This is a genomic window from Paraburkholderia aspalathi, assembly GCF_900116445.1.
Taxonomy (GTDB): Bacteria; Pseudomonadota; Gammaproteobacteria; order Burkholderiales; family Burkholderiaceae; genus Paraburkholderia; species Paraburkholderia aspalathi.
The window spans coordinates 1-57032 of record NZ_FPBH01000037.1 but is presented as its reverse complement, the minus strand read 5'-3'; the positions used below and the strand labels follow the sequence as shown (position 1 = coordinate 57032).

Sequence of the window (57032 nt, the reverse complement as noted above, 5' to 3'; positions counted from 1 at the left end):
AGCTGATGTTGCCACTGAACCTGCTGCGCGCGTGCTCGCAGAGTTTGAGCGTGCTGCGTCGCGTGAAGCCGGACGTCGTGCTCGGCATGGGCGGTTACATCACGTTTCCGGCAGGTTTGATGACCGCGTTGAGCGGCCGTCCGCTGGTGCTGCATGAACAGAATTCGATTGCGGGTCTCGCCAATAAGGTCCTCGCGAAAGTCGCGAAACGCGTGCTGGTTGCATTCCCGAATGCGCTGCCGCACGGCGAATGGACTGGAAACCCGATTCGTGCGGAACTTGCGGGCGCAATTGCACCCAAAGCACGCTACGCAGCGCGCAGCGGTCCGCTGAATGTGCTGGTGGTGGGCGGCAGTCTGGGTGCAGCCGCATTGAACGAAGTGGTGCCGCGCGCGGTTGCGCTGCTGGCGCCGAATGAACGTCCGCGCATCGTGCATCAGGCGGGCGCGAAGCATATTGAAGCACTGCGTGAGAATTATGCGGCAGCGGGCCTGCAGGCCGGCGCCGATGTAGAACTCGTGCCTTTCATCGACGACATGACGAGCGCGTACGCGAACGCGGATCTGGTGATCTGCCGTTCGGGCGCGATGACCGTGTCGGAGATTTCAGCAGTAGGCGTGGCGGCATTCTTCGTGCCGTTCCCGTTTGCAGTAGACGATCACCAAACCACTAATGCAGCGTTCCTCGCCGATAACGGCGCGGCGCTGGTCGTGCAGCAACGCGATCTGTCGGCGGAAATGCTCGCTGACTGGTTGCGCAGCCAGACGCGAGAGACCCTCGCAGAGATGGCAGAGCGTTCGCGCTCGCTCGCGAAACCCGACGCCACAGAACAGGTCGCACAGATTTGCGCGACTGTGGCGGGTTCGATTTCGGGCGCGAGCCCAGAAGGAAAGCAATGAAACACATCGTCAAACATATTCACTTTGTCGGCATCGGCGGTGTCGGCATGAGCGGCATCGCGGAGGTGCTGGTCAACCTCGGCTATCAGGTGAGCGGCTCGGATCTGTCGAGCAACGCGATCACCGATCGCCTCGCCGCGCTCGGCGCGCGCATCGCGATCGGTCACGCGGCGGAGAACATCGAAGGCGCGAATGCCGTGGTCGTTTCGACCGCGGTGCGCAGCGACAACCCGGAAGTGCTGGCCGCGCGTCATCGCCGCATTCCGATCGTGCCGCGCGCGGTGATGCTGGCGGAACTGATGCGCCTGAAGCAGGGTATTGCGATTGCCGGCACGCACGGTAAGACCACGACCACCTCGCTGGTGGCGAGCGTGCTGGCGGCAGGCGGACTCGATCCGACCTTCGTGATCGGCGGGCGCCTGATCAGCGCGGGCGCGAATGCGCGTCTGGGTACGGGTGATTTCATCGTCGCTGAAGCGGATGAGTCGGATGCGTCGTTCCTGAATCTGTTCCCGGTGATCGAAGTCATCACGAACATCGACGCTGATCACATGGACACCTATGGACACGACTTTGCGCGACTCAAGCAGGCGTTCATTGAATTCACGCACCGTCTGCCGTTCTATGGGATAGCGGTGCTGTGCGTCGACGATCCGAACGTGAAGGAGATCCTGCCGTTCGTGTCGAAGCCGATCATCCGCTACGGTTTTACGCCGGACGCGCAGGTGCGTGCAGTCAATGTCGAAGCGCGCGGCGGCAAGATGCATTTCACGGCACTGCGTGAAGACGCGGCGCCGATCGACATCGTCTTGAATCTGCCGGGCGAGCACAACGTGCAGAACGCTTTGGCCGCAATTGCAATTGCGACTGAACTTGAAGTGAAAGATGCCGATATCCAGCGAGCGCTGGCGGATTTCAACGGCGTGGGCCGACGCTTCCAGCGCTACGGCGAAGTGCCGGTCGTATCGGAAGGCAAACCGGCCGGCGCGTACACGCTGGTCGACGATTACGGCCATCACCCGGTTGAAATGGCGGCAACGGTGGCGGCGGCGCGTGGCGCATTTCCGGGGCGGCGCCTGGTGCTGGCATTCCAGCCGCACCGCTTCACGCGTACGCGCGATTGCTTCGAAGATTTTGTGAAGGTGCTGTCGACCGTCGACGCGCTCGTGCTGACCGAAGTGTATTCGGCCGGCGAAGCGCCGATCGTCGCTGCGGATGGCCGCGCTCTTGCGCGGGCACTGCGCGTGGCGGGCAAGGTCGAACCGGTGTTTGTCGATACGGTGGATGAAGTGCCGGACGCGCTCTCAGCGGTAGTGCGCGACGGCGATGTGGTGATCACGATGGGCGCGGGTTCGATCGGCGGTGTGCCGGGTCGCCTGGCGCAAGAAACGAAGGTGTGAGTGAAATGAGCAGCATCGACCCTAAACAATTCGGCAAGGTAGCAGTGCTGCTCGGTGGGGATTCCGCCGAGCGCGAGGTGTCGCTCAATTCCGGCCGCCTCGTGCTGCAAGGTCTGCGCGACGCCGGTATCGACGCGCATCCGTTCGACCCGGCTGAGCGGCCGCTCGCCGCATTGAAGGACGAAGGCTTCGTGCGCGCGTTCAACGCGTTGCATGGCGGTTATGGCGAGAACGGCCAGATTCAGGGCGCGCTGGATTTTTACGGCATCCGTTACACGGGCAGCGGCGTGCTCGGCTCGGCGCTCGGTCTGGACAAGTTCCGCACCAAGCTCGTGTGGCAGCAACTCGGCATTCCGACGCCGCCGTTCGAGGCTGTGCTGCGCGGCGACGACTACGAAGCACGCGCAAAAGACATCGTCGCGAAGCTCGGCTTGCCGCTATTCGTGAAGCCAGCCAGCGAAGGCTCGAGCGTTGCAGTGATCAAGGTGAAAAGCGCGGACGCTTTGCCGGCCGCGCTGCTCGAAGCGGTCAAGTACGACAAGATCGTCGTGGTGGAAAAGAGCATCGAGGGCGGCGGCGAATTCACGGCCTGTATCGCCGGCGATCTGGATCTGCCGGTGATCCGCATCATTCCGGCTGGCGAGTTTTACGACTACCACGCGAAGTACATCGCGAACGACACGCAGTATCTGATTCCGTGCGGTCTGGCGGCTGACGAAGAGTCACGCCTGAAAGTGCTGGCGCGCCGCGCGTTCGACGTACTTGGCTGCACCGATTGGGGTCGCGCCGATTTCATGCTCGACGCAGACGGCAACCCGTACTTTCTGGAAGTGAACACGGCGCCTGGGATGACCGATCACTCGCTGCCGCCGAAAGCGGCGCGTGCGGTGGGTATCAGCTATCAGGAACTGGTGGTCGGCGTGTTGGCGCTGACGCTCAAGGATTAACAAAGGACTAAGCGGGGCAACCCGAAAGCAACTCCATGTGGAACAACGTTCGCCAGCTCAATCTCGCCGCCAACGCATTGCATGCGTTGCTGGTGCTCGTGCTGCTGGCGGCAGGCGGTTACTGGCTCATCCAGCGTCCGAATTTCGCGTTGCGCGAAATCCAGATCGACGGCGACACCGAGCACATCAATTCGCCGACGGTGCGCGCGGGTGTAGTAGGGCGCTTGAAAGGCAACTTTTTTACGGTGGATCTCGACGTCGCACGCCAGGCGTTCGAGCAGATGCCATGGGTGCGTCACGCGAGTGTGCGGCGGGTTTGGCCGAATGCATTGGCTGTCACGCTTGAAGAGTACAAACCGCTTGGAACGTGGGGCAGCGATCAACTGGTGAGCGTGGACGGCGAACTGTTCACCGCGAACCAGGGCGAGCTCGAAGAGGAGCTGCCCGCGTTCGACGGTCCGGACGGAACGGCCAAAGAAGTCGTCGCGCGTTATAGCGATTTCAAGAAGTGGTTTGCGCCGCTGGGCGCGACGCCCGAAGAAGTCACGCTGTCGCCGCGTTACGCGTGGACGGTGAAGCTGTCGAACGGCATGCAGGTGGAACTTGGGCGCGAACGCAATCAGGACACATTGCTCGATCGGAGCAAGCGCCTGACCGCGGCGTGGAACGCGGTGACGCAACGTTGGGGAAAGGATATCGAGTATGCGGACTTGCGCTATCCGAACGGTTTCGCGATTCGTGCCGCTGGCATGCGTTTCATCAGCGAACCCGACAAGGGCAAGAAGTAAACGGACATCACACGCAATGAGCACGCTATGAGTAAAGACTATAAAGATCTGCTGGTCGCCCTCGACATTGGGACGTCGAAGGTAGTGGCTATCGTCGCCGAGTTGAAGGGCGAGGGCCACTACGAGGTGATCGGCCTCGGCCAGAGCGAATCGAAGGGGCTCAAGAAGGGCGTGGTGGTGAACATCGAAGCCACCGTGCAGTCCATTCAGCGCGCGCTCGAGGAAGCCGAGCTGATGGCCGACTGCAAGATCACGAACGTATTCACCGGGATCGCCGGCAGCCATATCCGCAGCTTCAATTCGAGCGGCATGGTGGCGATCAAGGAAAAGGAAGTCACGCAGACGGACGTCGCGCGCGTGATCGAGACGGCGAAGGCGATCAATATCCCGACCGATCAGCAGGTGCTGCACATCCTGACGCAGGAATTCATCATCGACGGTCAGGAAGATGTGCGCGAGCCAATCGGCATGAGCGGCATCCGCCTGGAAGTGAAGGTGCATATCGTCACCGGCGCAGTGAGCGCGGCGCAGAACATTGTGAAGTGCGTGCGCCGCTGCGGGCTCGAAGTGAACGATCTGATCCTGCAGCCGCTCGCTTCGTCGCTGGCGGTGCTGACGGAAGACGAAAAGGAACTCGGCGTGGTGCTGGTCGACATCGGCGGCGGCACGACGGATATCGCGATTTTCAGCGAAGGCGCGATTCGTCACACGGCGGTGATTCCGATCGCCGGCGACCAGATCACGAGCGACATCGCGATGGCGCTGCGCACGCCGACGCCGGACGCGGAAGACATCAAGGTCGACTACGGCATTGCAAAGCAGGCCTTGGCCGATCCGGACGAAATGATCGAAGTGCCGGGTCTCGGCGAGCGCGGTCCGCGCACGCTGTCGCGCCAGGCATTGGCGGCGGTGGTCGAGCCGCGTGTCGAAGAACTGTTTTCGCTCGTGCAGCAGGTGGTGCGCGAGTCGGGTTACGAAGAACTGTTGAGCTCCGGCGTGGTGCTGACCGGCGGCGCGTCGATGATGCTCGGCATGGTCGAACTCGGTGAGGACATTTTCCTGAAGCCGGTGCGCATTGGCGTGCCGGAATACGCGGGCGGTCTTGCGGACGTCGTGCGTAACCCGCGTTATTCGACGGCGATGGGCCTGCTCGTCGAAGGACGCTCGCAACGGATGCGCGGCCGCAAGGTCGCGGTGCAGTCGGGGTCGATGGGTCAGGTCTTCACGCGAATGAAAGACTGGTTCCTCGGCAACTTCTAACGAATTCTGGGTTTGAACGGTTTTACGTAAACACGCGCTGGTGCCGGCGGCTGGCGCGCGACAGGAGGTTGCCCGATCTCCTGCCGAATAACGGCCGAAGTGGCTGCAATTTTTTATCTTGACGGAGGCAACATGGAATTCCAGATGCTGGAAACCGAAACGAACGGCACCATCATCAAGGTGATCGGAGTAGGTGGCGCTGGCGGCAATGCCGTTCAGCACATGATCAACAAAGGCGTGCAAGGCGTCGACTTCATCGTGATGAACACGGACGCGCAGGCTCTGTCGCGTTCGCGTGCATCCGCGGTGATCCAGCTCGGTAACACGGGTCTGGGCGCTGGCGCCAAGCCGGAAATGGGCCGCGCGGCAGCAGAAGAAGCACGTGAGCGCATCGCCGACGCACTGCGCGGCGCGCACATGGTGTTCATCACCGCCGGTATGGGCGGCGGCACGGGCACGGGCGCAGCACCGGTGGTCGCGCAGATCGCCAAAGAAATGGGTATCTTGACTGTTGGCGTGGTCAGCAAGCCGTTCGAATTCGAAGGCGGCAAGCGCATGCGTGTAGCAGAAGCTGGTTCGCAGCAACTGGAGGATCACGTCGACTCGCTGATCGTCGTTCTGAACGACAAGCTGTTCGAGGTGATGGGCGATGACGCCGAGATGGACAAGTGCTTCCAGTGCGCAGACGACGTTCTCAACAACGCAGTTGCCGGCATCGCGGAAATAATCAATGTCGACGGTCTGGTGAACGTCGACTTCGAAGACGTGAAGACGGTGATGGGCGAGCAGGGCAAGGCGATGATGGGCACGGCGACGGTTGCCGGCGTCGATCGCGCACGTCTGGCTGCCGAGCAGGCTGTGGCCAGCCCGCTGCTGGAAGGGGTGGATCTGTCGGGCGCGCGTGGCGTGCTGGTCAACATCACGTCGAGCCGTTCGCTGCGTCTGTCGGAAACGCGCGAAGTGATGAACACCATCAAGAGCTATGCTGCTGAAGACGCAACCGTGATTTTCGGCGCGGTGTACGACGATGCAATGGGCGACGCGCTGCGCGTGACGGTCGTGGCAACGGGTCTGGGCCGTGCGGCGAAGAAGCAGCAATCGGCCCCGATGACGCTGCTGCGCACCGGCACGGACAATCAGCCGGTCAGCGCGCACGCTGCTTACGCAACGTCGCAGTCGCACGCAAGCACGGCCGATTACGGCGCGCTGGATACGCCGGCTGTGTGGCGTACGTCGCGCGATACGGCGGCTTCGCACGTGCAGGCGCTGCAGGAAAAGGGCGTCGACACGTACGACATTCCGGCATTCCTGCGCAAGCAGGCGGACTGAGCGCGCGAGCAGGCTTTCGTTGCGGTGCTGCGGGTTGTACAGCAGCGTAGCACTGGCGGACGAATGCATGAGCGTGGCGGGTGAACGGCGAACAAGCCGCGTATCGTCTGATTCGCGGCAAGGACAAGTGCCCTCTTCGGATTCGCGAAGCGGATGGGGCAACTGTCGCCGGATGGCGGAGCCTGCAGTTAGGCAGACGCTGAATTTCACTGCGACACGATGGCGTGCGAGTGTGCTTCGCATCGATGCAAAGGACTGAGCATGATTCAAGTAGGTGAAAAGCTGCCCGACGCGACGCTCTTCGAGTTCGTCGAAGACGCGCGGGCGGGCTGTACGCTGGGGCCTAACAGCTTCGACGTGCACGAGCAGACGGCGGGTAAGCGCGTGGTGATCTTCGGATTGCCCGGTGCGTTCACGCCGACCTGTTCAGCCAAACATGTACCGGGTTACGTCGAGCACGCCGAGCAGTTGCGCGCGCTTGGCATCGACGAGATCTGGTGCGTGTCCGTCAACGACGCGTTCGTAATGGGCGCGTGGGGACGCGATCAGCACGCCTCGGGCAAGGTGCGCATGATGGCGGATGGCAGTGCGGCTTTCACGCGGGCGCTCGGTCTTGAGCAGGATTTGTCGGCGCGCGGCATGGGAATCCGTTCCCAGCGCTACGCAATGGTTGTCGACGACGGCGTGGTCAAGACGTTGAACGTCGAGGCTGCCGGCAAATTCGAAGTCAGCGATGCAGGGAGTATTCTCGCTACGTTGAGCTAGTTACGATGGCGTTCGATGCCTTTGCCTCGATCTGCGCGGTTACCGCGTTGTATCAGGGCAACGGCGCATAAGACGCTTTTGTGACGGGCCGTTACTCGGGCCGATGACCGGAAACGCCTCCGTTCCGGACATCGGCCCGTCACGCTTTCCCTGACGGGCGCGCTTTGGGTAATGCAGCGAAACAGATTGATACGTTCCGTGTAACGACGCTCCTTAGGGTATTGGAGTATACTTCGCGCTATGGAATAAAAAGTCCCGATTGGGATTTTCAATCGAATAGAAGATCACCATGTTGAAGCAGCGCACTATCAAATCAATCGTCAAGACAGTCGGCATCGGCCTGCACTCCGGCCGCAAAGTCGAATTGACGCTCCGCCCGGCGGCGGCGAACACCGGCATTGTGTTTTCGCGGGTGGATTTGCCTACGCCGGTGGATATCCCTGCGTCGGCTATGGCGATTGGCGATACGCGTCTGGCTTCCGTACTGCAGAAAGACGGCGCGCGCGTGTCGACCATCGAGCATTTGATGTCCGCATGCGCAGGCCTCGGCATCGACAATCTTTATATCGACGTCACCGCGGAAGAAATTCCGATCATGGACGGCAGTGCGGGTTCGTTCGTGTTTCTGATTCAGTCGGCCGGTATTGAAGAACAGAACGCGCCGAAGAAATTCATCAAGGTCACCAAGCCGGTTGAAATTCGCGACGGCGATAAATTCGCGCGTCTCGATCCGTATTTCGGTTTCAAACTCAAATTCACCATCGATTTCCGTCACCCGGCTGTGGATAAAACCGGCCAGGCGCTGGAAGTGGATTTTGCCAATACGTCGTATGTGCGGGAAATTGCCCGTGCGCGTACGTTCGGCTTTGCGCATGAAGTGGAAATGATGCGCGAACTCGGTTTGGCACGCGGTGGCAGCATGGATAACGCCATCGTGCTGGACGAATACCGCATTCTGAACAACGACGGCCTGCGTTACGACGACGAATTCGTGAAGCACAAGATGCTCGACGCGATTGGCGACCTGTACGTGGTCGGCCATCCGCTGCTGGCTTCGTACACGGCATACAAATCGGGCCACGGCCTGAACAACGCTTTGTTGCGCGAGTTGCTGGCGCATGAAGATGCGTACGAAGTCGTCACGTTCGACGACACGCAGAAGGCGCCGCGCGGCTTCGCGTACGAAACGCAGACGGCATTTGCCTGATCGGCGTAGCGCTTTCGGATGAAATGTCCGAAGCGAATGGATGAAAAATAAGCGGCCCAGATGGGCCGCTTATTTTTTGCTCAGCGATTTCTCCGATGCCGCGCTGCCATTTTCGCCAAAGCTTCCTGCAGCGGCGAGGGCGCGAGCGATTGGGAGAGCGCGTGCAGCGCGTCCGCGCCGACCGGCGTCATACGCGCCTGTTTGACCGGCGGCGGCTCCTTCAGAGGCTGCGGCCGCACGCGAATTCTCAGCGCATTGACCGGCCAGCCGCGCTGCTGCAGATCCGACAGCAACCTCGGTTCGATCTGGCGCAGACGGGCGGCCAGCGCATTGTGCGCGGCAAATAGGGCCAGCACGCCTTCCTTGATGAAGCTGGGCTCCACGCTCGTGGCCAGATAATCCGGCAGCAGTTCACGCAGATCCTTTTCCAGCGCCGCAATCTGCTCGACGCCCGCGCGCAGGGCCACAAACGCGTCGGTGCGATTCAGCACTTCGGCGACGGGCTGCGGGCGGCGCGCTTTGAACTGCTTGGGCGGCGGCCTTGAAAAGGACGGAATACGGCTCATGTTCAATAGTAACGGCGCGTTCGCACCCTATGTGCGTTCACGCCGCGATTGTACCGCGCGGGATGCATGCGGACCCGCCTCAATGCGTACCGTCGGACGTCGCTGCGGCGGGCTTTCTGTGCCCTGCCAACGTCGCACGGCTGACACAGGCGCGGCCGGGGGCGCGTGCTAAAATGCCCGATTCGAATTCACTCTTGGACTAAGCCGCCGAGGCCCTTCCGACCCCGGAGCGCACGTGCATGAACTTGCACGCCGCGAACCAGCCGAAGCCGCGACGCAGACACCGATCCGATGACCACCGGTTTTCTACAGAAGATTTTTGGCAGCCGCAACCAGCGGCTAGTCAAGCAATATCAAAAGACCGTCACGGCGATCAATGCGCTCGAGCCGCAGATCGAGCAATTGACGGACGACCAACTGCGCGCCAAAACGGGTGAATTCCGCCAGCGCGTCGCGAGTGGCGAGTCGCTCGACAAGCTCCTGCCGGAGGCTTTCGCGGTGTGCCGCGAGGCCAGCAAGCGGACGCTGAAAATGCGCCACTTCGACGTGCAGCTGATCGGCGGCATGGTCCTGCATTACGGCAAGATCGGCGAAATGCGCACCGGCGAAGGCAAGACGCTCGTCGCTACGCTGCCGGTGTACCTGAATGCGCTGTCCGGTCGTGGCGTGCACGTTGTTACGGTCAACGACTACCTGGCACAACGCGACGCCGAATGGATGGCGCGTCTGTACAACTTCCTGGGTCTTTCGGTCGGCATCAATCTGTCGCAGATGGATCATGGCGCGAAGCAGGAAGCGTACGCGGCAGACATCACCTACGGCACCAACAACGAATTCGGCTTCGACTACCTGCGCGACAACATGGTCTATGAGACCGATGCGCGCGTGCAGCGAGCCCTGAATTTCGCGGTGGTCGACGAGGTCGACTCGATCCTGATCGACGAAGCCCGTACGCCGCTGATCATCTCCGGCCAGGCCGAAGATCACACCGAACTCTATGTGCGCATGAATGCGCTGCCGCCGCTGCTCGAACGCCAGATCGGCGAAGAAAAAGCGGACGGCACCGGCGTCGAAAAGCCGGGCGACTACACGCTGGACGAAAAAGGCCGCCAGGTCTTCCTGACGGAATCGGGCCACGAAAAGGCTGAGCGTCTGCTCGCCGAATGGGGCCTGATTGGCGAGGGCGAAAGCCTGTACGCGCCGCAGAACATCACGCTGATGCACCATGTGTACGCTGCACTGCGCGCGCACACGCTGTTCTTCAAGGATCAGCACTACGTCGTGCAGAACGGCGAAGTCGTGATCGTCGACGAATTCACCGGCCGTCTGATGTCGGGCCGCCGCTGGTCGGATGGTTTGCACCAGGCCGTCGAGGCGAAGGAACACGTCAAGATCCAGAGCGAGAACCAGACGCTCGCGTCGATCACTTTCCAGAACTATTTCCGTATGTACGCGAAGCTGTCCGGCATGACCGGCACGGCCGACACCGAAGCGTACGAATTCAACGAGATCTATGGTCTCGAAACGGTCGTGATCCCGACCAACCGTCCGCCGAAGCGGATCGACAAGCAGGATCAGATCTACAAGACCGCCAAGGAGCGCTATGACGCGGTGATTCGCGACATCCGCGATTGCCATGAGCGCGGTCAGCCGGTGCTGGTCGGCACGACGTCGATCGAGAACTCGGAACTGCTGTCGCATCTGCTGAAGCAGGCCGGGTTGCCGCACGAAGTGCTGAACGCCAAGCAGCACGCGCGTGAAGCTGAGATCGTCGCCGAAGCAGGCCGTCCGAAGCGGGTCACGATCGCCACGAACATGGCCGGTCGCGGTACTGACATCGTGCTCGGCGGCAACGCTGAAAAGCAGGCGTCCTTCATCGAGAAGGACGAAACGCTTTCGGAAGAAGAGAAACAACGCCGTATCCAGAAGCTGCACGACGAATGGCAGGCGCTGCACGATCAGGTGAAGGCCGCGGGCGGTCTGCACATCATCGGCACCGAACGTCACGAATCGCGCCGGATCGACAACCAGTTGCGCGGCCGTGCCGGCCGTCAGGGCGATCCGGGTTCGTCGCGCTTCTATCTGTCGCTGGAAGATCCGCTGCTGCGCATTTTCGCTGGTGATCGCGTGCGCGCGATCATGGACCGTCTGAAGATGCCGGAAGGCGAGGCGATCGAGGCGGGCATCGTGTCGCGTTCGATCGAATCGGCGCAACGCAAGGTTGAAGCGCGTAACTTCGACGTTCGCAAGCAATTGCTCGAATACGACGATGTGTCGAACGATCAGCGCAAGGTAATCTACCAGCAGCGCAATGAATTGCTCGAAGCGAACGACATCACCGAAACGATCGGCGCGATGCGCGGCGGCGTGATCGCCGATATCGTTCACCAGTTCGTGCCGGCCGGCAGCATCGAAGAGCAGTGGGACGTGCCCGAGCTGGAGGAAGTGCTGCGCAACGAATGGCAGCTCGACCTCGCGATTCAGGAAATGATCAACGAGTCGAACTCGATCAGCGCGGACGAGATTCTCGAAGCTGTCGAAGCCGCCGCAGACGAAGCGTATGAATCGAAGGTCGAACAGGTCGGCCGCGAATCGTTCAGCGCGTTCGAACGCTCGATCATGCTGCAAACGCTGGACCGTAGCTGGCGCGAGCATCTGGCCGCGCTCGATCACCTGCGCCAGGGTATCCATCTGCGCGGGTACGCACAGAAGAATCCGAAGCAGGAATACAAGCGCGAGGCGTTCGAACTATTCGCCGCGATGCTCGACGCCGTGAAGCTCGAAGTCACCCGGGTGGTGATGAACGTGCAGATCCAGTCGCCGGAACAGCTGGAACAGGCCGCCGAGCAACTCGAAGAGCAAGGCGGCCACCTCGAAAACGTCGAGTTCCGTCACGCCGAATTCGCCGAAGCGGCAGCAGCAGCGCCTGCCGCTGCGGAAGCGGCTACCGCCGCCATGATCGGCGACGCGATGAGCCACGGCGCCTCGCATGCCATTGGGTCGGACGTGAGCGTGGACAACGTGCCGAAGGTCGGCCGTAACGACCCGTGCCCGTGCGGCAGCGGCAAGAAGTACAAGCAGTGTCACGGCAAGATCGCATAATGCCGAAAAGCGGCGCGCTTTAAGCGCGCCGCTTCGTTTTACACAATGTTTTGCTGATGATTTCGCGGTGGTTCGGCTACAGGCTTGAGCCATCAGTTACCGATCCCTCGATGCCGGCGCCTGCCGGCATTTTCTTCGACAGGTCGCGACCATGGCTGTCAATTTCCCCTCGATCGATCCCACTCAACTTCACCCTGTCGCCGGCGTCACGCTGGGCTGGGCGGAGGCGAATATCCGCAAGCCGAACCGCAAGGACGTGCTGGTCATTTCTGTCGGCGAAGGCGCGACAGTAGGCGGCGTGTTCACGCAGAACCGTTTTTGCGCCGCACCCGTCACTGTGTGCCGAGAGAATCTGGAGCGCGTGCGCGCGGGCGGCAAGCCGATTCGCGCGCTGGTGATCAACACCGGTAACGCAAATGCAGGCACGGGTGAGCCCGGCCTCGTGGCCGCGCGCGAAACCTGCGTCGAGCTCGCGCGTCTCGTTGATATCGCGCCGGAACAGGTGTTGCCGTTTTCGACGGGTGTGATTCTTGAACCGCTGCCGGTCGATCGTCTGAAGGCGGGTCTGCCCGCGGCGCTGGCGAACCGCAAGGAAGCCAACTGGTACGACGCCGCTCAGGCGATCATGACCACGGATACCTTGCCGAAAGCCACCTCGCGCCAGGTCACGATCGACGGCCACACGGTCACGCTCACCGGCATCAGCAAGGGCGCCGGCATGATCAAGCCGAACATGGCGACCATGCTAGGCTTCCTCGCGTTCGACGCTAGCGTCGCGCAGCCGGTGCTCGACGCACTGGTCAAGCACGTGGCGGACCGCTCGTTCAACTGCATCACGATCGACGGCGATACGTCGACCAACGATTCGTTCATCCTGATCGCCTCGGGCAAATCGAGCCTGCCGGCGATCACGTCCACCGATTCGCCCGCTTATGCAGCGCTGCGCGACGCGGTGACCGAAGTCGCCCAGACCCTCGCACAGCTGATCGTGCGCGACGGCGAAGGCGCGACCAAATTCATGACCGTGCATGTCGAAGGCGGCTCGAGCGTCGGCGAATGCCGCCAGATTGCGTACGCGATCGGCCACTCGCCGCTCGTGAAGACAGCCTTCTATGCATCGGATCCGAATCTCGGCCGCATTCTTGCGGCCATCGGCTATGCCGGCGTGGACGATCTCGACGTCGGCAAGATCGATCTGTATCTGGACGACGTGCTGGTTGCTACCGCCGGTGGCCGCAACCCGGCCTACCGTGAGGAAGATGGCCAGCGCGTCATGAAAAAGAGCGAGATCGGCATTCGTGTCGTACTCGGCCGCGGTAATGCGCAAGCCACGATCTGGACTTGCGATCTGTCGCACGATTACGTGAGCATCAACGCCGACTATCGTTCGTAACCAGGTTTATTACGCGGCGCTTAAGGCCGCTTATCTCACAGCCATGGACAAACTCGAACAGTTTCTGACCCGGGCCGAAGCCGTGCTCGTCCGCCTCGAAGCTATGCTTCCGCCCGCTGCACCGGAGATCGACTGGTCGGCGGCGGTCGCCTTTCGCTGGCGCAAGCGCCAGGGGCGCGGCTATCTGCAGCCGGTGCCCGCCATTTCGTCGATCACGCTCGACGACCTGCAAAACATCGATCGACAGAAAGGGTTGATCGAGCAGAACACACGTCAGTTCGTGCGCAAGCAGCCGGCCAACAACGTGCTGCTGACAGGCGCGCGCGGCACCGGCAAGTCGTCGCTGATCAAGGCTTGCCTGAACGCCTATGCAAAAGACGGCCTGCGCCTGATCGAAGTGGATAAAGACGATCTGCACGATCTCGGCGACATCGTCGATCTGATCGCGCAGCGGCCGGAGCGCTTCGTGGTGTTCTGCGACGACCTTTCGTTCGAAGATGGGGAGTCGGGCTACAAGGCGCTGAAGGTCGCGCTCGATGGCTCGATCGCTGCGCAGTCGGACAACGTGTTGATCTACGCGACGTCCAATCGCCGCCATCTGTTGCCCGAGTATATGAGCGACAACGAGACGTACAAGCACACGTCCGACGGCGAGATTCATCCGGGCGAGCTGGTCGAAGAGAAGATCTCGCTGTCCGAGCGCTTCGGGCTGTGGGTCAGCTTCTATCCGTTCAAGCAGGACGACTACCTGTCGATCATCGGCCACTGGCTGCGCCATTTCGGCTGCGACGACGCGGAAGTCGAAGCGGCTCGCGGCGATGCGCTGGTGTGGGCGCTGGAGCGCGGGTCGCGCTCGGGGCGCGTCGCGTGGCAATTCGCTCGCGACTGGTCCGGACGGAAGACCCCGGCATGAGCGATGCGCAAAAGAACGTGGCTGGCCGCCCGGTGACTGAAGTCGCGGTCGGCGTGCTGATTCAGCCTGACGGACGCTATCTGCTGGCACAGCGCCCGGCAGGCAAGCCGTACGAGGGGTACTGGGAGTTTCCGGGTGGCAAGCTGGAAGCGGGCGAGTCGGTCGAGGCCGCGCTAGCCCGCGAGCTGCACGAGGAACTGGGTATCGACGTCAAGGCGAGCCATCTTTGGCACACGCTCGAACACGATTACCCGCACGCCTATGTGCGGCTATTCTTCTGCAAGGTGACGCAGTGGTCCGGCGAACCGCATGGCCGCGAAGGCCAGGCATTTGTGTGGCAGGCGCTGCCGGCGGATGTTTCGCCACTGCTGCCGGCGACGATTCCCGTGCTGGAATGGCTCGCGGCTGAGAAAAACTAGAGAAATGGTCGGCGGTTTTAAACGGCGCTGCGTGAGCAGCGCCGTTTTGCTTGGTCGCAGCACGCGCGCAAGCGGTGAGCGTCTGCAGTCTGCAGCGCTTAATGCGGGTTGTAGTCCCCGCCGGGCGATTCATCCGACGGCGTTTCTTCCTCTGTGCCGCCTATCTTGTACTTCTCAGCGGCCCAGGCGCCGAGGTCGGTCTGCTTGCAGCGGTCAGAGCAGAACGGGCGGAAGCGGCTTTCTGGAGTCCAGCGGACATCCTTGCCGCAAGTGGGGCATTTGACGACGGTAGGCATACGGTCAGGCAGTCAATCGGAAACGGAACAAGTTACGAATATAGGGGCATTTTTCGCCGCTTTAAAGGCGCGGCCCCTCGATTCAGGTCTGCAGGGCCGGCGTTACAGGCTGCAAAGTGTGAGCTGGAACGGCACGTCGACATCCACCGCGCGCGGACGCAAATCGCCGTCCTGCACTGTGAATCGCACCCAGAGCATGTACTTGTTGGCGCTGGCCTCGGGGATCACCCGCAATTCCGGTGCCACCCGTACCTGCATCAATTGGTATGAACGGCCTGACAGCATCTGCTGATAGCTGCCCTGCATCGCCATGACCTTGGACGCCTGACCCGATTCGCGCGCGAGGCGCAGCACGATTGTTGCCGCGTCGCGTAACGGCAGCAGCGGCGTGACCCATTTGGCGATGTCCTGCCGACGCTGATCAGGATGGATCTGCTGCCATGCGTAGTACGAAGGCAAATCGAACTTGCAAGTGCCGCCAGGGATGATCGCGCGGCTGCGAATGCTGGCGAGCCACTCGTTGTCCGCCAGATGCTGACCGGTCTTGCCCTGCATCTGTGAAAGCCCCGACAAGGTTTGCTCGATTTCCCCTAGCACGGATTCCAGCGCGTTCTGCTCGATCCCCGGATTGCCCCGGAACGGCGCCAGCGTTTGCCGTTGGCGCTCGAGCTCCTTCATCAGATCGGACTTCAGATCCGCGCGACCCGCAACCTCTGAGATTTCGAACAACGTTGTCAGTGCGACGTGATGTTCCCTGGCGTCTTCCTGAGTCAGAAAGAACGTGAAGCGCTCGAACAGATCTTCGAGGCGCAACAGCGTCCGGATTCGCTCGTTGAAGGGATACTCGTAAAGGATCAAGCGGGCTCGCCTCGGGCGTGGTCGGTGACGGGAATGCAGAACATTCTAATGCCGTGAGACTACCCTAGCAATCACGCACTTTTTCAGCGCGCTTTCGCAACTTTTTTCACATGTTTCAGGCGGTTTGGCGCGTGCTTTGCGTGTGCCTGTCACTGCATGGCTGAGCAAACATGGCAGCAAGCCACGTTCAGCGTATTCTCAGGTGCCCGCTAGGGACAGATAGACGCGATGCTGTGCGTCGACCTGCGCCTCGAGTGCCTCGAGCGGCGCGTTATCGTTGTCGATGATGTCGTCCGCTGCGACGAGGCGTGCTTCGCGCGTTGCCTGGCGGGCGATGATCGCCAGCACCTGTTCACGGCTAAAGCCGTTGCGGCTCATCACGCGCGAAATTTGCGTCTCGACGCTGCAATCGACGGTCAGTACACGATTCACGCGAGTCTTCCAGCTACCCGACTCCACCAGCAGCGGTACCACCACGATTACGTACGGCCCTTGCGCCTCGCGCTGCTCGCGTTCGGTCTCCGCACGAATCAATGGATGCGTGATGCCTTCGAGGCGTTTGCGCGCGCCGTCGTCGCTGAATACCAGCGTGCGCATGCGGGCGCGGTCGAGCGAGCCGTCTGCCGCGACGAACGAATCGCCGAACTCCGCGGCGATCTGCGGCATTGCGATGCCGTGTGGCGCCGTGATGCGGTGCGCAATCAGGTCTGTGTCGACAAGCGGCACGCCGTGCGCGGCGAACAGGTCAGCCACGGTCGATTTGCCGCTGCCTATGCCACCGGTCAGTCCCACAGCAAACATGCTTCAGCCTCCCAACGCCAGATAAAGCGGTGTGCCGAGAAATAGCGTAACAGCACCGCCCGCTGCGAGAAACGGCCCGAACGGCAGCGGCTCTTCGAAGCGCATGCGGCCGCGCCACGTCGCCGCGAGGCCGACCACTGCGCCGGCGACGGCCGCGATCAGCACGATTTGCGGTAGCGCGGCCCAGCCGAGCCACGCACCGAGCGCAGCCAGCAGTTTGAAATCGCCATAACCCATCCCTTCGACGCCGCGTACCAGCCGGAACAGCCAATGTACGACCCATAGCACCAGATAGCCGAAGATCGCGCCCAGCACGGCATCGTGCAGGCTCGCGAACATGCCGTTGAAGTTGACGATCAAGCCGGCCCACAGGAGCGGCAGTGTCATGGAGTCAGGGAGCAGATGAGTGTCGATATCGATCGCGCTCATTGCGAGCAAGGCGGCGCATAGTCCGAAGGCGGCGAGTGCCATGCCCGTCGGCCCATACAGCGCGAGCGCCCCGGCCGCGAAGGCGGCGCTGGCGATTTCGAGCAGCGGGTAGCGCAGGCTTACGTGTGTCTTGCATGCGGAGCAGCGTCCGCGCAACAGCAGATAGCTCAGCACCGGCAGGTTCTCCCACGCGCTGAGCACGTGGCCGCAATGAGGGCACGCGCTACGCGGCACCCACAGGTTGTAGCGGGCGGGCAGGCCGTCGTCTTCGGGCACTTGTTCGGTGGCCTCGCTGACTTCCTCGCGCCACGTACGCTCCAGCATGATTGGCACCCGATGCACGACCACGTTCAGGAAACTGCCGATCACCAGCCCGAACACGATCGCGAATGCAATCTGCAGGCCGCTGGGCAAGCTGCCGAACGCGAGGCCGAGACCGGTTGTGACGTGGCCGGACAGCAGGCCCGAAAACAGGCTGGAAGAAGTATCTGACACGAGCGGAAGGGTAGCCTGCATATAAAGGGTGGGATTCGGCTGCGATGCTACACCACGTTGCCGAGTTGAATAATGGGAAGATACATCGCGATCACCAGGCCGCCGACCAGCGTGCCCAGCACGATGATGACAAGTGGTTCGCACAGGCTCGAGAGCGTGCCGATCTTTTCGTCTACCTGACGATCGGCGAGCGACGCCACATCGATCAGCATCGTATCGAGCGCCCCTGACTCCTCGGCAACCGCAACCGGCTGCACGACCTCCGGTGGAAAGCAGTGCGCCGCGCGCATTGCGGCGGCGAGCCGTTCGCCGCGCCGCAGCCGCGCAGCAATCTCCACGGTGGCGCGATCGAAGAAAGCGTTGCCGGTAGCGTGAGTCAGTGAATCGAATGCGTCCGCGAGCGGTGTGCCCGCCGACAGCAAGGTGCCGAGTGCGCGGCTCCAGCGCGCCGCGCACAAGGTGCGCAGCAACGGACCGGCGACCGGCATTGTCAGCGATATGCGCGAGAACCGGATGCGCGCTGCTTCAGAACGTCGTAGCAGAAACGTCATAGCCGAGCCCGCGGCGAAAACCATGATGACCAGAGGAATGCTCCACCGCGCGGCACCCGCTGACAAAGCCAGCACGAACTGCGTGGGCGCGGGTAGTTTCGCGCCGAAGCCGTCGAAGATCTGCTTGAAAGTCGGCACGACCCACACCAGCAACGCGGCGGTAATTGCGATGGCAAGCAACAGGATCGCGACCGGATAGGTGAGCGCCGCGCGCACCTTGGCACGCTGCGCGGCGGCGCGTTCGCGGTCGTCGGCGATCCGGGCGAGGACGGCAGGCAGCGCGCCGGCTGCTTCGCCGACTTCGACAAGTTGACAGTACAGCGCGTTGAACTGCGCCGGATGCCGCTGCAACGCTGCCGAAAAGCGCAGGCCACCGGTGATGCCGCGTGCCAGCGCGCCGACGATCCGCGGCATGCTTTGCCGGCGCGAACCATCCGCTTGCGCCAGCAGTTCCAGCGAAGGCGCGAGTGGCAAGCCGGCGCGTAGCAGACTGGCGAGCTGCCTGGTGAACACCGTGACGTCGTTGGTGCGGGTTTGGGGGCGCGGCGCTGGCCCGCGTGCCGCGAGTTCGACGATGAACAGCTTTTCGCGTTTGAGTATGGCGCGTGCTGTGCTGACGTCCGGCGCAATGAGCGCGCCGGTTTTCTGTACGCCGTCGGCATCGACGCCGCGCCATTTGAAGCGCAGCTCGGCCGCTGGCGGTGGGTGAGTCGTCGCTGTGCTCATGCGACCTCGGTGGCGGCCAACGCCTCGGCCAGGCTCGTCGTGCCGTCGCGTACGCGCGCGAGGGCCGCGTCGTGCAAGGTGGCGACTTGTTCGGTTTGCGCGAGCCGGGCCAGTTCATGGGTGCCTGCTCGTGCCACGATAAGCTCACGCATCGCATCGGAGACAGGCATCACCTGGTGAACTCCGACGCGGCCGCGGTAGCCGATGCCGTGGCAGGCTTCGCATCCGGTTGCAGCGAATGGTTGCCAGCTGTCGAGGTGATCGTCAGTGAAGCCTGCTGCTCGCAGCGCCGCTGCCGATTGCTGCGCCGGTGCGCGGCATGCCACGCAGAGCCGCCGCACCAGCCGCTGTGCCGTCACCATCCGTAGCGCGGCGGCGAGATTGTACGGTTCGACGCCGATGTCTATGAGGCGCGCGACCGCCGCAGGTGCGTCGTTCGTATGCAAGGTGGACAGCACCAGGTGACCGGTTTGCGCTGCCTTCACGGCAACATCGGCGGTTTCGTCGTCGCGGATTTCGCCGACCATGATCACATCGGGGTCCTGACGGAGAAATGCACGCAGCGCCACCGCGAATGTCAGGCCGGCCTTTTCGCGCACGCTTACCTGATTGATACCCGCCAGTTGAATCTCCGCCGGATCCTCTACCGAGCACAGATTGCGCGCCTCATCGTTGAGCATGTGCAAGAAGCAATACAGCGACAGCGTCTTGCCACTACCGGTGGGGCCAGTGACGAGCACGAGGCCGTGCGGAGCGCGAATCGCGGCATCGACGGCTTCACGTTGCTGTGGATCGAGGCCGAGCGAGTCGAGCGACAGATCGGTGGGTAGTGCGTCGAGCCTGCGCAACACCAGCTTTTCACCGAACAACGTAGGCAGCGAGTTAACACGATAGTCTTCGACGCGGCCAGGTGACGTGGCAATCCGCAGCCGTCCGTCTTGCGGTACGCGCCGTTCGGCGATATCCATGCGCGCTAGCACTTTCACGCGCGTGATGAACGCGTCGCGCAGATGCGCGGGAGGCTGAGGGATTTCATGCAGTACGCCGTCGATACGTAAGCGCACGCGCCAGCCATGCTCCGCCGGTTCGATGTGCAGGTCCGACGCATTGCGGCGGGTTGCCTCCTGCAAGGTGTCGGTTAGCAGGCGTACGGCGGGCGCGTTGTCAGAGTCGGCGAGATTCGCGCTTTGGTTGCTATTGACACTGGCATTGGCGTTTGCTGCAAAGGCGTTATGTCTGGGTTGGGCTGGACTTTCGCCATCTAAGACGGCAGCCCGCAACGACGCCGTGCGTTGAAGAGAATCTTGCATGAGAGACCGGTGATGAGCCGCCTGTAGAACACGACGACTTCATCATCCGGTAAGGCCGCAGGCACCACCATTCAGCCGATCGGCTAATGGCGCGTTTCGAGCCGATGTGCGACGCTGTGCGGTGTGCAGGCCTTAGCCGCGCGCCGCCTTGATGGCTTTCGCGCCCGCGCGAACGGGCGGTTTGAACAGCTTGACGGTGCGGATCGCCTGGTCGTCGCTGCGCATCACTTCGAGTTTCACCTCGCCGATCTGCACGCAGACGTCGCCGTCCGGAATCTCTTCGAGGATCTCGAGGATCAGGCCGTTGAGCGTTTTCGGTCCGTCGGTCGGCAGCGTGAGATGCAGCCAGCGGTTCAGTTCGCGCAGCGGCATACTGCCCGCCACGATACATTCGCCGTTCTCGTTCCAGCCGCCGCGTGAATTGGCACTACGCGGAATCGAGGTAGTGAATTCGCCGATCAACTCTTCGATGATGTCTTCCGGCGTGACCAGCCCTTGCAACTCGCCGTATTCGTTCACGACCAGCGCCGTGCGGTGACGGCTTTCCTGGAAGTACTGTAGTTGCTGGAATACCGGCGTGCCGCTCGGCACGAAATACGGCTCGGCCAGCAACTCGCGCAGTGTCTCGCGCTCGAGTTCCTGGTTGTGCAGCGCAGCCAGTGTCTTGCGCACGTGGAGCACGCCGAGCACCCGGTCGATGTCGCCTTGATAGACGATCAGCTTGTTGTGATAACAGGTTTCCAGCTGATGCAGGATCTGTTCGAACGGCGCGTCGAAGTCGAGCGCTTCGATGCGGCGGCGCGGGATCATCACGTCGTCGACGGAGATGTTCTCGAGGTCGAACAGGTTCAACAGAATGCTGCGGTGCTTGGTCGGCATGAAGCTGCCTGATTCGAGCACGATGGTGCGCAGCTCTTCGGTGGAAAGCCGCTGATCGTGCGCGCCTTTGGTATTGATATGCAGCACGCGCAAGATCGTGTTCGCGAACAGATTGACGAACCAGACGAGCGGCCTGCCGATGCGCATCATCGGTGCGATCAGCAGGCTGGCCGGCAGGGCGATCTTCTCGGGGAAGGTTGCGCCGACGATCTTCGGCGTAATTTCCGCGAACACGATAATCAGAAACGCGACGATGCCGGTCGCGATCGACAGCACTACGTTGTTACGGCCGAAGGTGTGCAGCGCGATCGAGGTGGTGAGCACCGGGATGATCGTGTTGAACAGATTGTTGCCGATCAAGACCACGCTCAACAGCTGATCGGTGTGCGCGAGCAGGCCTTGAGTGGTCTTTGCGCCGAGCGCATTCTGGTTGGCAAGGTGTTTCAGGCGATGGCGGTTGATCGCCATCATCGCCGTTTCGGAAATCGAAAAGAAGCTGGAGCAGATAAGCAGCAGAAAGACGGCGCCGATCTGCGCCCATAAGGGAAGTTGTTCCACGCGTAGTGAAGGATAGGGGACGGGATGGAGAGAATATAGCAGAGGGGGCTGGGCGAGCCGCCTCCGCGGAGGGTCTATGACGTTTGGGGCAAATCGTACGGAGCCGCAAGGCGTCGGTGCGGTGCAGAAAATCGCGGCCCAAAACAAAAAACCGCCAAGCAAGCTGGGCGGTTTTTCGAGCCTTGAACTAACAAGGCAAATCTGGTCGGGGTGAGAGGATTCGAACCTCCGGCCTCTACGTCCCGAACGTAGCGCTCTACCAGGCTAAGCTACACCCCGATCTGTACTGCTGGACTCTTACGGTGTTTCAGTCTCGTTCAAGACTGTCTTGCCGTCGAGTAAGAACATAATTCTAGCAGGCTATCTTTGAAAATGGAATCCGGAAATGAAGAAATTGCTGCAGCTGCGGCCATCGCTTCCTGCTTCGCGCACTCGAGCGTGTGATCCAATGCGCCGGAACGCGTGATCGCCTCAAAAATGGTGTCGAAACGATCGGTGCCGCCTTGCTCGATGGCTTCCCGCGCGAGTGCCGACTGCTCGGGCGTGCCGCGTTCGATCAGATAAATCAGCGGAAGCGTGGGTTTGCCTTCGCGCAGATCGTCGCCGGCGTTCTTGCCCATCGATTCAGCCGTGCCCGTGTAGTCGAGCCAGTCGTCCATGATCTGGAACGCGGTGCCGATGCGGCGGCCGAATTCCGCGGCAGCGGCTTCCGTCTTCGCGTCCGAACCGGCCAGCACGGCACCGAGCTGGGCGGCGGCTTCGAACAATTTGGCGGTTTTGTAGCGGATCACCTGCATGTAGCGCGCTTCGTCCACGTCGGCGTCGTGCATGTTCAGCAACTGCAGCACTTCACCTTCGGAGATGATGTTGGTCGCCTCCGACAGGATTTCCATCACGCGCATCTTGCCCACGCCGACCATCATCTGGAACGAGCGGGAGTAGAGAAAATCGCCGACCAGCACGCTCGCAGCGTTGCCGAACAGCGCATTGGCGGTCTGGCGGCCGCGCCGCAGGTCGGATTCGTCGACCACGTCGTCGTGCAGCAGCGTCGCCGTGTGGATGAATTCCACCACCGCGGCGAGCTCGTGCCGATGACCGGTGGTTTCACCCAGCGCGCCCGCCACCAGCAGCAGGAGCGCGGGCCGCAGCCGCTTGCCCCCGGCACTGATGATGTACTCAGAGATCTGATTGATCAGCATCACGTCGGACGCCAGACGGTGCCGTATGACGCGATTGACCTGCTGCATGTCTTCGGCGATCGGAGCAAGCAGGCTGGCGGCGTTGGAGGAGGGGGTGGCAGTCGACGACATGATGGCTGAATTGGGTAGTGCCGCGAATTATAAGGCGAATCGCGACAGTTCCGGGTCGCAGGCTGCGGCACGGCGCGACGGAGGCCACGGCGAGGCCGTGTGCCAGGGCTGGACGGCAAGGCGCCGGGCGGTGTGCGCGGCGACTCTCAATGAGTTTTGACCGAGCAGCTAACTCTATGTATAATCACGGGTTTCCGCGCGCGGTGCGTGGGAAAAATGAACACAGAGTGAGGTTCTCAATGTACGCGGTCATAAAAACCGGTGGCAAGCAGTATAAAGTTGCCGTCGGCGAAAAACTTAAAGTAGAACAGATACCGGCAGACATTGACGCTGAAATCACGCTCGACCAGGTTCTCGCAGTGGGCGAAGGCGAATCGATTAAGTTCGGTACGCCGCTGGTCAGTGGGGCTTCCGTCAAGGCTACCGTCGTGTCGCAAGGTCGTCACGCAAAAGTGACCATCTTCAAGATGCGTCGCCGGAAGCACTACCAGAAGCATGGCGGCCACCGCCAGAACTATACCGAACTGCGCATCGACGCGATCAACGCGTAAGCGCAACGGTTAAGGAGCAAATCAAATGGCACACAAAAAGGCAGGCGGATCATCCCGCAACGGCCGCGACTCTGAATCGAAGCGTCTCGGCGTCAAGGTCTACGGCGGTCAGGCCATCAACGCTGGCGGCATCATCGTTCGCCAACGTGGCACGCGTATGCACCCGGGCGAAAACGTCGGTATCGGCAAGGATCACACCTTGTTCGCGCTGACGGACGGCCACGTCAATTTCTCGACGAAGGGCGCAGCGAAGAAGCACATGGTCAACGTCGTCCCGGCAGCAGTCTGAGTTTAATCAGGCACGGGCTTCAGGACCGGAAAAAGGCCCCGCGAAGTTCGCGGGGCTTTTTTTATTGCAGCGCTTTTTGTCCGAAGAATTGGCGGATTGCATCGCCAAATCGGCGCGGTTAGCCGATCGGCTGATTGCCCACCGTACGGCGAGCGCGGCAAAATAGCAGCATCTGAAAGCATCAACCCAGCAGCACCATCTAGCAGCACACCACGGGACGGAGTTACGCATGAAGTTCATTGACGAAGCGAGGATTGAAGTCATCGCCGGCGACGGAGGGGATGGCAGCGCGTCGATGCGCCGCGAGAAATTCGTTCCGTTCGGCGGCCCGGATGGCGGCGACGGCGGCCGGGGCGGCAGCGTGATTGCGGTCGCGGACCGCAACATCAACACGCTGATCGACTACCGCTACGCGAAAAAACATTTGGCGCGCAACGGCGAAAACGGCCGCGGCGCGGACTGCTACGGCAAGGGCGGCGACGACATCACGCTGCGCATGCCGGTCGGCACGACTATTACCGATATGGAAACCGGCGAGCTGATCGCCGACTTGACCGAGCACAACCAGAGCGTGCAGATCGCGCAGGGCGGTGCGGGCGGTCTCGGTAACCTGCATTTCAAATCCAGTACGAACCGCGCGCCGCGTCAGAAAACCGACGGCAAGCCCGGCGAGCGTCGCATGGTGCGCCTCGAGTTGAAGGTGCTGGCCGACGTCGGTCTGCTCGGCATGCCGAACGCCGGCAAGTCGACCTTCATCTCATCGGTGTCAAACGCGCGGCCGAAGATTGCCGATTACCCGTTCACGACGCTCGCGCCGAATCTCGGCGTGGTGCGTGTCGGGCCGAGTCGCAGCTTCGTGATTGCAGACATTCCTGGCCTGATCGAAGGCGCGGCGGAAGGCGCGGGCCTGGGTCACCAGTTCCTGCGCCACTTGCAGCGCACCGGCTTGCTGTTGCATATCGTCGACCTCGCACCGTTCGACGAAGCCGTCGATCCCGTCGCGGAAGCCAAGGCGATCGTCAACGAGCTGCGCAAGTACGACGAACTGCTCTATGAGAAGCCCCGCTGGCTGGTGCTCAACAAGCTCGACATGGTGCCCGAAGACGAGCGCGAAGCGCGCGTATCGGCCTTCCTTGAAGGCTACGGTTGGGAAGGCCCGGTGTTCGAAATCTCGGCGCTGACCGGCCAGGGCTGCGAAAGTCTTTGCTACGCGGTGTATGACCACATCGCCGCGCATTCGGACGCGCAGCGCGCGGCGGAAGCCGAAGATCTCGCTGCCGACGTGCGTTTCCGCGCAAAGCCGGAAGCACCGGCCGCTGCGTCGGACGACTCGAGCGTCGACCCGCAGTAATAACAAGCCTGAGCGCCGGCGCCTGCACGGGCCGCCGGCATGCATCACGCGTCATCTTGGGAGACCGCGCACAATGCGTTCCGTCATCGCAGATTCACGGCGATTGGTAGTGAAAGTCGGCTCGAGCCTCGTTACGAATGACGGGCGCGGCCTCGATCATGCTGCGATCGGCCGCTGGGCCGCGCAGATTGCCGCACTGCGCGCGCAGGGCAAGGAAGTGGTGCTGGTCAGTTCGGGCGCCATTGCCGAAGGGATGCAGCGGCTCGGCTGGACCAAGCGGCCACGAGAAATCGACGAATTGCAGGCGGCCGCGGCTGTCGGTCAGATGGGGCTCGCGCAAGTCTACGAAAGCCGCTTTGCCGAGCATTCGATCCAGACCGCGCAGATTCTGCTGACCCACGCCGATCTGGCCGATCGCGAACGCTATCTGAACGCGCGTTCCACGTTGCTGACGCTGCTGCGTCTGGGCGTCGTGCCGATCATTAATGAGAACGACACGGTCGTCACCGACGAAATCAAGTTCGGCGACAACGACACGCTAGGCGCCCTGGTCGCCAATCTGATCGAAGGCGATGCGCTCATCATCCTCACCGATCAGCAGGGGCTTTTTACCGCCGACCCGCGCAAGGATCCAAACGCGACGCTTGTTCAGCAGGCCGATGCCGGTGCGCCGGAGCTCGAGGCAATGGCGGGCGGCGCGGGTTCGAGCCTGGGCCGCGGCGGCATGCTGACCAAGATTCTTGCCGCTAAACGCGCGGCGCATAGCGGCGCCAATACGGTGATCGCGAGCGGGCGTGAAGCAGACGTGTTGTCACGGCTGGCCTCGGGTGAGGCGATCGGCACGCAGTTGATCGCGCGCACGGCACGCATGGCAGCGCGCAAGCAATGGATGGCCGATCACCTGCAGGTGCGAGGCCACGTGGTGATCGACGACGGTGCAGTCGAAAAGCTGACTGAAGGCGGCAAGAGCTTGCTGCCGATCGGCATCGTTGGCGTGCAGGGCGCGTTTGCGCGCGGCGAAGTGATCGCTTGCCTGAGCGCGGCAGGGCGCGAAGTCGCGCGTGGCCTGACGAACTACAGCAGCGCGGAAACCAAGCTGATCCAGCGGCGTCCGAGCGGCGACATTGAATCGGTGCTCGGTTATATGCTGGAGCCCGAGGTCATTCACCGCGACAATCTTGTGCTGGTCTGACTCCCGAACTACGCCCGCACGGAAGACAAAAAAGCCGTTCCAGCGTGAGCTGGAACGGCTTTTTCACGTTCGCGGCGGCTTCCACTTTCGAAGAAGTCCGCTCGCAAAATCTGCTTTAGTGAACCAGTGAGGTCTGCGTGCGCTTGTAGCGGATGTTCTCGACAATCTGCTTGGCGTTGCCCGTGGGCATCTTGTTCGCGCAGAAATAATCCTGATACAGCACCGCCTGATAGGCGTTCAGCGCGCCATTCTCGATGCGCCTGAAGTCATTGGCGACGGTCTGGTCCCAGCCGTCGTGATCGGCGTTCAGCCCCGCGTACTGGCGCCATTCATACGTATCGCAGCGAATCCCTTCGTAGTTCACATTGCGTGCGCCGCTCTGGCTCGTTACGACGACGGTGTAGCGCACTACGCCGTCGGTGCCGACCGTAAGCGAATTTCTATCGATCGCGAATTGCAGGGGCGTATTGCCCGAAACCTCGAAGGGCAGCAGATTCGAGTCTTGCGGCAGCGGCGGCAAGGCGTCCACCTTGTTTTCAACCCAGTTGCTCGGCCGGTCCAGCAGATAGGCAAACGCGCTGTCGTCTTTATTTGAGGGTTTGCTGGCGCAACCAGCCAGCAGGGCGCCAGTGGCGACGCACGCCACGACGAGAGCAAGTGCTTTCAATATGGTTTCCTCGAAACACTGGTGCGGCTCATTGAGCCGCACCAGTAGAGGCGGCGTGGACAGCCGCACAGAATTGTTAATTGCGCACGCCAGGGCGGAACAGCGAGCCAGCGGTTTCGCGCTCCGATTCGTCTTCGTGTTCCGGCGCGGAGCCAACTTCGGCAACCGACCCGGAGCCCGGACCGCAATCAGACGCGATCGTCGTGTGAATCGACGTTTCGATGGTGAGTGTGGTCACCGAGGCGGTGACCGTCATCATCGTCGAATCCGGCGGACTTTCCATTGACGACGCTATCCGGGGATAACGCGGCCCATGGTGCCCGCCAGGTTTTTCCGCACGCGGCGCAGCCCGGCGCATGAAACGGGATAGCTCCGTCAGCGCCAACTGATACACATCCCGCTTGAACTCGATCACACAGTCGAGCGGCACCCAGTACTCGTTCCAACGCCACGCATCGAACTCAGGGTGGTCGGTGGCGCGCAAGCAAATGTCGCAATCGCGTCCAACCATCCGGAGCAAAAACCAGATTTGTTTCTGGCCGCGGTAATGACCGCGTACTTCGCGCTTGATGAACTTGTCAGGCACCTCGTAACGCAACCAGTCGCGCGTGCGACCGATCACCTTGACGTGCTCAGGAAGCAGCCCGGTTTCTTCGTGTAACTCCCGATACATCGCTTGCACGGGGGTCTCTCCGTACTTGATGCCCCCTTGCGGAAACTGCCAGGAATGTTCACGGAGCCGTTTGCCCCAAAACACCTCGTTGTGCGCGTTCAAGAGGATGATGCCGACGTTCGGGCGAAAGCCTTCACGATCCAGCATACAACCACCTTCGAATCCTTTAAAATTGCTTTGATTATAAACAGATAACGGACCCGACGCACCGATTCGCACCAGATTGGAACGATTCGCCGCAAAAGGCCCGCGTTTGCGGTAGCCTGTCAGTCTTTCCGTGCCTTATCCCTTGCTGCAAAGGCTTTGCGCGGCGGCTTCGGCGCCGCGATCGGGCCGGTTTTGCCGGGGTTTTGCCTGGTATGCGCAGGCCGTTTGCCGGGTCTGAGCCGAATTCCTGGTCAGAGTTTGGCCGGATATGCGGCGCGTCCGTGCCGGCGCAAGGCCGGGTCTGTGTCGGTTTCCCCACCGTTTTCACCTTTCGGGCGGTCCCTCCGGAGCCGCCGCTTTTGGAAAATCTGAATGAAAGCTTCCCGTTTCTTTATCGGCACACTGAAAGAAGCGCCCGCCGACGCCGAGATCGTCAGCCACAAGCTCATGGTGCGCGCCGGCATGATCCGCCGCGTTGCCGGTGGCATCTATAACTACCTGCCGGTCGGCCTGCGCTCGATCCGCAAGGTGGAAGCCATCGTGCGCGAAGAAATGAACCGGGCAGGCGCGATCGAACTGTTGATGCCTTCGGTGCAGCCGGCTGAGCTGTGGCAGGAATCGGGCCGTTGGGAAAAATACGGCCCCGAGCTGCTGCGCTTCAAGGATCGCAAGCAATCCGATTTCGTGCTCGGACCGACCCACGAAGAAGTGGTCACGGATATCGCGCGCGGCCAGATCAAGAGCTACCGCCAGTTGCCGGTGAACTTCTATCAGGTCCAGACGAAGTTTCGCGACGAGATCCGTCCGCGTTTCGGCGTGATGCGTGGCCGCGAATTCATCATGAAAGACGCGTACTCGTTCGACAAAGACGCGGAAGGCCTGCGCGAGTCGTATCGCAAGATGTACGACGCGTACGTGCGCATCTTCACGCGCCTCGGTCTGGATTTCCGCGCAGTGGCAGCAGACAACGGTTCGATCGGTGGCAGTGGTTCGCATGAATTCCACGTGATCGCCGACACCGGTGAAGACGCGATCGCGTATTGCCCGACCTCGGAGTTCGCTGCGAACGTTGAGGCGGCCGAAGCGTTGCCGCTGTACGCTGAACGCGCAGCGCCGACCGAAGAGATGAAGAAGACGGCAACGCCGGGCAAAGCAAAGTGCGAGGCCGTGGCCGAGCTGCTGAACATCCCGCTCGAGCGCACCATCAAGTCGATCATCCTCGCCACGGAAAACGGAGGCGCCGAACCGACCATCTGGTTGCTGATGCTGCGCGGCGATCACGAACTGAACGAGATCAAGGCAAGCAAGCTGCCGGGTCTGGCGGACTTCCGCATGGCGACCGAGGCCGAGATCATCGAGACCTTCGGCACGCCGCCGGGTTACCTCGGCCCGATCAACACGAAGAAGCCGATCAAGGTTATCGCGGATCGCACGGTCGCCAACATGAGCGACTTCGTGGTGGGTACGAACGAAGTGGATTACCACACCACCGGTGTCAACTGGGGCCGCGATCTGCCGGAGCCGGTCGTCGCCGATATCCGCAATGTGAAGAAGGGCGATCCGTCGCCGGACGGCAAGGGCGTGATCGACATCTGCCGTGGCATCGAAGTCGGCCACGTGTTCCAGCTCGGCAAGAAATACTCGGAAGCGATGAACGCCACCTGTCTCGACGAGAACGGCAAGCCGCAGCCGATGGAAATGGGCTGCTACGGCATCGGCATCACGCGGATTCTGGGCGCGGCGATCGAACAGAATTTCGACGACAAGGGCATCATCTGGCCGGAGTCGATCGCACCGTTCGAGGTTGTGCTGTGCCCGATGGGTTACGACCGCAGCGAAGCCGTGCGTGAGCAGGCCGACAAGCTGTACGCGGAGCTGGTCGAAGCCGGTGTCGACGTGATCCTCGACGATCGCGGCGAACGTCCGGGCGTGATGTTCGCCGACTGGGAACTGATCGGCGTGCCGCATCGCCTGGTGATCGGCGATCGTGGTCTCAAGGACGGCAAGCTCGAGTATCAAGGCCGCCGCGACGCTGAAGCGACGCTGCTGCCGGTCGAAGACGCCGCTCAAACGGTGATCGGCAAGGTTCGCGCAGCATTGGCGCAATAAGCGGAGCGGACGGTGGAGTACACCTTCGTATCTGCGACCGTCCTGCTGATTCTGATCACTGATCCGTTAGGCAATATTCCGCTCTTTATCAGTTGCCTGCGCAGCGTATCGCCGAAGCGGCGCACGATCGTCATCCTCCGTGAGGTGGCGATCGCCTTCGCGATCCTGCTGGTGTTCATGGTGGTCGGCGACCGCTTCCTGCGCATGATGAGTCTGACCGACCAGTCATTGCGCATCGGTGGCGGGATTGTGCTGTTTCTGATTGCGCTCAGGATGGTGTTTCCGCATCCTGACGGCCCGTTCGGCGGCGATACGCGCGGCGGCGAGCCGCTCATTGTGCCGCTCGCCATTCCGGCGCTGGCGGGTCCGTCGGCTCTCGCGACGGTGATGCTGCTGACGTCGCAGGCGCCCGGCAAGATGTTCGAGTGGATTGGTGCGCTGACCGTCACGATGATCGTCTGCGCGATCGTGCTGATGCTGGCGGAGCGCATTCAGGCGTGGCTCGGTGAGCGCGCCATGATGGCCTTTGAACGGCTGATGGGATTGGTGCTGGTGGCGATCTCAGTCGAAATGATGCTCGGCGGTATCCGCTCTTTTGTGCATCAACTTTGAGTGAGATCCAGTGCGGGGTTCGGCACGGTAGTGCAGCAGTGCTATCGCGAGCCTGACAAACAAAAAGCGGCCCGCGGGCCGCTTTTTTTACGTCGGTGCGCGCCGTACGTGGCGCCGCCGGAACAACCAGGCTTTGAATTAAGCCCCTTCGGTCAACGCCCGAATAGTCGGCAGGTTGCGCCAGTAGCCTTTGGCGTCCATCCCGCAACCGAACACGTAGCGGTCCGGCACTTCGAAACCACAGTAATCCGGGCGCAGCGGCTTGGCCTTCGGAATGATCTTCTCGCACAGTACCGCGCTCAGGAAGCGCTTCGCGCCCATCGCGAGGATGCGGTCGCGGATCGCCGCCATCGTCTCGCCTTCGTCGAGGATGTCGTCGAGCACCAGCACGACGCGATCCTTCACCGACTCAGCCGGCGCCACGCGCCACTGCATCTCATTACCACCCTTGGTGGTGTTGCGATAGCGGGTCAGGTGAATGTAGTCGAACTCGAGCGGGAAATCGAGGTGCGGCAGCAGCATGCCGGTGAACACCGCCGCGCCGCCCATCACCGACAGCACGAGCGGGAAGTCCTCGCTCATCTCGTTGCGGATGGCGGCAGCCATGCCGCTGATCGACGCGTTGACGTCGTCGGCCGAAACGATTTCTTCGGAGTGGCTAAAAATATGGAGAGCTTCTTCGCGGTTCATGACGTCTGACGGGCGGTAACTGTATACATAGTGTGGGTGAGAACGACGGCGTGCGGTACAGAATAAACCCGCACAAATTCCGAGTCAGCCGCGCGTGCCGTTGTTTATGCACGGAAGCACGCGCGCCGCCGTCTTGCTAAAGCTTAGCGCATGCCGGGCATCATGCCCTTCATGCCGCGCATCATCTTTTGCAGATTGCCGCCCTTCAGCTTTTTCATCATCGTGCGCATCTGGTCGTACTGATTCAGCATGCGATTGACTTCCTGCACCTGCACGCCTGCGCCGGCGGCAATGCGGCGCTTGCGGGTGGCCTTGATCAGATCGGGCTTGGCGCGCTCGAGCGGCGTCATCGAGTTGATGATGCCTTCCATGCGGCGCATCTGCTTTTCGGCCTGGCCCATGTCGGCGCCGGCGGCGGCTTGCTGGAACTGGGCCGGCAGTTTGTCCATCAGCGACGACAGGCCGCCCATGCCCTTCATCTGGGTCAATTGCGCGCGGAAATCGTTGAGGTCGAAGTCGCCGCCTTTCTTGACCTTGTCGGCGAGCTTCTGCGCGGCCTGAACGTCTACGCCGCGCTGCGCTTCTTCGACGAGGGCGAGAATGTCGCCCATGCCGAGAATCCGGTTCGCCATGCGATCCGGGTAGAAAATTTCGAGGCCATCGAGCTTTTCGGCGACGCCGACGAACTTGATCGGCTTGCCCGTCACGTGACGCACGGAGAGCGCCGCGCCGCCACGTGAATCGCCGTCGAGCTTGGTGAGGACCACGCCGGTGAGCGGCAATGCGTCGCTAAAGGCCTTCGCGGTGTTGACCGCATCCTGGCCGAGCATCGCGTCCACGACGAACAGCGTTTCCGCCGGTTTCAGCGTGCTGTGCAGCGCGGCGATTTCGGCCATCATCGCTTCGTCGATACCCAGACGGCCGGCCGTGTCGACCAGCAGCACGTCGTGGTAGTGGCGCTTGGCCCAATCTACCGCGGCGATCGCGATATCCACCGGCTTCTGATCCGGTTCCGACGGGAAGAAATCCGCGCCGACCTGCTCGGTCACCGTCTTCAACTGCGCAATAGCAGCCGGGCGGTAGACGTCGCACGAAACCGTGAGGACCTTCTTCTTGTACTTCTCGCGCAGGAGCTTGGCGAGCTTGCCGACCGTGGTCGTCTTACCGGCGCCTTGCAGACCCGCCATCAGGATGACAGCCGGCGGTGTGACGGCGAGATTCAGCTCGACGGCCTTGCCTTCATAGTCGCCGCCGATGATCGCGGTCAGCTCGCGCTGCACCACGCCGACCAGCGCCTGACCCGGCGACAGGCTGCTGAGCACTTCCTCGCCTAGCGCTTTTTCCTTCACCTTGGCGATGAACTCGCGCACGACGGGCAGCGCCACGTCCGCCTCGAGAAGCGCGAGGCGCACTTCGCGCAGCATTTCCTGGGTGTTCGCCTCGGTGAGCCGGGCTTCGCCGCGCAGCGTCTTGACGACGCGCGCCATCCGTTGAGTCAGATTGTCGAGCATGGGGAGCGATGAACTGTGCGGCCGGAGCGGGGCGCGAAGCGGGAGACGTCGCGGAGCAGGGGCCTAGTGTAAACTTCGAATATGGATATTGTACTGTATGCCCTCACTGCGCTCCTCTACGGCGGTCTCGCCGTGGCCGGCTGGCGCTCGCACCGGCACGCCGCCTTGCGCCCCATGCTCGAGAGCGTGCCGCCGGTGCCCGTCTCCGCGGGCATCCCGGCCGCATCGGCCGCTTCCGGCATGAGCAGCTCGGGCCGCGCGCTGCTGTTTGTCGCGCTGCTGGCCCACGGCGTGCTGCTGCACACCACCATCTTTCCCCAGAACGCGATGGTGTTCGGTTTCGCGTTCGCGCTGTCGGCGATGTTCTGGCTCGGCGCCGGCATCTACTGGATCGAGAGCTTTTTCTTTCCTCTCGACGGCTTGCGCCTGCTGGTGTTGCCGCTCGCCTGCGTCGCTTCTTTATTGCCGCTGGCGTTCAATGGCGTGCGTGTGCTGCCGTATTCAGCCGCGCCGATGTTCAAGCTGCATTTCCTGATCGCCAATATCGCGTACGGTCTGTTCGCGATCGCGGCGCTGCACGCGGTTCTGATGCTGCTGGTCGAGCGGCGTCTGCATGCCATGCGCGGCGGCATGTCGCAACGCAATGCGGCTGCGGCGGGCAACGGCTGGCTGTCGAGCTGGCTCGACACCTTGCCGCCGCTGCTGACACTTGAAAAGCTGCTGTTCCGTCTGATCGGCGCCGGCTTCGTGCTGCTCACGCTGACGCTGGTCTCGGGCATCCTGTTTAGCGAGCAACTGGTGGACCGCGCCTTGCGGCTCGATCACAAGACCGTGTTCGCGATTCTTTCGTGGGTGATGTTCGGCGCGCTGCTGACCGCGCGCAAGGTTTCCGGCTGGCGCGGCCGTGCGGCATTGCGCTGGGTGCTGGCGTCGTTCGTCGCGCTGTTGCTGGCGTACGTCGGCAGCCGTTTCGTATTCGAGGTGCTGTTGCACCGTGCTGTAGTGTGAGTGTCCTGCTATGCGACAAATTTTTCTGCTGATCCTGTTGTTCATCGTTGGCCAGTGGCTGGTCAAGGCGCTGCGTCGTCACGACGCGCAAGCGTCGCAACGCACCGGCGCCGGTGCGAATGGCGCCGCGGGCGCCGGCGGTCCACGAGGCCAGAGCGCTCCGAATGGCGGCGCGCGTGGGTCCAATGCGCCGCAAGCGCGCCCCCAACTCGCCGAGCCGATGATCCGTTGCGCCGAGTGCGGCGTGCACGCGCCGAAGAGCGACTCCGTGGTGGTGGCGGGGCAGCCTTTCTGCAGCGCCGCGCACGCGCAGCGTCATGGCGCGCGTCCCTCGGGCCGCGACGCTCGATGAGCGTCGAGTTCGCCGTCGACGCCGACGGTTGGGTCGCCGCCGCACGCAAGCTGCCATCGCCGAATTTTGAAGCGCGGCCCGACGGGGCCGTGCCGACGCTGATCGTCGTCCACAACATCAGCCTGCCGCCCAATGAGTTCGGCGGCACGGCGATCGCCGAACTGTTCCTGAACACCCTCGACTGCGACGCTCACCCTTACTACGACACGCATCTGCGCGGCGTGCGGGTGTCGGCGCATTTCGTGATTCATCGCGATGGCGCGCTCGAGCAATTCGTGTCCTGCAACGAGCGGGCATGGCACGCCGGACCGTCGAATTTTTTCGGCCGCGAGCGCTGCAACGATTTCTCGATCGGCATCGAGCTGGAGGGCAGTGATACGACTGCTTTCGAAGCGGCGCAATACCGCACGCTCGGTGCACTTGTGACGGCGCTCAAGGCCCGCTATCCGGTCGAGGGCCTCGCCGGTCACTCGGACATCGCCCCCGGTCGCAAGACCGATCCAGGGCCGCATTTCGAGTGGCAGCGTCTGCAGCGCGATACCGCGTTGGCGGATCAGTACTTCCCCTATCTCAAGTTTTCCAAAACGCTGTAACGACCCTTCGCGCAACCTCGCGTGATGCGAGGAGAACAAGGCGCTGCCTTGTTCTCCGGGGAGTCGGCTTCGCGTCGCGCTATGCAAAAGTCAAGCCTTTGAAAGCAAATAAAACGATTTGACCTGTCTTGAAACTACACTATACTTGGTGCCAGAAATTCAGTTTCGCACTATATCTTGTGTCCGGTGTGTATAACTCTGTGCATAACTGAGTGCATAAGTTTGCGGCGCCCCGCTTCCCGAGCACGGCGCCGCAAGCATTCCGGGCGGCGATAAATATTCCTGCGGCGTGGCCGGTCGAGAGAAGCGGCAGCGTCCAGAAACATTCAGGAAAAGGGCATAGCAAGTGATCGCGACACACATGATGAAGACCGTTTTCAATTCGAACCAGGCTTCACTGCTGTCGCATCCCGCCACCCGGCTCAGCCGGCCTTTTTTCTGCACCCCATCGCTTGCGCACGCGGCGGCGCAGCGTTCGTTTTAATCCGCGGTTATCTCCGCAACATTTCCAAGACCAGGAGCTTTGCACATGCAAACCACCGACAACGCGACGACCCGGTACGAGGGTTCACCGGCTGGCCAGGCCTTTGGCCAGACACAAGGCGCCCAGGCGCTCGCGCCGCAAGTGACCTACGCCGACTACAAGGTGATCCGTCGTAACGGCAGCGTGGTGTCGTTCGAGCCGTCGAAAATCGCCATCGCCGTGACGAAGGCATTTCTGGCCGTCAACGGTGGTCAAGGCGCGGCGTCGGCTCGCGTGCGCGAACTGGTCGAGCAACTTACGCAGAACGTGGTGCGCGCACTCGTGCGCAGCCGTCCGAACGGCGGCACGTTCCATATTGAAGACATCCAGGATCAGGTCGAACTCGCGCTGATGCGCGGCGGCGAACATAACGTCGCGCGTGCCTACGTGCTGTATCGCGAGAAGCGCACCCAAGCGCGCGGTCATGACGACCAGATCGTCGCCAGCACGCCGGGTCTGAACGTCACCGACAACGGCGTGACGCGTCCGCTCGACATGGCTGCGCTGCGCGGCATCATCGAACTGGCGTGCTCGAACCTGGGCGACGCCGTGAGCGCCGATCCGATCATCGCGGAAACGGTGAAGAATCTGTACGACGGCGTGCCGATGAGCCAGGTCTACGACTCGGCAATTCTGGCTGCCCGCACGATGATCGAAAAAGACCCGGCTTATAGCCAGGTCACGGCCCGCATCCTGCTGCACACGATCCGCCGCGAGATCCTCGAAGAGGAAGTCACGCAAACGGAAATGGGCGAGCGCTACGCCGAGTACTTCCCGCAATTCATCAAGCGCGGCGTGCAAGCCGAACTGCTCGACGACAAACTCCTGCAGTTCGACCTGAAGCGCCTCGGCGCCGCACTCGACAACAACCGCGACCTGCAGTTCGGCTACCTCGGCCTGCAGACGCTGTACGACCGCTACTTCCTGCATCACGACGGCGTGCGCATCGAAATGCCCCAGGCATTCTTTATGCGTGTCGCGATGGGTCTGTCGCTGAACGAGATCGACCGCGAAGCGCGCGCGATCGAGTTTTACAACGTGCTGTCGAGCTTCGACTTCATGTCGTCCACGCCGACGCTGTTCAACTCGGGTACCCGCCGCTCGCAACTGTCGTCGTGCTACCTGACCACGGTCGACGACGACCTCGACGGTATCTACGAAGCGCTGAAGGAAAACGCGCTGCTGTCGAAATTCGCCGGCGGTTTGGGCAACGACTGGACGCGTGTGCGTGCTCTGGGTTCGCACATCAAGGGCACCAATGGCAAGTCGCAAGGCGTCGTGCCGTTCCTGAAGGTCGTCAACGACACGGCTGTCGCCGTGAACCAGGGCGGCAAGCGCAAGGGCGCGGTCTGCGCGTACCTGGAAACGTGGCACCTGGACATCGAAGAATTCCTCGAGCTGCGTAAGAACACCGGCGACGACCGTCGCCGCACCCACGACATGAACACGGCGAACTGGATTCCCGACCTGTTCATGAAGCGCGTGCACGAAGGCGGCGACTGGACGCTGTTCTCGCCGTCCACCTGCCCGGATCTGCACGACAAGTTCGGCGCGGAATTCGAAACGGCTTACACGGCTTACGAAGACAAGGTCGCGCGCGGCGAGATCAAGCTGTTCAAGAAGATTCCGGCGGCGCAACTGTGGCGCAAGATGCTGGGCATGCTGTTCGAAACCGGCCACCCGTGGATCACGTTCAAGGATCCGTGCAATGTGCGTTCGCCGCAACAGCACGTCGGTGTCGTCCACTCGTCGAACCTGTGCACGGAAATCACGCTGAACACCAGTGACGCCGAAATCGCCGTCTGTAACCTGGGCTCCGTGAACCTCGTCGCTCACTTGAAGGAACAGGCGGACGGCACTCTGGCGCTCGACCACGACAAGCTCAAGCGCACCGTCAGCGTCGCGATGCGCATGCTCGACAACGTGATCGACATTAATTACTACGCAGTCGCCAAGGCACGTAACTCGAACCTGAAGCACCGTCCGGTCGGCATGGGCATCATGGGCTTCCAGGACTGCCTGCACCTGCTGCGCACGCCGTACGCGTCGCAAGAGGCGGTTGCGTTCGCCGATACGTCGATGGAAGCGGTCTGCTACTACGCCTACTACGCGTCGACGGAGCTGGCGCAGGAGCGCGGCCGTTACTCCAGCTACCGCGGCTCGCTGTGGGATCGCGGCATCCTCCCGCAAGACTCGGTGAAGCTGCTGGCCGAAGCGCGCGGCGGTTACGTCGAAGTCGATTCGAGCGAATCGATGGACTGGACCGAACTGCGTTCGCGTATCGCCACCTACGGCATGCGCAACTCGAACTGCGTCGCCATCGCACCGACGGCGACCATCTCGAACATCATCGGCGTGTCGGCCTGTATCGAACCGACGTTCCAGAACCTGTATGTGAAGTCGAATCTGTCGGGCGAATTCACGGTGGTCAACGACTACCTGGTGCGCGACCTGAAGGAACGCGGTCTGTGGGACGAAGTCATGGTCGCCGACCTGAAGTACTTCGACGGCACGCTCTCGCGCATCGACCGCATCCCGGCCGACCTGCGCGCGATCTACGCGACCGCGTTCGAACTCGATCCGGTGTGGCTGGTCGAGGCGGCTTCGCGTCGCCAGAAGTGGATCGACCAGGCGCAGTCGCTGAACATTTACATGGGCGGCGCGTCGGGTAAGAAGCTCGACGAGATCTACAAGCTCGCTTGGGTGCGCGGTCTGAAGACGACCTACTACCTCCGCACGATGGCGGCGACGCACGTCGAGAAGTCGACGGTGGCGCATGGCGCACTGAACGCGGTGAGCTCGGGTGGCGGCGAAGGATCGGGCGGTGCGGGTGGTGTCGGCGGCGGCGCGGCAGGCGGCTTCGGCGTGAGCGGTGGTGCAGCTTCGGGCGGCATCCAGGTCGCGGCGGCAGCGCCGGCAGTTGCAGTCGAAGCAGCGCCGGAAGCAGATGGTCCGGTGTGCATGATGCGTCCGGGCGATCCTGGTTTCGACGAGTGCGAAGCTTGCCAGTAAGAAGTCTGGCGATCGCGACTAAGCACGAAGCAGGCGGCAGGATCGCCGCTTGCTAAGCGGGTTGTAGGTAAAGACCCGAATGCAGCGATCAGCAAGCTTGATAGAAGTGATGCATAAGCGAAGTAGACGAGCGGCGCAGCGAAACGAAATCGACGTTGCGCCGCTCGTCGAAAAGCAGCGAAGCACGGCAAGCAACTGAAGTCGTGAAGCGGCAGGCAAACAGCAGGCAAGCGGTAAGCAAGTAGTAGATGACGCAGTCAGCAGTCGGCAGCACCGACGAAGCGCTCGACATGAAGCGCTCAGCAAACGCTCCGGTCGAAGGTCTATCGACACAACCGGTCAGATGCATCGCTCGACATTGCATTGAACTCCGCCTCGCCAGCACTGACGAACAGGCAAGCACGGGACAGCCGGAACGTCAGCACGAGGCAGCAGGAAGCAATCGCAAAACGCTGCAAGCACGCTCCGCAATACAGATAGATAGAGCAGCGAAACGTCGCTTTGACACGTTGCTCTTCGAGCTCGCGAAGCACCTCGACGACACGCGTTCAACACGCTTCACATGAGGCGACACACACAGTCTGTTGAACAAAGTGTTGTATGAACGTAGCAACGCGAATCGAAAACAGGATTTTTCATCAGCGAACTCTTTTATCGCTCGTGAAAAGATGGTACAAACCGTTCTAAATTGATGGTGACATTTATGCTCAACTGGGATGACGAGATCACTGCCGTAACTCCCTCGAGCGCTACGCAACAGAATGTGTTGCGCAACGCTGCGGGATCGGCTGTCGGTTCGCAAGTCGGAACGCGTTCCGCTCCTCACGCTCCCTCGGCTCAAGACATCTTCGCGAACGACATCGCTGTCGCTCCCGTCGCTCATGTGACCCACGCTGCTACCGGAACGGCTGCCGCCTCCGAAGCGCGAGTCAATGTCGCCGACAAACGCATCATCAACGGCCAGACCGACGTCAATCAGTTGGTGCCGTTCAAATACAAGTGGGCCTGGGAAAAGTATCTGGCTGGTTGCGCCAACCACTGGATGCCGCAAGAAGTGAACATGTCGCGCGACATCGCCCTCTGGAAAGACCCGAACGGTCTGACCGAAGACGAGCGCCGCATCGTCAAGCGCAACCTGGGCTTCTTCGTGACGGCCGACTCGCTGGCCGCCAACAACATCGTGCTGGGCACCTACCGCCACATCACGGCGCCCGAATGCCGCCAGTTCCTGCTGCGCCAGGCGTTCGAAGAGGCGATCCACACGCACGCTTACCAGTACATCGTCGAGTCCCTGGGCCTCGACGAAGGCGAAATCTTCAACGCGTATCACGAGGTTTCCTCGATCCGCGCGAAAGACGAATTCCTGATTCCGTTCATCCATACGCTGACCGACCCGGCCTTCAAGACCGGCACGCTCGAGGCAGACCAGACCCTGCTGCGCTCGCTGATCGTGTTCGCCTGTGTGATGGAAGGCCTGTTCTTCTACGTCGGCTTTACGCAAATCCTGGCGCTGGGTCGCCAGAACAAGATGACCGGCGCCGCGGAACAGTACCAATACATCCTGCGCGACGAGTCGATGCACTGCAATTTCGGCATCGACCTGATCAACCAGATCAAACTCGAAAACCCGCAACTCTGGACGGCTGAGTTCCGCGCGGAAATCCGCGAGATCTTCCAGCAAGCGGTCGAACTTGAATATCGTTACGCAGAAGATACGATGCCGCGCGGGGTGCTCGGCCTCAATGCGTCGATGTTCAAGAGCTATCTGCGCTTCATCTGCAACCGCCGTTGCCAGCAGATCGGTCTCGATCCGCTGTACCCGAACGAGGAAAACCCGTTCCCGTGGATGAGCGAGATGATCGACCTGAAGAAGGAACGCAACTTCTTCGAGACGCGAGTGATCGAATATCAGACTGGCGGCGCGCTGACCTGGGAGTGATCCGGGTTCGTGTCGCAGATGCATTCATTTTGGGGATGCCGGCAGGCTTCGGCCGCGGCAATTTAGTTAGGAGCAGAACCGCCTGATGCAAATTGTGCCCAGTGCGCCGCGTGCCTTCGCGGCCCACAAACATGACTGGCACTTTGCGAACCCTTCAGTGGGATGGGCAAACTTCCCCCCGGAAAAAGCCGCTGGCGTTGCCGCCAGCGGCCCGATCAAGCAATTGCCGGCGCTGAGATCCAGCGCCGACCAGATCTGGCGCGCGGTGCCCAAGGGCACGGCGCGCCTTACCGCATTCATTAGCGTAAGCGCGCAGCACCTGCGTACGCCGATGAATAGCCCGCTTCGTAGCGCGCGCCCTGAGAAGCGTCCGCGGGAAGCGGGTTTTGACGAAGGGTGTAGTTTGAACTGACTCTCATCTGAAAACCTGAAGGAGAAAATGATGGCAACTATCAAGAAAGCAGCAGCTAAGAAACCCGCAGCCAAGAAAGCTGCTCCGGCAAAGAAGGCCGCTCCGGCGAAAAAAGTCGCTGCCAAGAAAGTCGCAGTGAAGAAGGTTGCAGCGAAGAAGGCTGCGCCGGCAAAGAAAGTCGCTGCCAAGAAAGTCGCAGTGAAGAAGGTTGCAGCGAAGAAGGCACCGGCAAAGAAGGCAGCGCCGGCTAAGAAAGCAGCTGTGAAGAAGGTTGCAGCAAAGAAGGCAGCACCGGCGAAGAAGGCCGCAGCAAAGAAGGCGCCGGCTAAGAAGGCTGCTGCCAAGAAGGCTGCGCCTGCTAAGAAGGCTGCTGCCAAGAAAGCTGCGCCTGCTAAGAAGGCTGCCGCCAAGAAGGCTGCGCCTGCGAAAAAGGCTGCCGCTAAAAAGGCTGCGCCTGCCAAGAAGGCTGCCGCGAAGAAGGCCGCTGCTCCTGCCAAGAAGGCTGCCCCTGCGAAGAAGGCTGTTGCCAAGAAGGCTGCACCTGCTCCCGCTGCGACTTCTGTCTCGAGCGCACCGGCGGCGACGGTGAAGACCGCGCTGAACCCGGCAGCTGCATGGCCGTTCCCGACGGGCAGCCGTCCGTAAGCAGTAGAAGTATTTCGACACGTCTTACTGTGTGTCGATGATCGAGTAGCGCTTGAAGCAGCATCACCGAGCGCTACTCGGTCAGGGTCCCGTTGCCGGGTTTCTGGCGACGGGATTTTTTTTGCCCGGGCGAGGGTGCTGGCTTTGAGAAGCGAGTTCGAAACCCGCAGGCGAAAAAAAACGCATGCACAGAGGGCATGCGTTTGAAGTCGTCGCGGTGGCGCGTGAAGCGCGACCGCACGAGAGGGGAAACTTAGTGTGTGACGCGCGTGACGCCGCCGCTGGAAAGCAGACGGACGCGCTCGCCGGCGCGGAAGATTTCGCCGGTGGCGCTTTGGGTAATCGCGCGCATGTCGCCGTTATCGAGTCGCACGGTGATCTCGAGGCCGTCGTGCACCGCAACGCCGTTCTCGACCGCATTGCCTGCCACTGCGCCAGCCAGGCCGCCGATGATGCCCGTCACGATCGAGCCGCGACCACCGCCGATCGCGCTGCCGGCCACCGCGCCCAACGCGCCGCCGCCGATCGCACCCAAGCCGCTCGGCTGGCCGTTGTTCGAACTGATCTTCACGGCCCGAACGCTGTCGACCGTGCCCATGCGGACCGTTTCTTCGCGTTGTGCCTGCGACGCCGTGTAGACGTCGGCAGAACTGCTGTTGTACGCACACCCCGACATGGCCAGCGAACCGGCGATCAAGGCGGCCACTACCAGGCGACTCGTTGTTCTCATTCCCTAACTCCAATAGCTTGCGGCATTACTGCAGGTCGTATCCGAACGCCTGCTTGAACCGTTCGTTGATCTCCGCCCGGTTGGGCGCGTAGTTTTGCGGGCCTTGGTGTTCGATCTTCAGCGCGCCCATCAGACTTGCCAGACGCCCCGTGGTCGCCCAGCCCAGCTTGTTCTCGATGCCGTAGAGCAAGCCGCCGCGGAACGCGTCGCCACAGCCCGTAGGGTCGAGCACCTGCTGTGCCTTGACCGCCGGAATGGCTTCGATGCCACCGGCGTGATGGATCTGCGCGCCTTGTTCGCCGAGCGTGACAATCAGCGCTTCGACCTTGCCGGCGATCTCTTCGATCGACCAACCCGTTTTGTTGCTCACCAGTTTGGCTTCGTAATCGTTGACAGCTACGTAAGTAGCAAGTTCAATCATGCGGCGCAGCGACTCACCGTTGAACAGCGGCAAACCTTGGCCCGGATCGAAGATAAACGGCACGCCGGCCGCTGCCAGGTGCTCGGAATGCTGGATCATGGCGTCGTAACCGTCCGGTCCGACGATGCCGAGGGTGATGCCCTTCGCTTCGTCGGCGCGGTTCAGGTGCGCCTGCATCATCGCACCAGGGTGGAACGCGGTGATCTGGTTGTTTTCGAGGTCGGTGGTGATCATCGCCTGGGCCGAGTACGTGTCCGGCACCACCAGGACGTTTTCCGTCGAGAGGCCGAGCTGCCTGAAGCGGTCCATGTAGAGCTGCGCGTCGATCGCGCCAAGCGCGCCCATGATGCGCGCGTTGCCGCCGAGCAGATGCAGCGAGTAGGCGATATTGCCCGCGCAGCCGCCGAACTCACGGCGCATCGTCGGCACGAGGAAGCTCACATTCAGGATGTGGACCTGCTCCGGCAGGATGTGCTCCCGAAAGCGGCCTTCGAAGGTCATGATGTTGTCGTAGGCGAGCGAACCGCAAATCAGCGTAGCCAAGGCGAGCGTTCCTGTAAAAATCGATAAAGAGAATGGGCACGACGATGTGACAGCGCCGCGCATGAAGCGCGGCGCCGGGGTTCGTGCGCGAAGGTTTTACTTCAGCGCGGCAAGCGCTGCGTCGTAGTTCGGCTCGTTCTTGATTTCGCCGACCAGCTCAGCGTGCACGACCTTGTCGTTCTCGTCGACGACCACCACGGCGCGTGCCGTCAGACCCGTCAGCGGGCCGCTCGTGACGTCCACGCCATAGGCTTGCGCGAACTCATGGCCGCGGAACGTGGACGCCGTCACGACGTTCTCGATGCCTTCGGTCGTGCAGAAACGCGATGCGGCGAACGGCAGGTCGCCCGACACGACGATCACAGCCGTGTTGCTCAGCTTGGCTGCAGCCTCGTTGAACTTGCGGGTCGACGTGGCGCAGGTCGGCGTGTCGAGGCTCGGGACGATGTTCAGCACCTTGCGCTTGCCGGCAAAGTCGGCCAGCGACAGCGGCTTCAGATCCTTGCCGACCAGCGAGAAGGCGGGGGCAGTCTGGCCCACGCTCGGGAACGTGCCGGCTACTTCGATCGGGTTGCCACCCAGCGTAACTTGACTCATGTTGTCGTGCTCCGAAAATTCGTCAGTAATGACGGTGAACACGCCCGGTCAGTGCCGGGCGCGAGGATGCGTTACGGATAAAAAATCTGTACGCGGAAATTTGACGCGACCGCATTGCCCGTGTCGAGATGCACGATCATGGTCTGGGTCGTGTGCGCCGGCAGTCCGGCCGCAATCGGCGTGCCGGGTGCGACGTAGTCTTGCGGCCACAGCACGCGGCGCACGGCGACATTGTTCTGGTCGTCGAGCAGCGTGAGTTCGATCGCCGGGTAGGCCAGCGCAACATTGGCGCGGTTGCGCAGCGGCATTTTCAGTTCGAGCTTGTGCGGGCCGTCGATCTGCCGCAGGTCGGACGGTTCGACCTGCAAACCGTCGATGTCGTGCGGCGGCGTGATCTGGCAGCCGAGCTGCGCGCAGGCCTTTACGTAGAGGGTCTGCGAGCGTGGGAAGTAGACCTGCACGGTTTCACGCTGCCACCAGGCGAGTTGCGCGAGCAGGGCGATAACCAGCAGTGCGGCGACCACCGAGCCGAAGATGATCCAGCCGAGGCGGCGCGGTTCGGCCGGGCGGGTTTCGCGCACCACCGGGAAGGGATCGACGCCGTCATGCACCGGCTGGACCGCGAAGGGTTCGCCGCTCGATCCAAAGCTGGCTGGGCCCGAGCCACCGCCCGCGGCGGCTGCACCCAGTCCGGCTGCCGCAGCTACGCCTGCAGCGCCTAAGCCGGCCCCACCTAAGCCGGCCGCACCTGAGGCGGCCCCACCGAAATGCGGTTCATTGTCAGGAATGCCATGCAAGCTGGCCGGCTCGTGCAAAACCGGCTCGTCAGCATCAGCAAGATGTTCAGAAGGACGCTCGGTCTTGTGCCAGACCCGCGGCGCTGCTTCCGTAGACGGATTGGCCTCGTAAGCGAAAGGCTCACGCGGCAGGTCCGGGGGCGTCTCGGCCTCGTTGGCAACGGGTTCGAGCGGCGCGTTCGCGAGACTGGGTTCGTGGTCGGCAGCAATCGGCGTGGTGAAGGCGCTCGCCGGCAGTTCCGGCTCGGTAGCGTGACGCGGCGTGACCGCGACGCCTGCGCCGGTTGAAATCGGCGTAAGCGGCAGATTGCTGGCGTTGTGAAGCAGGCGGTTGTCGATCGTGGCGTCGGGCGTCGGCGCCCATGGATCCCATGCTTCAGCGCTGAAATCGGGGCCCTTGGGGCGTACGCCGGACAAGGCCTCGATCGCCGCAGCCGCGGCAATTGGCTTGGCGGAGGAGAAGTCGCCGGCCTCGTTCAGTTCGAACAGGCTGCTCGATGCGTCGAATACTTCATGGCAATGCCCGCAACGCACGAGGCCGCGGCGCAGCGCGAGCTGCGCCGGTTGCAGGCGGAAGACGGTTTCGCAGAAGGGGCAACGCGTCGCCAGGAGCATATTGAGCCGATAAGCCGAAAGGCCGTTGGTTGGACAATACGCCTTATTCTAATGGCTTTCGCGGCGCGTTCCCGTCAGGCATACCCAACCTTCGTGTTCGCGCCATACGCCGATGTCGATCCATCGCGAATAGACCTGCGCCACTTCGTCCGCCTGGCGCGCCAGAATGCCTGACAGCGCGATCCGGCCACCCGCCTTGACCTTCGACGACAACATCGACGCCATCAGCTTGAGCGGGTTGGAGAGGATGTTGGCGACCACGATATCGAACTCGCCGGTGGGGCATTCGTCTGGCAAACCGTACGTGACTTCCGCCCGGTTGCGCTCGCTGTTGTAACGCGCCGATTCGACCGCCTGCGGGTCGATATCGATGCCGTACACCGGGTTGGCGCCGCACTTCTTCGCGAGGATCGCGAGGATGCCCGAGCCGCAGCCGTAGTCGAGCACGGATTGCTCCGCCTTCACCGACTGCTCCAGCCATTCCATACACAGACGCGTAGTGGGATGGCTGCCGGTGCCGAACGCGAGGCCCGGATCGAGTTCCAGCACGAGTGCGTCAGGGTCCGGTGCGTCGTGCCACGAGGGCACCACCCAGATGCGCTCGCCGATCGAAATCGGATCGAATTGCGACTGTGTGAGACGCACCCAATCCTGCTCTTCGACTTCACGCACGGTAAACGACGGCGCGCTTTCCAGCCCCACCTCGTTGGCCGCCGCCGCGAGCAGCACACCCGGCTCCTGTTCCGGCGCGAGCAGGGCGATCACGCGCGAACGCTGCCACGCCGTACGATTCGGCGTGAGACCGGGCTCGCCGAACAGCGGCTGCTCGTCGGGCGTGTCGGCGTCCGCATCTTCAACCGATACGGACAACGCACCCAACTCGAGCAGCGCGTCGGAGAACTCCTCCGCGTGCTCGCGTGCCAGCTCGGCGATCAGTTCCCGGTAGCTCATGACTTACGCTTCTTCCGGCGCGGCCTGCTGTTTCGCGGCCAACCGGTTTTCGAGGTAGTGAATGCTGGTGCCGCCTTCCACGAACTTCGCGTCCAGCATCAGCTCGCGGTGCAGCGGGATGTTGGTCTGGATGCCTTCCACCACCATTTCCGACAGCGCGATGCGCATCCGCTTGATCGCCTGCTCGCGCGTCGCGCCGTAAGCGATCAGCTTGCCGATCATCGAATCATAGTTCGGCGGCACGAAATAGCCATTGTAGGCGTGCGAATCGACTCGGATGCCGGGGCCGCCCGGCATATGCCACGACGTCAAACGTCCCGGAGACGGCGTGAACTTGAACGGATCTTCCGCGTTGATCCGGCATTCGATCGCGTGACCCTTGAACACGATGTCGCGCTGACGGAACGCGAGCTTCTCGCCCGCTGCGATGCGAATCTGTTCCTGCACGATGTCGACGCCCGTGATCAGCTCGGTCACCGGATGCTCGACCTGCACGCGCGTGTTCATTTCGATGAAGTAGAACTCGCCGTTTTCGTACAAGAATTCGAACGTACCCGCGCCAAGATAGCCCATCTTCTTGCAGGCGTCCGCACAGCGATCGCCGATGCGGTCGATCAGGCGGCGCGCGATGCCGGGCGCCGGCGCTTCTTCGATCACTTTCTGGTGACGGCGCTGCATCGAGCAATCGCGCTCGCCGAGCCAGACTGCGTTCTTGAACGAGTCGGACAGAATCTGAATTTCGATGTGCCGCGGGTTCTCCAGGAATTTCTCCATGTAGACCTGCGGGTTGCCGAACGCACGGCCGGCTTCTTCGCGCGTCATGTTGACGGCGTTGACCAGCGCTGCTTCGGTGTGGACCACGCGCATGCCGCGGCCACCGCCGCCGCCGGCGGCCTTGATGATCACCGGGTAGCCGACCTGGCGGGCAATTTTCACGATCTCTTTCGGATCTTCCGGCAACGCGCCTTCAGAACCCGGCACGCAGGGCACGCCGGTCTTGATCATGGTTTGCTTGGCGGTCACCTTGTCGCCCATCATCCGGATCGTTTCCGGGCGTGGGCCGATAAAGGTGAAGCCGGACTGCTCGACGCGCTCGGCGAAGTCGGCGTTTTCCGACAGGAAGCCGTAGCCGGGGTGGATCGCTTCGGCGTCCGTCACTTCTGCCGCGCTGATCAGCGCCGGCATGTTCAGGTAGCTCAGATTCGAAGGCGCCGGGCCGATACAGACCGCCTCGTCGGCGAGCTTCACGTACTTGGCTTCCTTGTCGGCTTCCGAATAGACGACGACCGTCTTGACGCCCAGTTCGCGGCAGGCGCGCTGGATGCGAAGCGCGATCTCGCCACGATTGGCAATAAGAATTTTTTCAAACATAGCGGATTTTCGACTCATCAATAGGCGCCCGGTCGATCACAACACGGGCTGCCTCAGAGGATCGGTCGCGCGCCTCGGGACGGCAGGCGCGCGGGCGGCAGGCGCAAAAAAAGCGCAAAGCGTGCCGCGTTAGCCGACCACGAACAGCGGTTGGCCGTACTCGACCGCCTGGCCGTTTTCGACGAGGATTTCCTTCACCACGCCGGACTTGTCCGACTCGATTTCGTTGAGCAGCTTCATCGCTTCGATGATGCAGATCGTCTGGCCTTCCTTGACCGTGTCGCCCACCTGGACGAACGGATCGGCGCCCGGCGACGGTGCGCGGTAGAAGGTGCCGACCATCGGCGAGGTCACCACGTGGCCTTGCGGCGCGACGGGCGCCGGCGTAGCCGGGGCGCCCGCTGCGGCAGCCGGTGCTTCGCCGCCCGGCAGCGGTGCCGGCTGGGCATATTGCGGAGCATACGAAGCGGACGGTTGCACGTAAACCGGCGGCGCATTCTTGACGATGCGGACCTTGCCTTCGCCTTCGGTCACTTCGAGTTCGGAAATACCGGACTCCGAGACGAGGTCGATCAGAGTTTTCAGTTTACGTAGATCCATCAGGAAGCCCCTTTCAATGCGTAAAGTGCCGGCGCGTGCAATCGCAGTACCCGGCTTAAATTGGACGTGTTTGGAATCAGCCGCGCGACGAGCCGGCCGACAGCCGGTCGAGCGCGAATTCGAGCGCGTACATATATCCCTTCCAGCCAAGGCCGCAAATCACGCCTTCAGCCTGGTCGGAGAAATACGAGTGATGCCGGAACGGTTCGCGGCGATGTACGTTCGAGAGATGAATCTCGACGAACGGGATGCCGACCCCCGCCAGTGCGTCCCGAATGGCCACGCTGGTGTGCGTGTACGCGGCGGGATTGATCAGTATGAAATCGGTTTGTTCAGTCCGGGCGGATTGGATGCGATCGACGAGAGCGCCTTCATGATTGCTCTGGAACGACGCGAGTTCGACGCCTGCGTCCGCTGCGCGGTCCGCAAGTGCCTGATCGATCTGCGGCAGCGTTACGCGGCCATAAACCTCCGGTTCCCGGGTGCCGAGAAGGTTGAGGTTGGGGCCGTGCAGTACCAGCAGTCGCGTCATGGTCGCTTCTTTTTCCGTGGAATTGGGCGCACTTTAGCGCTGATTAGAGAAACTTGTCTAGTTTCCTGCGCGTTGGAAACGATCCTGGCGATCTTTCGCCACCTCTCCGGGCGCCCATCTTCTCTCAAATTCGAGCGATTTGCGCGTAATTTCGCGCCTTTTGCCCCGATCTGATCGTCAAAAGAATGTGAAATTTAGAGCGCGTCGAGCGTCTGTTTCAGCGCTTGTGGGTCGATTTGCCCTAATTTTGTCGAGCGGATGTTGCCTTTTGCGTCGATTACGACGGTAAAGGGCAGGCCGCCCGCAGTATTGCCGAATGCGCGCGCAAGATCGGCGCCGCCAAACCCGGTCACGTAGACCGGGTAGGCCACTTTCACCTTCTGCAGGAACGCCTGGACGTTTTTATCCGAATCGACGCCAAGTCCTACAAACTGGATCCCTTTCTTCGCATATTCGCGTTGAAGTTGCGAAAGAGCGGGCATTTCCTCTACGCACGGTCCGCACCAGGACGCCCAGAAGTTGACGACGATTGGGTGACCTTTAAGCAAACTTAGCGATTGCGGCTTGCCGTCGACATTCGTGACGGGCGCGGTCCAAAGTTGCTCGACGGCGCTTTGCGTGGAACCGGGCTGCGCCGCGTGGGCGACTTCCGGGTCGCCGTTCAGCAAGTGATTGGCCAGCACTCCGCCACCCGCGGCGGCGATCGCGACGAGCGCGCCTGCCAGAATCCGTTTCGTATTCATTCCAGGTCTAGGTCTGTCTAATTAGTTGAAGAGGTGACATTGCTGCTGTCGAGCAGCGCCTGAACGGCCTGCTGATTCGCCCGGGCCGTGCGGCCGCGCGCGTCGGCCCGAACCGCGCCGCGCAAGTCGTCCGTTTCGTACAGGGCGACGTGGATGCCGGCCGGCTCCGCATCGCGCCCTTCGTTCGTGGGGCGCCAGAGGAAGCTCAGCGTCTCGACGTAGCCGCGGCCGGCAAAATGCCGCGTCTCCGAAACGTCGTACTGGATGTTGGCGTTCAGAAAGTAGATCGCCACTTCTTTCGGGTTGTCGCAGAACACCTGAAGGTGGATATCCGAGTGTTCGCCGGCTGTGCCGCCAAGCACCGCGCCGGTCAGATAGGGATTGAACGGCGCAAGCCGCTCCATCCAGTCGATCGCGATACGGCGCAGCCGCCGCAACAACACTGGCTGGCTGTCGCCCTGGAACAGCGACTGATATTCACGGATTTCTTCTTCGATCTGGTCGTTATCCGGCAGCCATTCGCCGGCAACACGGCTCTCGCCGACTACCTGCCGTGCCGCTTTACGCTTGGCCGTTGCGTAGTCCAGACCGTCTTCAGCGATCATCCGGGCAGCCGCGATGGCGATTTCCTCGCGCACGCGCTGCGGATCGAAATGTGATTTGCGAACCATCTCTCAATCATACTAGAGATTGATGACAGCCCTTTCTGGGCGGTTCACGCAGGGCGTTTTGCGGGGGCGGGACGGGCAGCCATCCTGGCGGCCCCGTTCGTAGGGCGATTCGGAGGCGTCGGTTACAATAGCGTCCTTTGCGGACGGTCGTTTCGACCGCTCTTCCGCACTCCCATCCCTCGCAAAATACGCCCGCGCGGCACGACAGGCTTATGCACATCCACATCCTCGGTATCTGCGGCACGTTCATGGGCGGACTCGCGGTCCTCGCGCGCGGCGCGGGCCACACCGTGACGGGCTGCGACGCCGGCGTCTATCCGCCGATGAGCACGCAGCTCGAGGCGCAAGGCATTCGTCTGATTGAAGGCTATGACGCCGAGCAGTTGAACGGCCTCAATGCCGACCTGTTCGTGATCGGCAATGTGGTCTCGCGCGGCAACCCGCTGATGGAAGCGATCCTCGATCGCGGCCTGCCTTATGTGTCCGGTCCGCAGTGGCTCGGCGAGCACGTACTGAACGGCAAGTGGGTGCTGGCGGTGGCCGGCACGCACGGCAAGACCACCACCAGTTCGATGCTGACCTGGCTGCTCGAAGACGCGGGTCTCAATCCGGGCTTCCTGATCGGCGGCGTGCCGCTGAACTTCGGGGTGTCAGCGCGGCTGACCGATTCGAGCTTCTTCGTGATCGAAGCCGACGAGTACGACACGGCCTTCTTCGACAAGCGCTCCAAGTTCGTGCACTACCGGCCGAAAACCGCGGTGCTGAACAACCTCGAGTTCGATCACGCCGACATTTTCCCGGATCTGGCCGCGATCGAAACGCAGTTCCATCACCTGATCCGCACGGTGCCGGGCATTGGCCGTATCGTCACGAACGGTCGTGAAGACGCGCTGGAGCGCGTGCTGACGCGCGGTTGCTGGAGCGAAGTCGAGCGGTTCGGCGTGCAAGGCGGCTGGGAAACCCTGCCGGCGGAAGACGGCGTGCCGGTCGACGAGCGTTTCGCCGTGTATCACAACAGTGAGCGCGTCGGCGTGGTCGAGTGGCAGGTGCAGGGCGAACACAACCGCATGAATGCGCTTGCCGCGATCGCCGCCGCGCGCCATGTCGGCGTGCCGCCGGCGCAAGCCGCGAAGTCGCTCGCAAGTTTCCGGAATGTGAAGCGCCGCATGGAAGTGCGCGGCAGCGTCGACGGTGTGACCGTCTACGACGATTTCGCTCACCACCCCACGGCCATCGAAACGACGGTGGCCGGACTGCGCGCCCGCGTCGGCCATGAAAACACGCGAATCCTGGCCGTGCTGGAACCGCGCTCGAACACCATGAAGCTCGGGGTGATGAAGGCGCAACTGCCGGCGAGTCTGGCGAACGCCGATCTCGTGTTCGGCTACGGCGCGCCGGCTGGCCGCGACGCACTCGGCTGGGATCTCGGCGAGGCGCTCGCACCGCTCGGCGGCAAAGCGCAGGCATTCGACAATCTCGACGCGCTGGTCAAGGCGGTGGTTCACGCAGCGCGCCCCGGCGACCAGATTCTGGTGATGAGCAACGGCGGCTTCGGCGGCGTGCATCAGAAGCTGCTCGACGCACTTTCGGCACGAGGCGCTTCGTGATCCTTTATTTGCACGGTTTCCGTTCGTCACCCAATTCGTTCAAGGCGCGCGTGCTGGCGGCGCGTCTCGTCGAACTCGGCCGCAGCGACGAGTGGTGCTGTCCGATGCTGCCGGTTTCGCCGTTCGAGACCGTTGCGCTCGCTGAATCGCTGGTCGCGGCTGCGAAGCCGAAAGACGTCACGGTGATCGGCAGTTCGCTCGGCGGCTACTTCGCCACGCATCTCGCCGAGAAGCACGGCTGGCCGGCGGTGCTGTTGAACCCGGCGGTCGTGCCGCAGCGCGACCTGAGCGCCTATCTCGGCGAGCAGCCGCTGTGGCACGGCGGCGGCAGCATCACGGTCGAGCCGCATCATCTGGACGAGCTGCGCGCGCTCGGCGTCGCGTCGATCACTCGGCCCGAACGCTATTATTTGATGGCCGCCACCGGCGACGAAGTGCTCGATTACCGCGAAATGCTCGCGCACTATCCGGGCGCACGCACTACGCTGATCCAAGGGAGTGACCACGCGATCAGCGAATTCGCGCAATACGTCGACGAGGTGCTGGCCTTTTGCGATGCCGAAGACGTCGAGCCGCCGGCGCCGCGCGAAGCCGCCTGAGCGTGCCGACGATCCCGCAGCGAGGCCGTTGCGGATCACCAGAATCATGCCGCCGGCGCGCGCGTATCGCGCCGCGGATCCACTACCACGAACACGTTGCCGTGCCGCGCACGCAGTGACCGATAGCTGAACCCAATCGGGCGCGCCGGCAGATGCAAGACAGAACGAGAGTATTGAGTGAACGTTTTCTTTGAGGAATCGGGCAGTTTCAAGGCGGGCAGCGTGCTGTCGCGTCAGGGCGATGCTTTTCAGGTCGAGCTGCCGGGCGGCCGGCGCGCCAAGGTGCGCGCGAAAGACGTGCTGATCGAATTCGAAAAGCCGAGCGCGGGCGAGCTGATGCAACAGGCTGACGCCGCCGCGCAGGATATCGATCTGGACTTCCTGTGGGAATGCGCGCCGGAAGACGAATTCCCGTTTGCCACGCTGGGCGCCGAGTATTTCGGCGATGGGTTCGGCGCCATCGAGCGTGCGGCGCTGGTGCTGCGCCTGCACGGCTCGCCGGTGTACTTCCGCCGCAAGGGCCGCGGCATGTACCAGCGCGCGCCGCAGGAGCAACTCAAGATGGCGCTCGCCGGACTGGAGCGTAAACGCCAGCAGGCGCTGGTGCAGGCCGGTTACGAAGACGAACTGAAGGCGGGCCGTCTGCCGGAAGGCTTCAGCGGCAGCAAGGCGCTGGCTTTGCTCACGAGGCCCGACAAGAACACGATCGAATACAAGGCGCTCGAAGGCGCGGCCGCGGCGCGCGGTATCTCACAGGCGCGGCTGATGCTCGAATGCGGTGGAATTCCGTCGGCTCGCGCGTTGCATGAGGCGAAATTCCTCTCTGAGTTTTTCCCGCACGGCACCGGCTTTCCGCCGGTCACGGTCGGCACATTGCCGGAAGATCTGCCGGAAGCCGATGTACAGGCGTTCTCGATCGACGACATCACCACGACCGAAATCGACGATGCGTTCTCCGTTGAGCATCTGGCCGACGGCCGCGTGCGGATCGGCGTGCACATTGCCGCGCCGGCGCTCGGCATCGCGCGTGGCGACGAGGTCGATGCGATCGCGCGCACGCGTTTGTCGACCGTCTATATGCCGGGCGACAAGATCACGATGCTGCCCGATAGCGTCGTGGAAGCGTTCACCCTGGCCGAAGGCGGCTTGCGGCCGGCGCTGTCGCTGTACGTGATCATCAATCGCGAGACGCAGGAAATCGTGGCGAGCGAAACGCGCGCCGAGCGTGTGTTCGTGAAGAACAATCTGCGCCACAACACGCTGGACGAGCTGGTCACCGAAGAGGCGCTGGCCGCCGGCACCGGCGATTATCCGCACAAGGAAGACATTGCCGTGCTGTGGCCGTTCGCGCAGGCGCTGTTCGAAAAGCGTCAGACCGCGCGCGCCGGTTACGGCCTGCGCCGCGAAGTGCAGCGCAACACCGATTTCAACTTCTATGTGGAAGGCGAGCACATCACGATCACGCCGCGCCGGCGTGGTTCGCCGCTCGACACGATCGTCGCGGAGCTCGCGATTCTCGCCAACTCGTCGTGGGGCGCGTTCCTGCATGACCACGGCGTGCCGGGCATCTACCGTACGCAACGCGCGTTCGGTGCGCCGACCGGCCCGAAGCGCACCCGCATGCAAACCAATGCAGCGCCGCACGAAGGCTTGGGCGTCACGCAATACGCGTGGAGCACGTCGCCGCTGCGCCGCTACGTCGACCTGGTGAACCAGTGGCAGTTGCTCGCCTGCGTGCAGCATGGCGTGACCGCGAAACTGGCCGCACCGTTCAAGCCCAAGGACGCCGATCTGTTCGCCGTCGTGCAAGGTTTCGACGACACCTACACCGCGTATGCCGATCACCAGCGCCGCATGGAGTACTTCTGGTGCCTGCGCTGGCTGAAGCAGGAGAACCGGAAGCAGGTGGTGGCATCGGTGGTGAAGGGCGATCTCGTGCGTCTGGAAGAGATTCCGCTGCTGCTGCATGTGCCGGGTCTCGGCGTGCATGCACGCGGTACGCGCTTGCAGATGGAAGTGATGTCGATCGACGAACTGACCGTCGAAGCGTCCGTGCGCCTGCTGCATGTGCTCGACGCGCCGGCGGTGACGAGCGGCAGCGAAGCTGAGGAAGCCGACGAGGGTGAAGAAGAAATCATCGACGTGGCTGAGGAAAGCGCCGAAGGCGAAGCCGAGGCTCAGGCGGAAGCCGACCTCGACGGCGGCGCGACCGAACCGGGCGACGCCGAAAACGCCGCTGGCACCAGCGATGCAGCAGCCGACCAGCAGCACGTAACGGAGCCGGGACGATGAGCGTCAGCGATTCGCGCGACCGCTACGCGGTCATCGGAAACCCGGTCGGTCATAGCAAATCGCCGTTCATTCATGGCCGCTTTGCCGCGCAAACCGGCGAGCCGATCGAGTACGGCCACCTGCTCGCGCCGGTGGATGCTTTCGTGCCGCACGTGCGCGCTTTTATCGAAGCTGGCGGCCGCGGCATGAACGTGACGGTGCCATTCAAGCTCGACGCGCATGCGTTCGCCAACACACTGTCGCCGCGGGCGGCAGCAGCGGGCGCGGTGAACACACTGCGGTTCGACGCAAACGGTGTCTACGGCGACAACACGGACGGCTTCGGCCTCGTGCGAGACATCGAGGTGAATCTCGGCGTTTCGTTAAAGGGTGCACGGATTTTGCTGCTTGGTGCGGGCGGCGCCGCGCGCGGCGTCGTGCTGCCGATGCTGGACCGCTCGCCACATACGCTGACGATCGTCAACCGTACAGCGGCGAAGGCCGAAGTGCTCGTGGACCAGTTCGCGCAGGCCGCACGCGACGCCGCATGCCGTCTGACCGGCGGCAGCGCGCGAGCGATCGAAGTGGGCACATACGACGTGATCGTCAACGCGACGGCGGGCAGTCTGGATGCTTCGTTGCCCGAATGCGACGACCGCGCGTTCGGCGCCGGCACACTCGCTTACGACATGATGTACGGCGCGCATCCGACGGTGTTCATGGAGCACGCGCGGAAGCTGGGTGCACGCGGCGCCGACGGCCTCGGCATGCTGGTCGAGCAGGCGGCCGAATCGTTTTACGTGTGGCGAGGCGTGCGGCCCGACGGCGCGCCGGTGCTGGCTGAATTGCGAGCGTTATTGACGGCGCCGCCGCACGCATAGACCACCGCATTAATTTCCAGACTACGCAACGCACCGACCCACACGTTCACCGACTCGAGGACTCCAGGTACGATGAAAACAACGCGGCGCGCGAGCCGGCCAGGTCCGGTGCGATGGATCTTCTATCTCGGCGCCGTGTTGGCGATTGCGTGGCTTGCGACGCAGGCGTTTTACTTCGCGCAGATTGCGGTGTGGAATTACACGAATCCCCGGTCGACCGCTTTTATGCGATCGGACGCGTGGCGTTTGTCGCAGGACCGGCCTGATCTGTCGGTGCAACGCACGTGGGTACCGTACGAACAGATTTCGCACAATCTGAAGCGAGCGATTATCGCGTCCGAAGACGCGAACTTCGTGAACAACAACGGCTACGAGACCGACGCCATTTTGCAGGCGTGGGAGAAGAACAAGGCCAAGGGCAAGATTGTTCGCGGTGGTTCGACGATTACCCAGCAGTTGGCGCGGAATCTTTTTCTATCTCGTGAGAAGAGTTATATCCGCAAGGGGCAGGAGCTGATCATCACGTGGATGCTTGAGACCTTGATGGACAAGCAGCGCATCTTTGAGATTTATCTCAACTCCGTTGAATGGGGCAATGGGGTTTATGGCGCGGAGGCGGCCGCGCATTATTACTACAAGACTTCTGCTGCCAAATTGACTGCCGGGCAGTCGGCGCGGCTGGCTGTGATGCTGCCGCAGCCTAAGTATTTTGATGAGCACAGGGGCTCAGCGTATCTGGCTCAAAGGTCGCGCGTGATTGCGCGGCGGATGGGGGCTGCTGAGTTGCCAGATTGACGGTTTTTTTGCCTGCGCGGCGCTTTTTGTTCGTGTCTCTGGCCTTGGTGCCTTTCCTTGCATTGTTAGTGGTCTATTAGCGTTGCCCCTGTGCGGGGCGGCACTTACTTTCTTTGCCGCCGCAAAGAAAGATAAGCAAAGAAAGCGGCTAGAAGCCCCTGCTAAGTGGGGCCCGTGGTCTGCCACGGGTAGTGGTGCGACTGGAATCTGTGTTCGTGCCGATGCATGCGCTTGTGACAAGGGCGTCATACTTCCGGCGACGCTGCGCGCGCCGAAGAGCCATTCATAAAACCTCCCTCTACGTTTCAATTCCTACCCCTCGCCGACAGGTCGTGGCTCGTCATTGCACCGCCATCACCTTCTCGATTCCGATTGCAACGGCAACGGCAACGGCAACGGCAATGGCACATGCGAACGCGACCGTGGTTGGGATTGGGGCAGGGTGGAGCGAGGCGGGGCGGTGATTCAGCACACCGACATATCGTTTGAGGCGGGGTTTCCGGGGTGAGTGCAGAGGCGCCTCGCCGAGGCGAAGCCGATGGCTCCCACAGATCTCAAACGAAGCCCTTGGTTTCCCATGCAAACCCGTCCGCGACGCACGCAGTGCGGAGTGGGAGCTGACGAGTCCTTTGTCACTAACGCCGAATGTGCGAGAGCACGGATTCCAGTCGCACCACTACCCGCAGCAGACCACGGGCCCCACTTAGCAGGGGCTTCTAGCCGCTTTCTTTGCTTACTTTCTTTGCGGCGGCAAAGAAAGTAAGTGTGTAGTGGTTCAATGAACCTGGACACCTCTAAAGGGGATAATTCTCCAACTGAGGTGAGAAATGA

General features: G+C 62.2%; 54 protein-coding genes and 1 tRNA gene (1 of these 55 running past the window's edge). 30 read left to right on the top strand and 25 right to left on the bottom strand.

From position 1 onward, the window contains the following. The 8 genes from murG to lpxC form a co-directional block, all read left to right on the top strand. A protein-coding gene (gene murG, locus BM438_RS37845; protein ID WP_054040787.1) for an undecaprenyldiphospho-muramoylpentapeptide beta-N-acetylglucosaminyltransferase crosses the window boundary here: on the top strand, window positions 1-899 show its 3' portion. Its footprint begins 220 nt before the window's first position; 899 of the gene's 1119 nt are visible here — the last part of the coding sequence; the start codon falls outside the window, past its left edge; its stop codon occupies window positions 897-899. After that, on the top strand, window positions 896-2299 hold the full coding sequence (gene murC / locus BM438_RS37840) for a UDP-N-acetylmuramate--L-alanine ligase (RefSeq protein WP_093645257.1): 1404 nt from the start codon (window positions 896-898) through the stop codon (window positions 2297-2299). Before murG ends, murC begins: the two co-directional genes overlap by 4 nt. 5 nt (window positions 2300-2304) lie before the next feature. Beyond that, window positions 2305-3246 (top strand): D-alanine--D-alanine ligase, encoded by a 942-nt coding sequence (locus tag BM438_RS37835; RefSeq protein WP_054040783.1) that lies wholly within the window; start codon window positions 2305-2307, stop codon window positions 3244-3246. A 35-nt stretch (window positions 3247-3281) separates the two neighbouring features. Beyond that, the gene (locus tag BM438_RS37830; RefSeq protein ID WP_054040781.1) at window positions 3282-4034 is read left to right on the top strand and encodes a cell division protein FtsQ/DivIB; all 753 of its coding nucleotides are present in this window, start codon (window positions 3282-3284) and stop codon (window positions 4032-4034) included. A 27-nt stretch (window positions 4035-4061) separates the two neighbouring features. Next, window positions 4062-5294, top strand: coding sequence for a cell division protein FtsA (gene ftsA, locus BM438_RS37825; protein ID WP_007180311.1), 1233 nt, complete (start codon window positions 4062-4064; stop codon window positions 5292-5294). A gap of 132 nt (window positions 5295-5426) precedes the next feature. Then, window positions 5427-6623, top strand: coding sequence for a cell division protein FtsZ (gene ftsZ / locus BM438_RS37820; protein ID WP_093645255.1), 1197 nt, complete (start codon window positions 5427-5429; stop codon window positions 6621-6623). A 261-nt stretch (window positions 6624-6884) separates the two neighbouring features. Then, on the top strand, window positions 6885-7388 hold the full coding sequence (locus BM438_RS37815; protein ID WP_093645253.1) for a peroxiredoxin: 504 nt from the start codon (window positions 6885-6887) through the stop codon (window positions 7386-7388). A 289-nt stretch (window positions 7389-7677) separates the two neighbouring features. Further along, entirely contained in the window at window positions 7678-8595 is a 918-nt protein-coding gene (gene lpxC, locus BM438_RS37810) for a UDP-3-O-acyl-N-acetylglucosamine deacetylase (RefSeq protein ID WP_093645251.1), read from the top strand. 80 nt (window positions 8596-8675) lie between these two features. Here the strand turns inward: lpxC and BM438_RS37805 are convergent, their stop codons facing one another. Further along, a complete protein-coding gene (locus tag BM438_RS37805; protein WP_054040773.1) occupies window positions 8676-9161 on the bottom strand; it encodes a DciA family protein in 486 nt (161 codons plus the stop codon). Window positions 9162-9452: 291 nt separating this feature from the next. On the opposite strand from BM438_RS37805, the gene secA reads away from it, so the two are divergent. The 4 genes from secA (at window position 9453) to BM438_RS37785 (ending at window position 14988) form a co-directional block, all read left to right on the top strand. Then, a complete protein-coding gene (gene secA, locus BM438_RS37800; RefSeq protein ID WP_093645249.1) occupies window positions 9453-12263 on the top strand; it encodes a preprotein translocase subunit SecA in 2811 nt (936 codons plus the stop codon). A 151-nt stretch (window positions 12264-12414) separates the two neighbouring features. Beyond that, window positions 12415-13656: a bifunctional glutamate N-acetyltransferase/amino-acid acetyltransferase ArgJ gene (gene argJ / locus BM438_RS37795; RefSeq protein ID WP_093645247.1), complete on the top strand. Its 1242-nt coding sequence runs from the start codon at window positions 12415-12417 to the stop codon at window positions 13654-13656. Between the two features lie 43 nt (window positions 13657-13699). Then, entirely contained in the window at window positions 13700-14569 is an 870-nt protein-coding gene (locus BM438_RS37790; RefSeq protein ID WP_093645245.1) for an ATP-binding protein, read from the top strand. Continuing rightward, a complete protein-coding gene (locus BM438_RS37785; protein WP_054040765.1) occupies window positions 14566-14988 on the top strand; it encodes an NUDIX domain-containing protein in 423 nt (140 codons plus the stop codon). The genes BM438_RS37790 and BM438_RS37785 overlap by 4 nt, the downstream gene beginning before the upstream one ends. A gap of 98 nt (window positions 14989-15086) precedes the next feature. Here BM438_RS37785 and BM438_RS37780 read toward each other — a convergent pair whose 3' ends face one another. The 9 genes from BM438_RS37780 to BM438_RS37740 all read right to left on the bottom strand — a co-directional run bounded on the left by BM438_RS37780 (window position 15087) and on the right by BM438_RS37740 (window position 23201). After that, on the bottom strand, window positions 15087-15284 hold the full coding sequence (locus BM438_RS37780; protein ID WP_093645243.1) for a DNA gyrase inhibitor YacG: 198 nt from the start codon (window positions 15282-15284) through the stop codon (window positions 15087-15089). A gap of 102 nt (window positions 15285-15386) precedes the next feature. After that, entirely contained in the window at window positions 15387-16142 is a 756-nt protein-coding gene (zapD, locus tag BM438_RS37775; RefSeq protein ID WP_054040764.1) for a cell division protein ZapD, read from the bottom strand. Window positions 16143-16340: 198 nt separating this feature from the next. Beyond that, window positions 16341-16943 (bottom strand): dephospho-CoA kinase, encoded by a 603-nt coding sequence (gene coaE / locus BM438_RS37770; RefSeq protein ID WP_093645241.1) that lies wholly within the window; start codon window positions 16941-16943, stop codon window positions 16341-16343. 3 nt (window positions 16944-16946) lie between these two features. Then, complete coding sequence (locus tag BM438_RS37765) at window positions 16947-17888, bottom strand: prepilin peptidase (RefSeq protein ID WP_093645239.1); 942 nt, start codon at window positions 17886-17888, stop codon at window positions 16947-16949. Window positions 17889-17914: 26 nt separating this feature from the next. Continuing rightward, window positions 17915-19144 (bottom strand): type II secretion system F family protein, encoded by a 1230-nt coding sequence (locus BM438_RS37760; protein ID WP_093645237.1) that lies wholly within the window; start codon window positions 19142-19144, stop codon window positions 17915-17917. Continuing rightward, window positions 19141-20454 carry a GspE/PulE family protein gene (locus BM438_RS37755; RefSeq protein WP_093645235.1) on the bottom strand — a complete coding sequence of 438 codons (1314 nt, stop codon included), beginning with the start codon at window positions 20452-20454 and terminating at the stop codon, window positions 19141-19143. Before BM438_RS37755 ends, BM438_RS37760 begins: the two co-directional genes overlap by 4 nt. A gap of 132 nt (window positions 20455-20586) precedes the next feature. Next, the gene (locus tag BM438_RS37750) at window positions 20587-21891 is read right to left on the bottom strand and encodes an HlyC/CorC family transporter (protein WP_200620032.1); all 1305 of its coding nucleotides are present in this window, start codon (window positions 21889-21891) and stop codon (window positions 20587-20589) included. A gap of 202 nt (window positions 21892-22093) precedes the next feature. Beyond that, window positions 22094-22170 (bottom strand) — tRNA-Pro (locus BM438_RS37745). A 38-nt stretch (window positions 22171-22208) separates the two neighbouring features. Next, the gene (locus BM438_RS37740; protein ID WP_054040757.1) at window positions 22209-23201 is read right to left on the bottom strand and encodes a polyprenyl synthetase family protein; all 993 of its coding nucleotides are present in this window, start codon (window positions 23199-23201) and stop codon (window positions 22209-22211) included. Window positions 23202-23440: 239 nt separating this feature from the next. Here BM438_RS37740 and rplU point away from each other — a divergent pair, with 239 nt between their 5' ends. From rplU to proB, 4 genes are all read left to right on the top strand, one after another. Continuing rightward, a complete protein-coding gene (gene rplU, locus BM438_RS37735; RefSeq protein WP_007180329.1) occupies window positions 23441-23752 on the top strand; it encodes a 50S ribosomal protein L21 in 312 nt (103 codons plus the stop codon). 25 nt (window positions 23753-23777) lie between these two features. After that, entirely contained in the window at window positions 23778-24041 is a 264-nt protein-coding gene (rpmA, locus tag BM438_RS37730) for a 50S ribosomal protein L27 (RefSeq protein WP_007180330.1), read from the top strand. Window positions 24042-24270: 229 nt separating this feature from the next. Then, window positions 24271-25392: an Obg family GTPase CgtA gene (gene cgtA, locus BM438_RS37725; RefSeq protein WP_054040755.1), complete on the top strand. Its 1122-nt coding sequence runs from the start codon at window positions 24271-24273 to the stop codon at window positions 25390-25392. Window positions 25393-25465: 73 nt separating this feature from the next. Beyond that, a complete protein-coding gene (gene proB / locus BM438_RS37720) occupies window positions 25466-26584 on the top strand; it encodes a glutamate 5-kinase (protein ID WP_093645233.1) in 1119 nt (372 codons plus the stop codon). 115 nt (window positions 26585-26699) lie between these two features. Here the strand turns inward: proB and BM438_RS37715 are convergent, their stop codons facing one another. Next, complete coding sequence (locus tag BM438_RS37715; protein WP_093645231.1) at window positions 26700-27251, bottom strand: CNP1-like family protein; 552 nt, start codon at window positions 27249-27251, stop codon at window positions 26700-26702. Between the two features lie 76 nt (window positions 27252-27327). After that, on the bottom strand, window positions 27328-28071 hold the full coding sequence (locus tag BM438_RS37710; RefSeq protein ID WP_093645229.1) for an RNA pyrophosphohydrolase: 744 nt from the start codon (window positions 28069-28071) through the stop codon (window positions 27328-27330). 372 nt (window positions 28072-28443) lie between these two features. Between BM438_RS37710 and BM438_RS37705 the strand changes: the two genes are divergently transcribed. Continuing rightward, on the top strand, window positions 28444-30180 hold the full coding sequence (locus BM438_RS37705; protein ID WP_093645227.1) for a proline--tRNA ligase: 1737 nt from the start codon (window positions 28444-28446) through the stop codon (window positions 30178-30180). Between the two features lie 12 nt (window positions 30181-30192). After that, window positions 30193-30792 carry a MarC family protein gene (locus BM438_RS37700; protein WP_054040747.1) on the top strand — a complete coding sequence of 200 codons (600 nt, stop codon included), beginning with the start codon at window positions 30193-30195 and terminating at the stop codon, window positions 30790-30792. Window positions 30793-30930: 138 nt separating this feature from the next. On the opposite strand, the gene BM438_RS37695 is transcribed toward BM438_RS37700, so the two are convergent. Then, the gene (locus BM438_RS37695) at window positions 30931-31482 is read right to left on the bottom strand and encodes a hypoxanthine-guanine phosphoribosyltransferase (RefSeq protein ID WP_012434394.1); all 552 of its coding nucleotides are present in this window, start codon (window positions 31480-31482) and stop codon (window positions 30931-30933) included. 143 nt (window positions 31483-31625) lie between these two features. After that, entirely contained in the window at window positions 31626-32993 is a 1368-nt protein-coding gene (ffh, locus tag BM438_RS37690; RefSeq protein WP_093645225.1) for a signal recognition particle protein, read from the bottom strand. A gap of 81 nt (window positions 32994-33074) precedes the next feature. Between ffh and BM438_RS37685 the strand changes: the two genes are divergently transcribed. The 4 genes from BM438_RS37685 (at window position 33075) to BM438_RS37670 (ending at window position 38481) form a co-directional block, all read left to right on the top strand. Then, on the top strand, window positions 33075-34001 hold the full coding sequence (locus BM438_RS37685; protein ID WP_093645223.1) for a cytochrome C assembly family protein: 927 nt from the start codon (window positions 33075-33077) through the stop codon (window positions 33999-34001). Between the two features lie 10 nt (window positions 34002-34011). Next, window positions 34012-34353, top strand: a complete 342-nt coding sequence (locus BM438_RS37680; RefSeq protein ID WP_093645221.1) for a PP0621 family protein — start codon at window positions 34012-34014, stop codon at window positions 34351-34353. After that, window positions 34350-34946, top strand: a complete 597-nt coding sequence (ampD, locus tag BM438_RS37675; protein WP_093645219.1) for a 1,6-anhydro-N-acetylmuramyl-L-alanine amidase AmpD — start codon at window positions 34350-34352, stop codon at window positions 34944-34946. The genes BM438_RS37680 and ampD overlap by 4 nt, the downstream gene beginning before the upstream one ends. A gap of 529 nt (window positions 34947-35475) precedes the next feature. Continuing rightward, window positions 35476-38481 carry a ribonucleoside-diphosphate reductase subunit alpha gene (locus BM438_RS37670; protein WP_093645216.1) on the top strand — a complete coding sequence of 1002 codons (3006 nt, stop codon included), beginning with the start codon at window positions 35476-35478 and terminating at the stop codon, window positions 38479-38481. A gap of 88 nt (window positions 38482-38569) precedes the next feature. Here the strand turns inward: BM438_RS37670 and BM438_RS45075 are convergent, their stop codons facing one another. Next, the gene (locus tag BM438_RS45075; RefSeq protein WP_143131828.1) at window positions 38570-38773 is read right to left on the bottom strand and encodes a hypothetical protein; all 204 of its coding nucleotides are present in this window, start codon (window positions 38771-38773) and stop codon (window positions 38570-38572) included. A 411-nt stretch (window positions 38774-39184) separates the two neighbouring features. Between BM438_RS45075 and BM438_RS37660 the strand changes: the two genes are divergently transcribed. The 3 genes from BM438_RS37660 to BM438_RS37650 all read left to right on the top strand — a co-directional run bounded on the left by BM438_RS37660 (window position 39185) and on the right by BM438_RS37650 (window position 41477). Continuing rightward, window positions 39185-40420 carry a ribonucleotide-diphosphate reductase subunit beta gene (locus BM438_RS37660; RefSeq protein WP_054040807.1) on the top strand — a complete coding sequence of 412 codons (1236 nt, stop codon included), beginning with the start codon at window positions 39185-39187 and terminating at the stop codon, window positions 40418-40420. Between the two features lie 85 nt (window positions 40421-40505). Next, entirely contained in the window at window positions 40506-40832 is a 327-nt protein-coding gene (locus tag BM438_RS37655; RefSeq protein WP_093645212.1) for a hypothetical protein, read from the top strand. A gap of 30 nt (window positions 40833-40862) precedes the next feature. Next, window positions 40863-41477 carry a histone H1-like DNA-binding protein gene (locus tag BM438_RS37650; RefSeq protein ID WP_093645210.1) on the top strand — a complete coding sequence of 205 codons (615 nt, stop codon included), beginning with the start codon at window positions 40863-40865 and terminating at the stop codon, window positions 41475-41477. Window positions 41478-41730: 253 nt separating this feature from the next. Here the strand turns inward: BM438_RS37650 and BM438_RS37645 are convergent, their stop codons facing one another. The 10 genes from BM438_RS37645 to BM438_RS37600 all read right to left on the bottom strand — a co-directional run bounded on the left by BM438_RS37645 (window position 41731) and on the right by BM438_RS37600 (window position 50048). Further along, window positions 41731-42207 (bottom strand): outer membrane lipoprotein, encoded by a 477-nt coding sequence (locus BM438_RS37645; RefSeq protein ID WP_054040737.1) that lies wholly within the window; start codon window positions 42205-42207, stop codon window positions 41731-41733. 25 nt (window positions 42208-42232) lie between these two features. Further along, window positions 42233-43171, bottom strand: a complete 939-nt coding sequence (locus tag BM438_RS37640; RefSeq protein WP_093645208.1) for a carbohydrate kinase family protein — start codon at window positions 43169-43171, stop codon at window positions 42233-42235. Between the two features lie 96 nt (window positions 43172-43267). Continuing rightward, a complete protein-coding gene (gene tpx / locus BM438_RS37635; protein ID WP_054040805.1) occupies window positions 43268-43768 on the bottom strand; it encodes a thiol peroxidase in 501 nt (166 codons plus the stop codon). A 71-nt stretch (window positions 43769-43839) separates the two neighbouring features. After that, window positions 43840-45180: a zinc-ribbon and DUF3426 domain-containing protein gene (locus BM438_RS37630; protein ID WP_093645206.1), complete on the bottom strand. Its 1341-nt coding sequence runs from the start codon at window positions 45178-45180 to the stop codon at window positions 43840-43842. Window positions 45181-45228: 48 nt separating this feature from the next. Beyond that, a complete protein-coding gene (prmA, locus tag BM438_RS37625; RefSeq protein WP_093645203.1) occupies window positions 45229-46131 on the bottom strand; it encodes a 50S ribosomal protein L11 methyltransferase in 903 nt (300 codons plus the stop codon). Window positions 46132-46134: 3 nt separating this feature from the next. Next, on the bottom strand, window positions 46135-47502 hold the full coding sequence (accC, locus tag BM438_RS37620; protein WP_054040733.1) for an acetyl-CoA carboxylase biotin carboxylase subunit: 1368 nt from the start codon (window positions 47500-47502) through the stop codon (window positions 46135-46137). A gap of 129 nt (window positions 47503-47631) precedes the next feature. Then, complete coding sequence (gene accB / locus BM438_RS37615) at window positions 47632-48102, bottom strand: acetyl-CoA carboxylase biotin carboxyl carrier protein (protein ID WP_093645201.1); 471 nt, start codon at window positions 48100-48102, stop codon at window positions 47632-47634. Window positions 48103-48178: 76 nt separating this feature from the next. Then, on the bottom strand, window positions 48179-48634 hold the full coding sequence (gene aroQ, locus BM438_RS37610) for a type II 3-dehydroquinate dehydratase (protein ID WP_093645199.1): 456 nt from the start codon (window positions 48632-48634) through the stop codon (window positions 48179-48181). 194 nt (window positions 48635-48828) lie between these two features. Beyond that, window positions 48829-49377: a TlpA family protein disulfide reductase gene (locus tag BM438_RS37605; RefSeq protein WP_093645197.1), complete on the bottom strand. Its 549-nt coding sequence runs from the start codon at window positions 49375-49377 to the stop codon at window positions 48829-48831. Between the two features lie 17 nt (window positions 49378-49394). After that, a complete protein-coding gene (locus BM438_RS37600; RefSeq protein WP_093645194.1) occupies window positions 49395-50048 on the bottom strand; it encodes a UDP-N-acetylmuramate--alanine ligase in 654 nt (217 codons plus the stop codon). A gap of 212 nt (window positions 50049-50260) precedes the next feature. Here BM438_RS37600 and mpl point away from each other — a divergent pair, with 212 nt between their 5' ends. From mpl to mtgA, 5 genes are all read left to right on the top strand, one after another. Further along, entirely contained in the window at window positions 50261-51655 is a 1395-nt protein-coding gene (mpl, locus tag BM438_RS37595; protein ID WP_093645192.1) for a UDP-N-acetylmuramate:L-alanyl-gamma-D-glutamyl-meso-diaminopimelate ligase, read from the top strand. After that, window positions 51652-52254, top strand: a complete 603-nt coding sequence (locus BM438_RS37590; protein WP_093645190.1) for a YqiA/YcfP family alpha/beta fold hydrolase — start codon at window positions 51652-51654, stop codon at window positions 52252-52254. Before mpl ends, BM438_RS37590 begins: the two co-directional genes overlap by 4 nt. A 177-nt stretch (window positions 52255-52431) precedes the next feature. Further along, the gene (locus tag BM438_RS37585) at window positions 52432-54546 is read left to right on the top strand and encodes a ribonuclease catalytic domain-containing protein (protein ID WP_093645188.1); all 2115 of its coding nucleotides are present in this window, start codon (window positions 52432-52434) and stop codon (window positions 54544-54546) included. After that, entirely contained in the window at window positions 54543-55406 is an 864-nt protein-coding gene (gene aroE / locus BM438_RS37580; protein WP_093645186.1) for a shikimate dehydrogenase, read from the top strand. The genes BM438_RS37585 and aroE overlap by 4 nt, the downstream gene beginning before the upstream one ends. 72 nt (window positions 55407-55478) lie before the next feature. Then, window positions 55479-56201 carry a monofunctional biosynthetic peptidoglycan transglycosylase gene (gene mtgA, locus BM438_RS37575; protein WP_093645184.1) on the top strand — a complete coding sequence of 241 codons (723 nt, stop codon included), beginning with the start codon at window positions 55479-55481 and terminating at the stop codon, window positions 56199-56201. Window positions 56202-57032 lie beyond the last annotated feature (831 nt).

Coding starts and splice junctions, on each gene's coding strand:
- BM438_RS37600 (WP_093645194.1), bottom strand. CDS start 50,048: ATGGTTCGCAAATCACATTTCGATCCGCAGCGCGTGCGCGAGGAAATC.
- BM438_RS37815 (WP_093645253.1), top strand. CDS start 6,885: ATGATTCAAGTAGGTGAAAAGCTGCCCGACGCGACGCTCTTCGAGTTC.
- BM438_RS37785 (WP_054040765.1), top strand. CDS start 14,566: ATGAGCGATGCGCAAAAGAACGTGGCTGGCCGCCCGGTGACTGAAGTC.
- coaE (WP_093645241.1), bottom strand. CDS start 16,943: ATGTTTGCTGTGGGACTGACCGGTGGCATAGGCAGCGGCAAATCGACC.
- proB (WP_093645233.1), top strand. CDS start 25,466: ATGCGTTCCGTCATCGCAGATTCACGGCGATTGGTAGTGAAAGTCGGC.
- BM438_RS37645 (WP_054040737.1), bottom strand. CDS start 42,207: ATGAGAACAACGAGTCGCCTGGTAGTGGCCGCCTTGATCGCCGGTTCG.
- lpxC (WP_093645251.1), top strand. CDS start 7,678: ATGTTGAAGCAGCGCACTATCAAATCAATCGTCAAGACAGTCGGCATC.
- BM438_RS37765 (WP_093645239.1), bottom strand. CDS start 17,888: ATGCAGGCTACCCTTCCGCTCGTGTCAGATACTTCTTCCAGCCTGTTT.
- ftsZ (WP_093645255.1), top strand. CDS start 5,427: ATGGAATTCCAGATGCTGGAAACCGAAACGAACGGCACCATCATCAAG.
- BM438_RS37740 (WP_054040757.1), bottom strand. CDS start 23,201: ATGTCGTCGACTGCCACCCCCTCCTCCAACGCCGCCAGCCTGCTTGCT.
- BM438_RS37705 (WP_093645227.1), top strand. CDS start 28,444: ATGAAAGCTTCCCGTTTCTTTATCGGCACACTGAAAGAAGCGCCCGCC.
- BM438_RS37685 (WP_093645223.1), top strand. CDS start 33,075: ATGGATATTGTACTGTATGCCCTCACTGCGCTCCTCTACGGCGGTCTC.
- BM438_RS37670 (WP_093645216.1), top strand. CDS start 35,476: ATGCAAACCACCGACAACGCGACGACCCGGTACGAGGGTTCACCGGCT.
- BM438_RS37710 (WP_093645229.1), bottom strand. CDS start 28,071: ATGCTGGATCGTGAAGGCTTTCGCCCGAACGTCGGCATCATCCTCTTG.
- BM438_RS37680 (WP_093645221.1), top strand. CDS start 34,012: ATGCGACAAATTTTTCTGCTGATCCTGTTGTTCATCGTTGGCCAGTGG.
- murC (WP_093645257.1), top strand. CDS start 896: ATGAAACACATCGTCAAACATATTCACTTTGTCGGCATCGGCGGTGTC.
- BM438_RS37605 (WP_093645197.1), bottom strand. CDS start 49,377: ATGAATACGAAACGGATTCTGGCAGGCGCGCTCGTCGCGATCGCCGCC.
- BM438_RS37790 (WP_093645245.1), top strand. CDS start 13,700: ATGGACAAACTCGAACAGTTTCTGACCCGGGCCGAAGCCGTGCTCGTC.
- BM438_RS37695 (WP_012434394.1), bottom strand. CDS start 31,482: ATGAACCGCGAAGAAGCTCTCCATATTTTTAGCCACTCCGAAGAAATC.
- BM438_RS37830 (WP_054040781.1), top strand. CDS start 3,282: ATGTGGAACAACGTTCGCCAGCTCAATCTCGCCGCCAACGCATTGCAT.
- cgtA (WP_054040755.1), top strand. CDS start 24,271: ATGAAGTTCATTGACGAAGCGAGGATTGAAGTCATCGCCGGCGACGGA.
- BM438_RS37660 (WP_054040807.1), top strand. CDS start 39,185: ATGCTCAACTGGGATGACGAGATCACTGCCGTAACTCCCTCGAGCGCT.
- BM438_RS37760 (WP_093645237.1), bottom strand. CDS start 19,144: ATGAGCACAGCGACGACTCACCCACCGCCAGCGGCCGAGCTGCGCTTC.
- rpmA (WP_007180330.1), top strand. CDS start 23,778: ATGGCACACAAAAAGGCAGGCGGATCATCCCGCAACGGCCGCGACTCT.
- aroE (WP_093645186.1), top strand. CDS start 54,543: ATGAGCGTCAGCGATTCGCGCGACCGCTACGCGGTCATCGGAAACCCG.
- prmA (WP_093645203.1), bottom strand. CDS start 46,131: ATGAGCTACCGGGAACTGATCGCCGAGCTGGCACGCGAGCACGCGGAG.
- mtgA (WP_093645184.1), top strand. CDS start 55,479: ATGAAAACAACGCGGCGCGCGAGCCGGCCAGGTCCGGTGCGATGGATC.
- BM438_RS37650 (WP_093645210.1), top strand. CDS start 40,863: ATGGCAACTATCAAGAAAGCAGCAGCTAAGAAACCCGCAGCCAAGAAA.
- BM438_RS45075 (WP_143131828.1), bottom strand. CDS start 38,773: ATGTCGAGCGCTTCGTCGGTGCTGCCGACTGCTGACTGCGTCATCTAC.
- tpx (WP_054040805.1), bottom strand. CDS start 43,768: ATGAGTCAAGTTACGCTGGGTGGCAACCCGATCGAAGTAGCCGGCACG.
- rplU (WP_007180329.1), top strand. CDS start 23,441: ATGTACGCGGTCATAAAAACCGGTGGCAAGCAGTATAAAGTTGCCGTC.
- BM438_RS37805 (WP_054040773.1), bottom strand. CDS start 9,161: ATGAGCCGTATTCCGTCCTTTTCAAGGCCGCCGCCCAAGCAGTTCAAA.
- BM438_RS37835 (WP_054040783.1), top strand. CDS start 2,305: ATGAGCAGCATCGACCCTAAACAATTCGGCAAGGTAGCAGTGCTGCTC.
- argJ (WP_093645247.1), top strand. CDS start 12,415: ATGGCTGTCAATTTCCCCTCGATCGATCCCACTCAACTTCACCCTGTC.
- ftsA (WP_007180311.1), top strand. CDS start 4,062: ATGAGTAAAGACTATAAAGATCTGCTGGTCGCCCTCGACATTGGGACG.
- ffh (WP_093645225.1), bottom strand. CDS start 32,993: ATGCTCGACAATCTGACTCAACGGATGGCGCGCGTCGTCAAGACGCTG.
- aroQ (WP_093645199.1), bottom strand. CDS start 48,634: ATGACGCGACTGCTGGTACTGCACGGCCCCAACCTCAACCTTCTCGGC.
- BM438_RS37755 (WP_093645235.1), bottom strand. CDS start 20,454: ATGCAAGATTCTCTTCAACGCACGGCGTCGTTGCGGGCTGCCGTCTTA.
- secA (WP_093645249.1), top strand. CDS start 9,453: ATGACCACCGGTTTTCTACAGAAGATTTTTGGCAGCCGCAACCAGCGG.
- BM438_RS37630 (WP_093645206.1), bottom strand. CDS start 45,180: ATGCTCCTGGCGACGCGTTGCCCCTTCTGCGAAACCGTCTTCCGCCTG.
- accB (WP_093645201.1), bottom strand. CDS start 48,102: ATGGATCTACGTAAACTGAAAACTCTGATCGACCTCGTCTCGGAGTCC.
- mpl (WP_093645192.1), top strand. CDS start 50,261: ATGCACATCCACATCCTCGGTATCTGCGGCACGTTCATGGGCGGACTC.
- BM438_RS37780 (WP_093645243.1), bottom strand. CDS start 15,284: ATGCCTACCGTCGTCAAATGCCCCACTTGCGGCAAGGATGTCCGCTGG.
- ampD (WP_093645219.1), top strand. CDS start 34,350: ATGAGCGTCGAGTTCGCCGTCGACGCCGACGGTTGGGTCGCCGCCGCA.
- accC (WP_054040733.1), bottom strand. CDS start 47,502: ATGTTTGAAAAAATTCTTATTGCCAATCGTGGCGAGATCGCGCTTCGC.
- BM438_RS37655 (WP_093645212.1), top strand. CDS start 40,506: ATGCAAATTGTGCCCAGTGCGCCGCGTGCCTTCGCGGCCCACAAACAT.